We start from the raw sequence: 57671 nt of genomic DNA on the forward strand, positions 1-57671 counted from the left end.
TCGGGCATGAGGCCCACGGCGGTGCGCAGGCCGAACCGGCCATGCTGGGTCATGTCGCGGTCGATCCGCATTTCGATCATGCCCCAGGGATAGGGCGTGATCACCCCGGTGCGGTCCTGGACCAGTTTTTCCAGATAGCGGTCGGCCTGCTGAAAATGCTGGGGCTGAAGGAACAGCCCCTCCTTCCAGGCGACTTTGCTGAACTGAGACATGGGGAACAACGCCTTCCTTTTGTAACCGAATGACCCGGAAGGCCAGGCCCGGCAATGCGTCTCAACTTTGATCAATCACAGGGCGGGGGTCAAGCGCCCCCGCCCGCGTGAAGGTTGAAATTGTCGACCCGGTCCCAAGACCACAGGTGTGGTCAGAACTGCAACCGAACCTGCGCGGTCAGACCCCAGCTGGTCTGCGCATCCCCCGCACGCCCGTCGATCCGCGCCGAGGCGTTGAACTGACGGCCGCCAAGCATGCCCTGTCCGTCCAGCAGCTTGGTGTAGTTCACACCAAGGCTGACCTCGCCATAAGTGCCTAGGTTGGACGATTCGATGACTTGGCCGTTCGTCCCGGCATCGAAGTCCGCAAGGGTGCCGTAGTAGGTGCTGCGCGACGCGCCCGAGAAGTCGTGATAGACCGTCGCCGTGCCGAAATAGGTCATCGCCCAAGTGCCGCTGGGCGCGACATTCGTGCGCGACAGCGTCCCGCCGAGGAAGCCGACCTCGGTCGTGCTGTCCTCGATCACCAGAACCCCATCTGCCGGACCGTCAACCGCATGGGTGCTGCTCAGCATAATGTTGTCCGTCGTGGTCGAGGTGTAGGAGAAACCGGCGGTCGGGATGAAGTTGACCCGAGTCTCTTCATTCACCGGGATAACGTAGCTGACCGAGCCGGACAGTGTGTGAGCGGTGCTGTCAAAGCTCTGGTCCATGATGCCGACGCGGTCGTCCGATCCATCGGCGCCAGTGTTTTCCAGGTCGAAGTCGGTCCACTCGTACCGGTATTGCAGGTCCATCAGGAACCGGTCCTTCACCGCGGTCACATAGACACCGCCATAGGTCTGGCGGAAATCCATGTTGTTGTACGAGGCAGGCGTGATCGTGCTCGCCAGACCCGTGCTCGGATCGATCGGGAACACCGGCTGCGAGGTCTTGCCCTCGTTCAGGCCGACGATGCCGCCGAAGCTCAGATCCCAACCGTTGTAATGCCCGGCAAAGCAGGAGTGGTCGAGCCCCAGCTGGAAACCCGCGTAATCGGCGGTCAGTTCGCTTTCCACCGCCAGACCCGCGCTGCCGCCAGAGGACTGGGTGCTGGACGACCCGGTGGCATCGGCGGAACCGCCGACGAAACGGCCCCAGGTGCCAAACCCGCAGGGGTCATCCCCAGGCACGGCCAGACCGGCCACGAAGGGGCTGGAGGGACGGTTGATCACCGCGCCGATCAGCGATTGGGTCAGGCCGACGGACCCGGACAAGGCCCCAAGCGCCGGGTTGGCCGAGGATTTCAGCGTCACCTCCCCTGCCGTGGCGGTGTCGAGGAAGTAGATCAGCGCACCACTGCTTCCCAGCCCCTGGGCATTGAACCCGGGCAGCGCGCCGCCATAGGTCAGCACCGTCAGGTCGGTGGTCAGATCGCCGCGCTCGTCGCCCAGGGCGACGTTGGTGAAGTCCAGCGTCACCGCATTCGGCGTGGTCGAGGGGTTCGATGCATCCGTTGCCGTCGGCACCACCAGGCCGGTGATGTTGACTGCGTCATGGGCGGCCTCGGTGCCGCTCAGGTCCACGTCCAGGCGGATCGTGGCATCGGTCAGGTCCGCGCCGCCGTTGACGGTCAGCACATCGCCCAGGGCACTGGCCGGGGTGACCGGGGAGGCATCCACCAGGTCGATGGTCGCGCCGACCGCGCTCAGCTCGCCATTCAGAGCCACCGCGCCATCCACCGCCAGGGTCGTGCCGTCAATGGTCACGTCCGAGGTGATCGACGCGCCGCTGGTCAGGTTGATCGTGCCGGTGCTGGTCAGCAGGCCGCTGCCCGCGCTGCCAATCGCGCCGTTCACATTCAGCGTGCCGGTGTTGGTGAAGCTGCCCCAGGTCAGGCCAGCATTGGCGTCCACCGTGCCGCCGTTGTCCAGAAGCCCAGCCACGTCCAGCGTGCTGTTGACCGTCAGGTCGCCACTGTTGGTGACACCGCCCGCAACGGTCGAGGCCCCATCCACGGTCACGTCAAGGCTGTTGTCCAGATCACCGCCCAGCATGCCCGCCAGGGTCATGGTGCCGTCATTGTCGACATTGCCGGTCACCGTGCCGTTCACATCCGCCGTGCCCCCGTTGGCATTGGTCACGGCGCCGTCCACGGTGCCATCCACCGTCAGCATGGCCGTGCCATCGTTCTGCACGTCGCTGTCCAGGGTGCCAGTGACTGTCAGGTTGCCGCCTGCCGCGTTGGTGGTGCCGCCGGTCACGTCCAGCTCCAGCCCGGCGCCGACCGTTGCGGTGCCGGAGTTGGTAAAGGTGCTGCCCACGGTGCTGTTGCCCGCCAGGGTCAGCGTGGCGCTGTTGTCCAGCGCGCCGCCGACGCCGCCATTCAGGTTGGTCGTGCCGCCCGTATTGGTCAGGTCGCCGTCGACGGTGCCATCCATGTTGAACGTGCCGTCGTTGGTGGCATTGCCGGTGACCGTTCCGGTCAGGTCCGACGTGCCGCCGGTATCGGTGGTCAGGTTGCCATCCAGCGTGCCGGTCACGGTCGACAGCCCGCCGTTTTGTGTGGTCAGATCCCCGGTCATCAGGCTGGCCAGGTTCACGATTCCCTCGTTTTCGACGTCGCCGGTCAGGCTGCCGCCCAGGTTGATGTTCAGCGTGCCATCATTGTCGGTCAGCCCGTCCACGGTCAGCCCCGCGTTCACGTCGGTGGTGCCCGTATTGTCGAACGCGCCATTCACCGTCGAAACGCCATCAACCGTCAGCCCGGCGTTGTTGGTCAGATCCTCGGTGACCACACCGGCCAGGGTCATGGTGCCGTCATTGTCCACGTCGCCATCGACCGTTCCGTTCACGTCCAGCGTGCCGCCCAGATCGTTCTGCACATCTCCGGCGAGCGTGCCGTCCACCGTCAGGGCGCCGGTTCCGCTATTGGTGGTCAGCCCGGCCACGGTCATGGTGGTGCCGGTATTCACCGTCATGGTGGTGTCGTTCTGCACCGTGCCCGACACGGACATGTCGCCATCCACGGTCACCGTGCCGCCCTGCGCCTGAAGCAATCCCAGGTTTCCGGCCAGGGTGGTGGTGCCTGCGGTCACTGTCAGGGCGCCGTCGATGCCGCCTCCAGCGTTCACGTCCAGAATGTTCGAGCTGCTCACATCTCCGGTGATAACTGCATTCACCGTCATGGTGCCGGTGTTGGTGGCAAGGCCGGTCACGGTCAGGGTGTCGCTCACCGTGGTGGTGCCGCTGTTGTCCAGCGCGCCATCAATGGTCGAGGGGCCGGTCACGTTCAACACGCTGGTATTGCCGACCATGCCGATGACCGTGCCCGCCAGCGCCAGGTTTGCATTGTTGGTCACATCGCCGGTCAGGCTGCCGTTCACGGTCATCGTGCCGTCATTGGTGGTCAGGCCGGTCACGGTCAGCGCACCGTCAATCGTCGCGGTGCCGGTGCCGGTGTTGTTCAGCGCCCCACCGACGGTCGAGGTGCCATCTACCGTCAGCCCGGCATTGTTGTTCAGATCTCCGTCAACATCGCCCGCCAGGGTCATGGTGCCATTGTTGGTGGCCGTGCCGGTCACCGTGCCGTTCACGTCCAGAATGGCCCCGGCCGCGTTGGTCACATCGCTGTCCAGCGTGCCATCGACCGTCAACGTGCCCGCGGCATTGGTTGCGGTGCCCGCAACGGTCAGAACCCCTGCCCCGGCGATTGTGGTCAGGTTGTTGTTGGTGAAGTTGCCGGTCACGTTGCTGACCCCGTCAACGGTCAGATCCCCGGTCAGCGCAGCATTGGTCAGGTTGCCATCAACCGTGCCCGCCAGGGTCATGGTGCCACTGTTGCCCACGTCGCCCTGCACCGTGCCATTCACGTCCAGCGTGCCGCCATCCGCATTGGTGATGCCGGTGCCCAGGGTGCCGTCAACGGTAAAGGTGCCGCCCGCCAGGTTCGTCACCGCGCCCGTGGTGCTCAGCGTTGCGCCGGAGTTGATCGTGACGGCGGCGCTGTTGTCCAGCGTGCCCGAGATCGTGCCCGCGCCATCCACCACCAGCGATGCCATCGGACCGGTGTTGATCACACTCTCCGAGATCGTGCCCGACAGGTTGATCGTGCCGTTGTTGGTCAGCGTCGCCAGGCCCGTGTCCAGGGTGCCGTCAATGTCCAGCGTCGCCCCGCCAGAGTTCGTAAGCGCCCCGGTGGTGGTCAGGCTGTGGCCGACTGCGACGGTGGTTGTGCCCGCCAGGTTGTCAAAGGTTCCCGTCACGGTCACCGCGCCATCCACGGTCAGCGAACCGGAGTTGACCGCCCCGCCCTGCACATCGCCCGCGATGGTCGACGTGCCCGCATTGGTCAGCCCTCCGGCCAGGATGCCACCCGTGTTCAGGTCCAGCCCGCCGCCTCCGTTCACGGTGACCAGGCCCGAGATGTTCCCGTCCACGGTCAGCGAACCACCCGAAAGCACATCTGCCGTGCCGGTCAACGCACCGCTGACGGTCGAGGTGCCGCCCGACCCGGTGGTCAGGTCGCCGGTCATGGAACCACCCGCCAATATGGTCAGGCCGCCGGTGTCGGTCACGTCCCCGGTAAAGGTGTTGATGACGTTCATCGTGCCCGAGTTGGTCGTGTTCCCGGTCACCGTCATGTCACCGGTCACGTCGATCAGGCCCTGGTTGTCGAAGGCGCCGCCCACGGTGACGATGCTCGTGCCATCCATGCCGATAACGCCTGCGCCCTCGTTGGTCAGGTCGCCGGTCACATCGAAGGTCACGCCCGCCGCCACGGTCAAGCCGCCGTCATTGGTTGCCGAGGCGGTGGTCATGCTGCCGTCGATCGTCATGGCGCCGCCAGCATTGTTGTCGATCACACCAACATCCGCGCCAACAAATGCGGTGCCGGAGTTCGCCAGCGTGCCGGTGATCGACCCGGGTAGGCTCACATCAACGGTGCCGCCTGCGTTGTTGGTCACGTCCCCGGTCAGGGTCGAGTTCACATTCAGAGTGCCGTCGTTGTCGACATTGCCGACAAAACCGTTCTGCACGTTGATCACGCCCGCGGCGTTGTTCGTCGTGGTCCCGGTCACGGTCAGAAGGTTGTTCAGGGTGATCGTGCCGCTGTTGGTAAAGGTGCCGGTGACATTCGAAGCTGCCGTGACATTGAACCCGTTCGCATTGTTCACCAGGTCGCCATCAATCGTGCCATTCAGATTGAATGTACCGTCGTTGGTCACCGTCGATCCGGCGCCGCCGCCAATGGTGCTGCCGGACATCGTGGTCATACCGCCCGCCGCATTGGTGAAATCACCCGCCAGAGTCGAGCCAGCCAACGCATTGAAGGTGCCCCCGGCCTCGTTGGTGGTCAGACCCGTGACCGTCACCGTGTTGCCGTTACCCAGGGTGACCGTGCCCGCGTTGTCCACCGTGCCCGCCACGGCGATCGAACTGTTCACATTGGCCGAGCCGAAGTTCACATCCAATGCGCCCAGGTCACCCGACACATTGGCCGTGCCGCCACCCACGGTCAGCGTGCCGGTAACCGACCCGCCCGCGTTTACGGTTGTGGTGCCCGCCGTGTTGGTGACATCGCCGGTCAGCGTATCGTTGATGATCAACGAGTTCGAGTTGGTCGCGCCGCCGGTCACGGTCAACCCGCTGTTGACGATGGTAGTGCCCGCGCCGTTGTTGTTCAGCGTCCCGGTAATGGTCGACGCCCCGTCAACGGTCAGCCCGGACGAGGTGTCGACATTGCCGTCGACCGTACCTGCCAGGGTCATGGTGCCGTCGTTGTCTACAGCACCGGTCACCGTGCCGTTCACATCCAGTGTGCCGCCAGCGTCGTTGGTGACGTCACCTGTCAGGCTGCCGTCAACGATCACGGTCCCCCCCGACTGCACCGTGGTCATGCTGGTGCCGGTCAGCGTCACGCCGCTGTTCACCGTCAGGCTGTTGCTGGTAATCGTGGTCGTTGTGCCGATGGTCGCATCGCCGTCCACCGTCACGATGCCATTCGAGGTCAGTGATCCGCCAATGTCGCTGCCGAGGGTCAGGGTGTTGGTATTTGTCAGCGACCCGCCAAGACCACCATCCAGGTCCAACGTTCCCGCGTTGAACGCATCGCCCCCAACATTGCCAACTGAGTTCACGGTCACGCCGACGCCGTTCACGTTCAGATCGGTCACGCCCGCGTTGTTGCCGCTTAGGGTCAGGGTTTCCGTTCCGACAATATCGAACTCCCCCACCAGGTCCGAGGCGATCGTGACGTCGTCCCCCACCGTGATGGTCACGCCCCCAACAGCCGATGCGTCCGAGATTGTGCCGCCGGTGATCGTGAAGTCGGTTCCCGCACCACCGTCGCCGCCGATCAGAATGCCTGCGGGTTCTACTGCGCCGGTAATGGTGACCGTGTGCCCGCCTGCGCCTGCGGTGCCATCGAACACGGCAGAGGCACCGTCCGACCAAGTGCCGTTGGCGCCAGCGTTGTTCCAGTTCGGGTCGGCCCCATCCCAATCGCCGCTGCCGTTGTCAATGGTGACGCCGTTGCCGGTATCCCCGGCGTCCCAGGTCAATACCTGTGCGCGGGCCATGTGCGGGGTGGCGACCAAGAATGCGATGAGGGCCGCAATGCTTGTGCTGCGAAGAAGGCTCTGACGCAAATCGGTAGACTCGGACTCGTCGCGAGGCAAATGCGGCAACATGCTAACACTCCATTAACAGAAATGAGATTTTGTGAGAAATTGCACCAGGCGTGGCCTTGGCGCAACTTTGAAACGAGTTCGGTCTACGGTTTTTTCTCAACCCCTGATGGACGGTGCGCACTTGCAACACTGTGCGTTCATGCGATTACCAGCCTGGAGCGCGGTTGGATGCCCTGCCCTCGTGCTCCGCCGGAAGGTTATCCACAGGCTGTGGAAATAATCCTTGCGAGAATCTCTGGCCTCGGACATGTATATACGGAAGAAAGTGAATAATACGACCGGAAGCGTAACAACGACCCGGCATGAGGTACGACAGATGGACGAAACGACGATGGACACGTCGCGCGCCGAAGACATGGCCATTCTGGGTCAGGCAAAGGATGAGCTGCGGACCCGCATTGACCAGTTGGTTGGCACGCATGCTCTGAAACTTTCCGAACGTTTGCAAGCCCACCGGGCGCAGCTTTTTCCCCCCAACGCACGCAAGCAGATGCGCCGGTTCACCTCGGGCGAGGCGGCGGAGCTTCTGGGCGTCAAGGATGCCTATCTGCGCAAGCTGCATCTGGAAGGGCGCGGCCCTGAACCCGAGGTGCGCGCGGGCGGGCGACGCAGCTATTCGGCGGCCGATATCCAGGCCCTGCGCGAAATGCTGGAATCAGGCACTAAATCACCCGGAACCTACCTTCCCGGTCGTCGCGAGGGCGATCATCTTCAGGTCATTACCGTGATCAACTTCAAGGGGGGATCGGGCAAGACCACCACGGCGGCCCACCTGGCCCAGAAAATGGCGCTGGACGGCTACCGCGTGCTGGCCATTGATCTTGACCCGCAGGCCAGCCTCTCGGCGTTGCACGGGTTCCAGCCGGAATTCGACCTGCTGGACGGTGGTACGTTGTACGATGCGATCCGCTATGAGGATCCGGTGCCGTTGAGCCAGGTGATCCAGAAAAGCTATTTCACCAATCTCGATATCGTGCCTGGAAACCTGGACCTGATGGAGTTCGAGCACGACACCCCGCGTGCGCTGGTGCAACGCGATGGCAACATGTTTTTCACCAGAGTCGGCGACGCATTGGCTGAAGTTGAAAAGGACTATGACGTCGTGGTGATGGATTGCCCGCCGCAACTGGGATACCTGACCATGTCCGCCCTGTCGGCGGCCACGGCGGTTCTGGTCACGGTGCATCCCCAGATGCTGGACGTGATGTCCATGTGCCAGTTCCTGCTGATGGTCTCGAATCTGTTGGGAGTGGTGGCCGAGGCAGGCGGCAACATGTCCTACGACTGGCTGCGTTACGTGGTCACGCGGTACGAGCCCGGCGATGGTCCGCAAAATCAGATGGTCAGCTTCATGCGCGCGCTGTTCGGTGACCATGTCCTGAATCACACGGCGCTGAAATCCACCGCGATTTCGGACGCGGGCATTACCAAACAGACCCTTTATGAGGTGGAAAAGAGCCAGTTTACCCGCACCACCTATGAACGCGCGATGGACAGCCTGAACGCCGTGAACGGCGAGATCGAAGCGCTGGTGCAACAGGCCTGGGGCCGTACGGAAGGAGCGTGACATGGCACGCAAGGGATTGCTCAAGGGCCTGATGGAGGCCCCGGCCGAAGGCAACGAAGCTGAAACCCGCGTCGATGCGGCCAAGCCGCGCTATACCTCCGGCGCGATTGGGGCGGTCAGCCAGTCGATTGCCGATCTCAAGGCGCGCTCTCTGGTCGAGGTCGATCCGCGCATGATCGACAATGCCGGGCTGCGCGATCGTCTGGACGAGGACGCAGACATCACCGCCCTGGTCGAGTCGATCCGCGATTATGGCCAGCAGGTGCCGGTGCTGCTGCGCCCCAATCCCAATGATCCGGAACGCTATCAGGTCGTTTACGGTCGCCGTCGCGTTGCCGCGCTGAAGCAGCTGGCGCAGCCGGTCAAGGCGATGGTGCGTGTCCTGGATGACCGCGCCCTGGTTCTGGCCCAGGGGCAGGAAAACTCGGCCCGGCGTGATCTGAGCTTTATCGAGAAGGCCAATTTCGCGCGCCAGATGCGCGACGCAGGCTATGAGCGCAAGGTGATCTGCGCTGCGTTGCACATGGACAAAACGCTGATCTCGCGCATGTTGTCCGTGGCCGACCGCGTTCCCCTGTCCCTGATCGAGGCGATCGGCGCCGCGCCGGGTGTCGGGCGCGACCGCTGGTTGGGCCTGGCGGAGCGCATTGGCGCGCGCGACCTGGTGGCCGACGCTAAGGGCGAGACTTCGGACGTGCGCTTTGACGCGGTCATGGCGGCGTTGAAGACGCCCAAACCGGCCGCCCCTGCCCCGCGCAAACTGACCACCGAGGATGGCAAACCGCTGGCGACACTCGCGCGCAAGTCCGGGCGTCTGGTGGTCAGTGTCGAGGCCAAGGACGGGTTTGACGAATGGCTGGCAGATCATCTGACCCAGCTTCATCGCGACTGGAGCCAATCCAGCAGCGAATGACCTGAGAGAGCAGCAACAAGGACAGGAGGCACAGGAAGGCAGAAAGAAAAGACCCCCCAGGATCGGGATCCCGAGAGGCCGTTTCGTTGTCTAGCACCTCCGAATCTAGGCCGTTCTGTTGACAGCTGTCAACAACCTCCGACTCCGGTGGGTAAAGAAATTTTGCCCGGTGAAATGCCATGGAGATTTTGACAACGACGCCCTTTGGGCGGCGGCCGGTGACGGCTGGCTTGATTGAACGTGCACAGGCAGCTCAGGCCGCGCCTGCCGTGCCTCATTGCGACAAATGGGAGCTGTTTCGCACGCTCTGCACCGCCCGTGTGGCCATGGGCGTGACGGATCGTGACCTGACGGTGCTGAATGCGCTGCTGAGCTTCCATCCGGAGCCGAACCTGTCCGACAACACCCAGTTGGTGGTGTTCCCGTCGAACAAGGCGCTGTCCGAACGCGCTCATGGCATGGCAGAAAGCACGCTGCGCCGCCATCTGGCAGCCCTGGTCAAGGCCGGGCTGATTGCGCGCCACGACAGCCCCAATGGCAAGCGCTACGCCGCACGCGATGGCGAGGGTACGGTCACACGCGCTTTTGGCTTTGACCTGCGTCCGCTGTTGGTACGCGCGGGCGACATTGCCCAGGCCGCCCAGGCCGCCCGCGACGCAGAGGCGCGCCTGAAGCGCCTGCGCGAGGAGGTGATGGTGATGAAGCGGGATGCGGTCAAACTGTCTCTATTCGGGCAGGAAACGGCTCCAGGGCCGCTCTGGGCGCCTCTGGAGGCCCGTTTGCTGGACATTCATAAGCAGACCCGCCGCAAGCTGGACATGGACGCCCTGGAGGCGCTGCGTGCAGAGGTGCAGGAAATCCTGACCGACATTCGCGTAGCCCTGTCAGAAACAGAAAAAATGCACGGCAATGACAGTGAAAATGAGCGGCACTATCAGAATTCAAATACAGAAACTCTTGATTCTGAATTTGGCTTCGAAAAGCACAAAGTGGCCGGGGTGGAGACTGATCGGCCAAGGGCGCGTCCGTCGCAGACGATGCCAAATCTGCCTTTGGGCCTGGTATTGAAAGCCTGTCCCGACATTTTGCCCTATGCGACCCATGAGGTCACGAACTGGCACGAGCTTGTCGCGCTGGCCGCTCTGGTCCGCGGCATGATGGGGATCAGCCCCGACGCCTGGGCCGAGGCGGTCGAGGCGATGGGGCCAGAAGTGGCCGCGATCACCGTGGCGGGCATTTTGCAACGCGTGTCTGACATCAAATCGCCGGGTGGCTACCTGCGGGCGCTCAGCCGCAAGGCAGCGGTTGGGGCGTTTTCGCCGGGACCGATGATCATGGCCTTGTTGCAGGGATGAGCTGGGGCAAGGGCAGGGGATCCGCGCGAATGTTGACAGCTGTCAACTGTCAACGCGGCTGCATGCGGCGGCGTTGGTCAGCTGGCCGATGTTCTCCAGCTGGGACAACAGGTTCAGTTCGTGGTCAAAGACATAACCTTGCGTCTGGGCCACGGAGCTTACCGACCAGAGCCCCAGAAAGGGCAGGGCGATCCCCAGCGCGACGACCAGCGAAAACAGCTTGCTGTGGTGCTTGTCGGGCAGTACCGCCAGCAACGGGAACAGCGGCACCAGAACCATGGACAGCAGCAGAAACGCGCTGTGATCAATCCGCACCGTTGCAAGACAGGCCAGCATGTCGGCGCGCACGGTGCGAATGTCGGACAAGCCGAGATGGGCGGCCCAGACCCCCAAAAGGGAAAAGCCGCCCAGGATCAGAAGAGCGGTGGTACGATTCATCGGAACCGCATGGCGTTGTTGACCGCCTGATTGACCAGATGGCGCTCCCAGGCGTTGATATAGCGGGCCAGTTTGCGGAACGGGCTTTGCGCGGCGTCCACGCCGTCCTCGATCGCGCGCACAAGGGATTCCGTCAGGCCGAACTTGCGATCCGCGCGGTCCAGCAGAATGCCGACCCCAATGCCGACGACGATGGCGGCAATGGCCGGTCCCGCGACCACGGTGGTCAGCGTGCCAACCGCCATTCCGGCCAGAAAACCAGCCCCGGCGGAGATGCCGAACTTGATCACATCCGCAGCGATATTGCCAAACAGCTGTGTCAGGCGCGGGTCATCTTCGGACAGGATATGTTCCGCGATGCGCAGCCCGGCATAGGCGACCACCGCCAGCCCGGTCATGCGCGCCGCCCCGGCGCCCAGCGTCTTGGGCGAGATGACCAGCTTGGCCACTTTCGGATTGCTCGCCAGATAGCGCGTACCGGTCAGCCCGACGCGCTGGCCCGGCGCCCCTTTCAGGATCAGGTAATCCTTGCCCTTGGTGGTCTTGATATAGGCGCGCCCGGTCAGGCCGAGTTTCTTGACGATATGCAGCGCATCCTTGCTGTCCACTGCGGCGGCGGCGGCGCTGGTCATGTCCACGCCGAACTCCTTGGCCATGTCGTTGTTGACCTCGATCACATACATCACCGCCTCGTCCACGGTTACGGTGCGGCTGTCGGTCGTCAGCGTTTTCTTTTCGGCCATGATGGCACCTCTCAATTGAAAATCAGTACAAACAGGGCCTGACCCCGAAGGGATCAGGTGAAATCATAGGCGAAGCCGCCGTTCTCGACGCGCACGTCGACGCGCTTGATCTCGTCGCCCGAGACCATGCGCCCCAGCACCTGGCGCGACAGGTCCGGCAGGATCGAGTTGGTGATGATGTTGTCGATCATGCGCCCACCGCTGTCCGGGTCGCGGCATTGATCGACGATATGGGCGATCACCTCGTCGCCAAAGACCAGTTCGGCCCCATGGGCGCCTTTCAGACGGCGCGCGACCGAACCCAGTTTCAGACGTGCAATGCCGCCCAGAACCTCGGCGCCCAGCGGGAAATAGGGGATGGTCACGATCCGGCCCAGAAGGGCAGGGGGGAAGACATCCAGCAGGAAGGGTTTCAACGCTGCGTCCAGCTCGTCCAGATCCGGGGCGGTGTTGCCCTGATCGGCCATCTCCATGATCACATCCGTGCCGACATTCGAGGTCAGCAGGATCAGCGTATTTCGGAAGTTGATGGCGCGGCCGTTGCCGTCCTCCATGATGCCCTTGTCAAAGACCTGGAAGAACAGCTCATGCACATCCGGGTGGGCCTTTTCGACCTCGTCCAGCAGGACCACGGAATAGGGCTTGCGTCGCACCGCCTCGGTCAGACGCCCGCCTTCGCCAAAGCCGACATAGCCCGGAGGCGCCCCTTTCAGGAGCGAGACGGTATGCGCCTCCTGATACTCGGACATGTTGATGGTGATGATGTTCTGTTCGCCACCATAAAGGCTTTCGGCCAGGGCCAGGGCGGTTTCGGTCTTGCCGACGCCCGAGGGCCCGGCCAGCATGAAGACCCCGATGGGCTTGTCCGGGTTGGACAGGCCCGCGCGGCTGGTCTCGATCCGCTTGGCGATGGCCTTGAGCCCGTGGTCCTGACCGATGACCCGTTCCTGCAGCGTGTCGGACAGGGTCAGGATCGACTGCAGCTCATCCTGCACCATGCGCCCCGCCGGAATGCCGGTCCAGTCCGAGATGATCGTCGCCACCGCCTGCGCGTCCACATGGGCATAGACCATGCGGTCATCCGGGTCGGTGTCCTCCAGCGCCTCCATCTTCGCCTTCATCTCGGCACGGGCCGCTTCGGGATCGGTGGTCTCAGCCGCCTGTTCCGCTTCGGCGTCCGAGGCTGCATCTTCCTCCGGCTGGCGGGCGTCTTCGACATCATCCGCCGTGCCCCCTTCGGCGATGGCAATCGCCTTTCGCAGGGCAAGTACCTGATCTACAAGTTCTTTTTCCTTCTCGAACTTGGCTTCGATCTCGGCCAGTTCGGTGATGGCAGCGGCTTTTTCGGTCTCGGCCTCGGTGATTCGATCCTCGTCCGTTTCGCCCAGATCACGTTCGCCGACCTTGCCCGCGATTTCGACCTCCAGCGCTGCGATCTTCTGTTTCAGATCCTCGATGCGGGCGGGAATGGTCGATTGGCTGACCGCCACGCGGGCGCAGGCCGTATCCAGCAGCGAGACCGCCTTGTCCGGCAGCTGACGTGCCGGGATATAGCGCGCCGACAGCGACACGGCGGCGACGATCGCCTCGTCCGAGATGCGCACGTTGTGATGCGCCTCCATCGGGCCAAGGATACCGCGCAGCATGAAACAGCAGCGTTCCACATCGGGCTCATCAACATTGACCGGCTGGAAACGGCGCGTCAGGGCCGGATCCTTTTCGAAATACTGGCGGTATTCGGACCAGGTGGTGGCGGCGATGGTGCGCAGCGTACCGCGGGCAAGCGCCGGTTTCAGCAGGTTCGCCGCATCGCCCGTGCCCGCCGAGCCACCGGCACCGATCAGCGTATGGGCTTCGTCGATGAACAGGATGATCGGGGTAGGGGAGCTTTGCACCTCGTCGATCACCGATTTCAGCCGCTGTTCGAACTCGCCCTTCATCGAGGCTCCGGCCTGCATCGCCTGGATGTCCAGTTCGTAGAGCTTGGTGCCTTGCAGCTTGGGCGGGACCTCTCCGGCGGCCAGACGCTGGGCAAACCCTTCGACCACGGCGGTCTTGCCGACCCCGGCCTCGCCGGTCAGGATCGGGTTGTTCTGACGGCGGCGCAGCAGAACGTCGATGATCTGGCGGATCTCGTCATCCCGGCCCTTGATCGGATCCATGCTGCCCGCATTGGCGGTCATGTCCTTGGCGAACCGGCCCAGCGGCGTCGCGGCCCCCTTGCGGTCGTCGCCATCGGCGCCCGCGTCACCGCCGCCCGCAGACAGGCCCGAGCCGTCCATCGGCCGCATGTCCTCTTCTTCGCTGTCGGCCCAGATGGTGCGGTGTTCCTGTCCCAGCTGATCGGCCGAGATCGTGTCAAACACGGCGCTGGCGCGCACCAGCGACCGGCGCAGGCTGGGGTCGTTCAACAGGGCCAGAAGGATGTGGCCCGTGCGGATCTGCACCTCGCCAAAGAACAGGGTGGCATAGGTCCAGGCATGGTTCAGCGTATCGGACAGGGTTTCCGAGATGCCGGGCGTTTCGGTCACGTTCTTGTCGAGTCGCGCCATCGCCTGGTCCAGATCTTTCAGAACCCGCCCGCGATCCAGGTTCAGCGCATTCAGCGTGACCGAGATATCGGCCTTCTGGTTCGATACGGCGTGAAACAGCAGGTGCACGATATCCACGTGCCGATTGCGTTCATTGCGGGCGTGGCGCATGCCCTGCAGAAAGGCGTCATAACCTGCGCGGTTCATCTTGCCGGCATATTTCTCGATACTAATGTCGGTCATCTCTAACTTCCTTGAAAAATCGCGTCTCTGGTGGCGCTCATGCGGCGGTTTCTGTGAGTTCGGTGTCGGGTAGGGCTTCGGTCAGCTCCAACCGGTAGTTGGTGCCCTTGACCAGGGTGGCGCCCGCGCCGGAGCCCTGTGGTGGGGCCACACAGGCCATCCAGCCCAGGGCGGCATTCTCGCCCAGCTTGCCGGGCAGGACCTCGCGCTGTGGCAGCCAGACGACCACCTCGACCTCGAAGGTCAGGCCCAGGTAGGACAGGACCGTCATGCGCAGCTGTTCGTGATCCGGCCCGCCAGGCAGGAAACGCCGATACCGCCCCAGGCTGTCGGTGCGGATATGCAGGCGGATCTTTTCGCCGATCGACTGGATTCGGGCGCCCAGGTGCATGTCCTGGCCCAGGGTGCTGCCCTGCTGGCCCAGCATGGCCAGGCTGTCGGGTTCGAAATCCATCCAGCTGGGCACCATCTCTTCGATCTCGACATCGGCCGAGAGTTGCAGCCGCAGCATCTGGCACAGACGCGCGGGGCTTTTCACCCGGCCCACGGCAAGGGCGTTGTGGCGCAGGCGGTTGACATCGGGCGCCACGCCCTGGTTGCGAAAGGCGGGGCTGCCCAAGCCTATGAAAGACAACAGGTATTTCTGAAACCGGTCATCGGTGCGATGGTCGAACTGGGTAATTGCCCGAGCATCCGACCAGGCGCGGAAAAACAGTTGCAGGAAGCGGGCGGCAAAGAGGTCAGTGAACTCGACAAAGGCGCTGTCACCGGCTTCGAACCAGGACAGGACCTCTTCGGTCGTGTTCAGCGGCAGCGCCCCATGCGGACCGAAGAAGCCCAGAAAGCGCGCGCGCACCTCGGGCAGGGGGCGATCCAGGTCGACGGCGGCCAGGTCACTGTCGGGAAAGGCCAGGAAGGGATCCTGACCCAGACGCACGATTTCATCGCGCTGGCGTTGTGCGCGTCCGATGCGGGGCTTGTCGCGGTTCTGACGTTCCAGATGGCGCAGCAGGGCCAGGAACCCGTATTGCGCCGCAGCCTCGCGCGCCTCGGGCGCACGGGGATCGCCCCCACCGCCGCTCACAGCAGCGGCCCCGTGCCGGAGCGCGGCGGGAAGGTCTTGATCTCACCGCGCTGGATCGACCGGACCTGGCATTGGGTAAAGGAGTTCACGGCGGCATATTCGGACAGGAACCGATCCAGGATCGCCCCCAGAAGGATCACGCCGGAGCCTTCGAATTCATCCTCGTCAAAGGTCAGAGAGACCATCAGCCCGCGCGCCGGGTGAAAGCCATCCTCGCGCCGGATGGTGCGCACGACCGGGCGCGTCTCGATCTCTTTCAACCCGTCAATCTGTGCCTGGGTAATGCTGTCGGAGAGATTGGCAAACAGGCTCAGCAGCTCGCGCATCGGTGCGGCGCCCTTGCCGGAGCGGTCATTCAGAAGCCCGTGGAAATTCAGCGACAGGAAGCTGATCAGCCGCCAATGGCCGTCCCCGTCCGCGGCCCGGTGGCCAGCCCGGTTGTCCAGTTCCAACAGGCTTTCGCGCGGCGGGGTAGGGCCCGCCAGGCAGGACAGGGCAATGGTCTGATCTTCGCACAGCCGGAAATCCCCCCGGCTTTTGGCGATCGGCAGGTATTCGGTGAGGTGCCGGTTGGAACAGAGCGCATTGACCTGCAGGCGCTGCGCCGGTTCCGCGTCGGGCGGCTCGTAGATCGAGATGAAGGTTTCCGTGCCGCGATACCGGTGGCGGGTTGCGCCAAAGCGGCGTTCCTGCGCGGTCAGGCGGCGGGGCTTCTGCCGCGTGGTGTAATAGAGCGCCTGTTTCGGGTTCACCCCATCCGGCGGCAGGCCATAGAGCGGCAGGACGCGCTCCTTGTTCTGATGGCCCGCGTAATGGGCGAAGACCTCGGTCAGGTGATAGATTTCGTAATGGGTCAGCGGGCTGCGGTCGGGGGTGACGACGAACTCGGTCCGTTTGTTGTTCAGCCGGACCTGCGAGGAGCTTTCGCGGAACAGGTTGACCGCCGGGGCGCAAAACAGCTGCACGTGGTCCTGTTCCAGCCGGGTGGCCAGTTTGCTGTTGACCCGGTCGAACTCCAGCACCAGCTGCATGCGGTCGGTGCGGATGCGACGCAGGGCCTGACGCAGGCCAACCAGCTTGAACCCCAGGAACTTGCGCGGAAAGACGAAGGCCTCGCGCAGAAGGGCAAAGCCCGAAAACAATGCGCCCTGGTGTGGGAATAGCGGCGGTTGATCGTCAAAGCCGATCTGCTGGACATTGTTCGGGGCGAGGGTCAGGAACTGCGCATCACCGAACTTGTCCAGATAGCGCAGCGAGACGCGCAGGCGCCCGGCGTGGATCTGCTCGTAAAGCTCGATCGCCTCGCCCTCGGGGCCGGTAAAATGAAAGGGCAGCTCATCCACGGCCAGTTCGGACAGGGGGCCTGCGTCCTTGGTCTGGCCTGCGGTGTTGACGCGGGCCAGGGTGATTTCCAACCCGGCCTTGGTGCCCCCGGCCACATCCTGGCCAAGCGCGCCCAATGTGCCGGGGCTGGCGTGGTATTTCAGCCCGTCAATGGCCAGCGGCCAAAGCGTCAGCGGCGCGGCCAGGGCAAAGCGGCAGGCGACGCGCTTGTCGGCATCCGAAAACCGCGCGTCCATGTATTCGCCCGCCTCGAAATGCACGCCCTGGACGATGTCCTTGTTGTCGAAAACAGGTGCGGCCTGCACCAGCATCGCCGACGGGGTCGGGGCCAGGGCATCGGGAAAGACCTGGTCCAGCATCTGGTGGGTAAAGGTGCGGAACTCCTCGTCCAGCTTCAGCTGTACCCGGGCGGCCATGAAGGCGGTGCCTTCCAGAAGGCCGCCGATGGCGGGGTCCATGTTCTCTTCGACCAACCCGCCCAAACGGTCGGCCAGGCCCGGGTAGTCGGCGGCAAACTCGCCCGAGCGTTCCTTCAGAAACGCCAGCTCGCGGTTGTAGGAATCGCGAAATGCCTTCTTCACCCCTGGACCCTCAGTTTCGACATGTGCAGCTTGCCCGCGCCCAGGTCGACCTCGGCTTCGAAATCAATCGGGATGTCGACCGGGTCGCCCATCAGCTCGGCCGATACCCGCAGCGACAGGCGCTGATCGGTGTTGCGCCCGTGGTCGATCACCTCGATTTCGACGCTGGCGGGGTTCAAACGGGGTTCGTGATCCAGCAGGGATTGACGGATCGAGGTGACAACATCCGCCCCGGCGAGATCGCGCGCGGTGACATTGGACAGGTCGCGAAACCCGTAGTTGACCACCGATTGCGCCACCAGGGGCGCGTCGTCCAGATCGACGGTGCTGTTCAGATTGATCGTGTTCATCAGCGCGTTCAGATCGGCCTGGATATGGGCGCGCAGCGTGCCCTCGTCCAACCCTTCGCGGCGCTGTTTCGAGCGATTGGTGATCTCGGTTCCGCCGTCTTCGCTCTGCCTGCGTTCGACGCGGGCGTCATGTTCGTGATGCGCGGCGCGAAAGGCGTGCATGACGGACACTTTCGACCGTTCCCCCCGTTCCCAACGGCGGGTCTTGCGGTCGTCTCGTCTGTTGTCGTCAAAGACCATGGGGCGCCTGATGCGTTGCAACTCTGGGCCGCGCTGGGGCCTCGGGTGTCGCATCGCGGCCCGGTTCGGGTCCGGCAAGGCGGGGGAGGATCGGGCGGCGGGACCAAACGGGTCGTGCGGGAGAAAACAGGGGGGCACGCGGGCGCCCCCCTGACTGTCTTGTCAACGCGGCGATTAGATCGCGACGTTCTTGCGGATGTCCCAACCGGCAGTGCTTTCCGGACCGGCCGAGCCGTCCATTTCCTGCTTGGTGTAGGTGACTTCCACTTCGGCGAAGTTGATCGCCACGGATTCCGAGACGCGCTCCAGACCGTCCTGTGCACCCTGGGTCTGGTACGAGGTGATCATCACGTCGGTCATCTTGATGCGGAAGTAGACGACGGGCTGTGCGCCGCCGGCCTTCATCACGACCAGTTCGGCCTCGGGGATGTGCTGACCGTTGCAGACATGCTTGATCAGGTCATGGGTCGAGGCATCGACGAATTTGGTGATGTTCAGATCCTGAACGCTGACCTTGCCGGCGCCGCCGCCCATGCCTTCGTGGGTGGTGCCGGACTGGGTGGCGCCCCAGGCCCAGGAGTGGATCTGGATCCAGTCCTCGTATTGATCGATCGGGCTTTCGCCTTTGATGGTGTCTCCGAGACGGAGGAGAATGTTGTCGGCCATGGTCTAACTCCTTGTGGCGTCACTGAAATTAAGGGTTACTCTTGAAAGCCGCAGGGGATTATTTCCCTTGCGGCAACTTGGAAATCAGGCTCATGCCGATGTCCATGCCTTCAAGTTGGAAATGTGGTTTCAGGAAGAACTTGCCCATGTAGTAGCCCGGGTTCAGCTCATCTTCGACCACTTCGACTTTCGCTGCGGCCAAGGGTTTCTTGGCCTTCTCCAGCTCGGTCGCGCTTTCGGGGTTGCCGGTCACATACTTGTTGATCCAGCTCTGCAGCTGTGATTGCAGCTGTCCCCGGTCGGGGCTTTCGCCGATCTTGTCGCGCACCATGACCTTCAGGTAATGGCTGAACCGCGACACGGCGAACATATACGGGATGCGCGAGGACATGTTGTCTGACGCAGTCGCCGCGTCATCCACGTATTTCTTGGGCCGGTACAGCGACTGCGCGCCGATGAAGGCGGCCTTGTCGGTGTGCTGGCGGTGAATGAGGCCAATCAGACCGGCCTGGGACAGTTCCCCTTCACGACGGTCGGTGATCGACACTTCGGTCGGGCATTTCAGATCCTTCGACCCGTCGCCGGTGTCGAAGACATGGGTCGGCAGGCTCTGCACTTCGCCGCCCGATTGCACGCCGCGGATCTTCACGGTCCAGCCGTGTTCCTTGAAGGCGCGGTTGATGTTCGCTGCCATCGCATGGGCCGCGTTCATCCAGGCGTATTGCGCGCCGCCGTGACCGTCGGTCTCTTCCTCGAAGTTGAACTCCTCGACCACCGAGTTGCTGTCGGGGCCATAGGGTTCACGCGACAGGACGCGGGGCAGGGTCAGCGCCAGGAAGCGGGCGTTGTCGCTGTCGCGCAGGCTGTTCCACTGGGCATATTCCGGGGTCTCGAAAATCTCGGACAGGTCCGGCGGCGTGGCGATCTCGTTCCAGCTGTCCAGGCCCAGCAGGGCAGGGCCAGCCGATGAGATGAACGGCGCCAGCGAGCTTTCGGCGATCTTGCCCAGCGAGCTCAGCAGGTTCACGTCCGGGCTGGAGTGGTCGAACTGATAGTCCCCGATCAGGCAGCCGAAGGGCTTGCCGCCGAGGGTGCCCAGGTTCTGTTCATAAACCATGTCATGCAGCGGGCTCTTGTCCCACTTGGCGCCCGGATAGCGGCGCATCATGCCCTGGAGTTCCTTCTTGGAGGCGTTCAGCACCTTGACCCGCAGGGTCGCGTCGGTCTCGGCGTTGTTCAGCGTATAGGCCAGACCGCGCCAGGAGCTTTCCAGATGCTGGAATTCCTCGTGATGCATGATCGCGTTCATCTGGTCGCTGAGCTTCTGGTCCAGCTTGGCCAGCATCGCGTCGATCGTGTCGATCACGTCATCGGCGACAACGGTCTGGTCGTCCAGTGCTTCGCGCACCAGGGCAACAACGGCGTTGTCCACCTCCTGCGCGGCGGTGTCGGTGCGCGGCTTGATCGTCTGTTTCAGGATGTCGGAGAATTCGGACAGTTCGTCCAGCCCGCCTTCCGCGACTTGGCCTTCGGTCTGAGCTTCAGTTGCCATGTTCTATTCCTCTCCCGTCGTCGCGGGGCCTCAGGCCTCGCCGCCTTCCTGATCGTTGTCATCACCCGCGTCCTCGTCGGCGCGATCGGCCAGCGCCGCCATCAGCTCGGGGTCGGACAAGAGTTTCTTGATGTGATCCTGCGCCTTCGGCTTCGAGGCCATGTAGCGTTGCAGGTTGGCCAGTTGCTGGCGTGCCTCCAGCAGCTTCTTGAGCGCGGGCACCTGGGCCGCGATCTTGGCCGGTTCGAAATCGTCCATCGAGTTGAACTGGAGGTTCACACCGATCTTGTCGTCTCCACCCAGCCGGTTTTCCGCCATGAAGCTCAGGCCCGGTTTGACCGATTCGACATAGTCGTCCAGCGTGTCCTTGGTCACATCGACGAAGCTGCGTTCGCTGAACTCCGGCTTTTCAACCCCAGGGTTGTTGCCAGACAGATCGGACATAACCCCTGTGACGAAGGGCAGTTCGACCATCTTCTCGCTGTCGTAGGGGTCTTGATACGCGATCTGCACCCGCGGGGGGCGATTGCGCTTGATGAAACCGGAACCAGAGTCAGAAGCCATAGAGATTTCTCCAAAAATTTACCTTGGACGAAAGCGCGTGAACCCTATTTAGTCAATGTCTTTTACACGCATTTCGGTCAGGAACAGTTTGTTTCAGCTGGGTGGACGTGGGATCAACTCGTCTATAAGTGACTGAAAATCCTTGTCCAGATAGGATCGGGCGCGTTGCAGAAGAAGCGGCACGGGGCTGCTTTTCTCACGCAGGCGGAAGAACTCCTCGACCCCGCGAACCGCCGCCGCGACTTCGGTCGGGTTGGTGATTTTCGGGGGGGTGAAGGGGGAGGAATCGGCATTTTGCTGCCCTTGCATGTCCAGCGCCTGGTCGCTGAGTGACTTCAACCTTTGCGCGGGAAGGGCGAAACCGGTCTGCGGGCCGAAGCTGACAATGGCCTTGCCGCATTCTTCGGGCAGCAGGGTTTCCAGCGCCACCACCAAGGGTTGCCCGATCAGTTGACGGGCCTGGCGCACCAGCAGCAATGCGGCGGAGGAGGGTTCATTGGCCTGGAAGTAAAGCTCGACCGCCATCAGCGTCTTGCTGGCCTGGCTGTGGTCCTGCACTGCCGAAGGGGGCAGGGGGGCCTGCGCCGCGGCGGTGGTCGCCTGAGTTGCGTCGGCAGTCGTGCCGCCGCCATCGCCCGCACCTTCGTCGGCGTGGCCACCGCTGTCCGTCACCACATCCGCGTCGGCGCCCAGAAGGTCGGGGCGCGCGGCGGTGATCTCTTCGCGCATCTGACCCAGCAGGGTCACGGTGGCGTCGAACCCGGGAGAGAAGGGCGTGCTGCCCACCTGACAGGCGGATTTGATCCGGCCCAGGGCCTCGGTCATGCGCAACAGAGCGTCATGCACCGTGTCGACCTGCTTGCGGCTGCCGGGCGATCCCAGCATGTCGCGCATCATCGACCCCGACAGGTCCTGTTCGGTGCTGTTCGGGGTGAATTTGCCGTCAGCCACCATCAGCTTGCGCAGGGTCACGTCCGGCGTGCCCGACAGACCGAGGTAGCGCAGCCCCTGCAACATCGAGACCGGCTCGGCCAGATCACCAAGCGCGTTGCGCCGGTCGCTGGCGCCGTCTGCCAGGGTTGGATGCACCTCGGCGTTGAAACTGCCCAGAAGATCGGCGATCGCCTCGATCGATTCAGCCATCGGCACGACGCGCCCGGCCAGACAGTTCATCTGCGTGCGCAGCACCAGCAGGCGCAGGTCGCGGCTGCGCTCCAGAAGCGCGTCGATCTGCGTCTCTTCGTTGGCGATGGCGACGGATTTCGGGTCGAACACCCGGTCTTCGGTGCGGCGCCCGCCATCCACTTCCATGCCCGGGGTGACATAGGTCTGCGGCAGACGTTCCATCGCCGTGAAGTAATACTCCACGAACTCCGGATCATCCTCCAAGTCGAGGTTCGGGCCACAGGGCGCGTCCTCGCTTACCGGTTCCAGAAGCCACTCAAGGCTCATTCACTTCCCCCCTGGGACACGCCGGTTCTCCGGCCAACTCGTTCTTATACCTTATGCTTAATGCGAAAGTTCACGTGGTCAAGACTCCACCTAAGGGAGACAGGTCAGGTTTTCGGCACTTTTGGCCGCTATGTTGAAGAATTCATGGTTTTGTCACGATTGCGCCCCGCCCGGGACGCAAAGCTGCCACATTTCGACCGGGTTTCGATTTGGCCAGCGGGTTGGGCAGGTGTGGGTCGATCACTCCCCGGCCTGACCCACGGCAGAGGCATAGGCCTTGGCGAAGGCGGTCAGGAAAGCGTCCAGCATGCCGTTATCACCAGCCTCGGCCTTGGTGTCCCATCGTTCCACGAATGTGTCCCAGCTGCGCCCCTTGGAGGCCCCGCCCAACACGCCGGAGCCTGCGCTGTCCTCGATCTCGTCGGGGGACAGGCCGGACAGGACCGATGCCAGCGCCGGTTGCAGCGCGGCAAAGACGGCCGACTGGTGGCGGCGGATGTCGCGCAGGGCATTGTCGAACCCGTCGGGCCCGTTCATGAACCCGTCGCGGGGTTTGAGGAACATGGTCTCGATCGCCTGCGGGGCGTCGGGCAGGAACTTCATCGGGTTGTTGCCCGTGGCGCTGCGCATGGTGCGTTCACCGCCCTTGGTGAACTGTTTCACCGCCGCGCGATCCTTCAGCATGGTCATGATCTCGTCGCTGGACTGGCGCACGACGCGGCCCAGCTCCTGGGCCAGCTGCATCACGTCCACCGCCTGATAATCGGCGGGGTTCAGGCCTGCACCCTGGCAGAAGGCCGCCAACAGCGCATCGCCGCCGGGCACCGGTTGCGGGGCAGGGGGCTGGCCGGTCGGGGTAAAGCCCGACTGCGCGAAGGCCTGCGGCGGCTGCGAAGCGGCGGCGGGATTGGGCATCGGAACCGCCTGCGGCACGAAATCACCCGCGACGTCATCCAGGTGATGGGCGTTGCCCCCACCGCGCGGCATCGGGTCCACCGGCGCGGCCGGACCACCGAAGTCCCAGGGATCATCATCCGCCGGTGCGGCGGGCGGCAGGGAGCCGCCATAGGGCGGGGTTTGCAGGCCGGAGGGGCTCATCGTGGCGGTGGGCGGCTGTTGCAGCCCGGCGGGGGCCGCAGCGGCAGCCAGCTGGGCCACGATCACATAGTGACCGATAGTGAACCGATCGCCGTCATTGATGCGATGCGCTCCCTGCAGCCGATGCGGGCTGCCTTGCAGAAAGGTGCCATTGGTCGATTGATCCGTCAGCCAATAGGCGGCGTCGCGAAATTCGACCCGGGCGTGACAGCTTGAGATATGCCGATTCGGGTCGGGCAGCACCCAGGCCATGGCCTTGCCACGTCCAATGTCCCCACCACTGCGATCCAGGGTCAGGCTGATCGGGCCGCCATGATCGAGCACGTCGAAATTTTCGATTCTGAGAGTCAGCGTCATAATGCTTGATCCATAGAGCCTTTCGAATGCGGCCTGCAACAATGGTTTATGCGATCTGCCTCATTGGTTTACGCGGCAGCCATCATTGGCAGCGGTGTAGGGCAGGGCGGGACCGGTTGGCTCAGAACCCGCGAAACAGCGGTTCGGACAGGGTGACCAGCTTTTTCAGGTGGAGCGGTCGGTTGGCCAGGTGGCATTGCGCCAGGGCCGACAGGACGGCGGCATTCACGGCCCGGGGCGCCCGTCCGGCCGGGATCGGGGCGGGGTCATTGGGCGCGATCTGCTGCCCGGACCAGCCCGCCGCCAGCCCCAGCATCACAGCCGCCGTGCGATGTTCGGAAAACAGCGCGATCTGCATGATCCGATAGCGCAGCGCGGTTTCGCCATTCGCAGACCAGTGTGCGATCATTTCGAGAAGCTCGCGGTCGGCGTGGCTGAAATCCGACCGCAAATTGCGCAGGCATTCGTAGCCCCACCAGACCGCCATCTTCGGCTGCGCGGCGAAGGCAGTAAAGGTCACTGCGTCTTCGGGCGTGGCCGACTCGGCCAGGCGATGCAGGAAATCCAGGCCGCTTTCTTCGGCCTCCGGACGCAGCTGGATCAGCTCGCGCAGCTGGGACATTTCCGCGAACAGCTCCGCCGATGTGTCGAAGCGCAGCGCGGACACGGGGGGGCGGGTCTTTTCATCGTCCTCAGGACTTGTGAGCTGGTCTTCTACCATGGGTGTACCTTGGGGGCACCGGTTGCGTCGGTCAATCCTGTTTTCGCCGCATGAGGCGGGCGATGAAAGATCGGGCTTGCCATATGGCCACGAGTGCGTAGCCTGTTGGCCATTGCCATGCGTTTGTTGGAGGCCGGGTCGTGGGCGCTCAGATTAGTCAAGACACCCGATTGGGACGATTGGAAACGGCTCTGGGCCTGGATGTGCTTGTATTGGCAGGCTTTCAGGGTCAGGACCGGATGAACGGCCTGTTCGATTACGAAGTCGATTGCGTGGCCCGTAATGAACAGGTGGATTTCGATGCCCTGCTGGGCACGCATGCCACCGTGTTCATCCGCAACCGGGCGGGCGAGGACCAGCCGTTTGACGGTCTGGTGACCGAGGTCCGCTGGATGGGGCAGGGCGATCATGGCGATCGTTTCCGCCTGCGGTTGCAACCCTGGTTCCACCTGGCCAGCCTGCGCCGCAATCAACGAATATTCCACGAACGCACGCCGAATCAGATCCTGCAGGAGGTGCTGGGTGCCTATAGCGGGGCGGGCAAGATGACCGACCTCGTGACGACGGCGCACCCGGTTCTGGAATACACCGTGCAGTATCGCGAAAGCGATCTGGAGTTCGCCTGCCGGATCATGCAGCGATTTGGCATCAGCTACCATTTCGAACACCGGACCGGTGAACATGACATGGTACTGACCGACCGAACCCTGGATCACGACACGATCGGCACCCGCCCGTTCAAGCCGCATGAGGGGCGGCAGATGGATGACATCGGTCATTTCAACACCTGGCACCCGGCCAACCGAATCACCACTGGGGCGATTCGCATGACCGATTACAACTTCAAGGCCCCGGTCGCGGCGATGGAAAGCGATTACGAGGGCGACGCAGCCCATGCCCATGGCAAGCTGGAAAGCTATGACTATCCCGGCCTGTATCTGGATCAGAGCAAGGGCGAGCATGTGGTCAAGCTGCGCAGCGACCAGGAGCGCGGGCAGGGCACGCGCTTTGCCGCGCAGGGCGATGTGATCAGCCTGCGCGCCGGGCGTCGGGTCACCCTGGGCGGGGATCAGATCCAGGGGCATGGCGAGGATTTCCTCTGCCTCACCGCGCAACATATCTATCGCACCAATGCCTACCGCTCCGGCGGCGATGGCGGTTCGGAAGAGGCCTATGAGGGGCATTATACCTTCCTGCCCGCCGAAGCGCCGATGCTGCCTGAAATCCGGACCCGCCAGGCGGTGGTCCAGGGGCCGCAAACCGCGACCGTGGTTGGTGACGGTGAAATCGACTGCGACGAATATGGCCGTATTCTGGTGCATTTCCCCTGGGATCTGGCCAAGGCGTATTCGATGCGCTGTCGGGTCAGCCAGAACTGGGCGGGCAATGGCTGGGGCGGCATGGTCATTCCGCGGATCGGCATGGAAGTCGTGGTGGAATTCCTGGAAGGCGATCCCGACAAACCTCTGGTCACCGGCTGTGTCTACAACGGCAAGAACGACCCGCCCTATGAGCTGCCCGCGCACAAGACGCGGTCGACCTTCCGCACCGACACCCACCAGGGCGAGGGCTTCAACGAGCTCAGGTTCGAGGATGAAAAGGGGAAGGAGGAAATCTTCCTCCACGCCCAGAAGGACCGCAACACCAAGGTCGAGAACAACCAGTCCGAACGGGTCAATGTCAACAAGGTCGAAAGCATCGGCCACGACAAGGCCAGCGAGGTGGGCAACACCTGGCTGCAGGTCGCGGGTGGTGATTTCCAGCTGCGGGTCGGGCCGGGCAATGTCGGCACGGTGACGCCCTCGGGCGCGGCGGAGAATGATCAGGGCCTGCCAACCCTGCCCGAAAGGTTCGGCAAGCTGGGATCCAACGCGGGCGCGGGCGACATGGACATGTCGATCGAACGCAACAAGATCCAGAAGATCGGCGTCGATCACAACGAAACCGTCGGCAAGGACAAGATCTCCACCGTCGGCAACAACTACAGTGCCACGGTCACCAATGAGGTCGAGATCATCGCGGGATCCAAGATCACGCTGCAGGCGGGCATGTCCCGTATTACGATGGAGGACAACGGCACCATCTCGGTCGACGGCAACACGCTGAATGTGAATATGGCCCAGTTGATCAAGATGCTGGCCTCCATGGTCAAGATCAACTGACCGGACCGGGAGGGCAGGCGGTGCTGAAACGGATCTTGCAGGTGACCCTGGTGGGTCTGTGCCTTCTGGGCGGTGGCACGTTCGCGTTCATGGCGACGGGACCGGCAACAGGCATGGCCGCAGGGCAGACAGATGAGGATGCGATGACCGAGCAAGTGCAAGCAGGCTTTCCTGACGCACCCGAAGAGGTGCGTGCCGTGGCCGCCGTGATCATTGCGGGCGGGGTGCCCGATATGGCGGCGCTTCAGGCGCTGGGGCCTGAGATGCTGAACCGCAGCTGGTCGGCCACCGGCACACGGGGGCGGCCGATGGATGGGCATGGGCTGCTGCGCCAGGCGGTGCTGTCGCTGAACCCCGCCGCTGCCGAGGCCCTGGTCGCCGCCGGTGCGGATGTGCGGTTCAACGAGGGTGAGATGCCCTATCTGGCGGTCTCGACGGTCAGCGCCGACAAGGATCTGTGGTTCCCGGATTTCTCGGACGGAAACCGCCTGCTGCGCCTGTGGCTGCAGGCGGGCGGCGATCCCAACGCCGCTTGGCCCGGGGACAGTATCGGGCCGGGGCTGCACATGGTGCCGGAACAGAACCTCGAAGCGGTGCTGATCCTGCTGGCGGCCGGGGCCAACCCCTGGTTCGAACCGCCCTTTCCGGGCGCAGACCCGGATGACCCAATTCGGTCGGCCAGCTATTTTGAAAAGCTCGCCAATGCCTCGCCCATCGCCAACGAAATCGCATTTCGCATCGCACGCGAGGGCCATTATCGCGGTGGACCGCGGGATGTCGTCGACAAGGTCATGGACCGATACGAACGCACGGCGGGGCTCTATGTCGGCTCCACCGGGCCTGAAAACCTGCATCTGATCTGGGCGATGCAGAAGGCGCTGGCACTGATCGTCGAACAGACCGACACCCGTCCCGGCCCGCATGTCGCGGCGCTTTTGGACACGCAGGTGCGCGAGGGGATCGGTGGCTTCTTCCTGGCTGCGGGCGAGTTGCATTCGCCGCGCGACGACGACCAGCTTCTGCGCAGCGACAACCAGACCGGCAGCGAGTTGTGGCATGACGACAAGTAGCATCCGGGGCAGCGCGATCAACGATCTGTGTCGGCAATATGCCAGCATGCTGAATTTCGATATCTACGACACCGCCGCCGGTGACGTGCCGTCTGAAATTCACCCCTATCTGCAACTGAACACCGCCCATTGGGACAAGGCCTGGGAAAACGATGACCCGGACGGGTATCGCAGCTGTTTCTACACGCCCAAGAACGCAGGCGATGACCCCACCGGGGTCTGCCCGCCGGTGCTGGTGTTTCGCGGATCGGACACGGCGGCGACCGAAATGGCCGAACTGGCGCTTGGCCTGCGCGTGCAAGGCCGCGTAACAGCGGATTTCCCCAATATCTGGGGCGCGCCGGATGATATCGTGATCCCTTTCGACGTGGATCAGAGCTTTTCCGTCGGGCCCGAGCTGAAGGGCAAGAAAATGGCCGAGCTGGAGGCGATGCCGCTGGACAGCGAGGCCCTGTTTACCAATGAAAGCGGGCGCGAGGAAATCATCCTGGACCTGCCCCTGTGGCTGACCGCCGATGTGGCGCTGGAGTGGACCATCTCGGCCAAGGTGTTCTTTGGCCCGAACGGGGACTGGCCGACCAATTTCGCGCAGGGTTTGGGGCGTACGACTTCGCAATACACCAAGGCGATCCGCGACGGGCGGCGTGCGGCGGCCGAGGCGGCGCAACGCTGGGGCAATCGCATCGTGGTCACCGGCCATTCGCTGGGCGGCGGGCTGGCTTCGGCGGCGTCGCTGGCGATCCGGGCCGATCACCCGGATATGGTCATGAAATGTGACACCTATAATGCCGCCGGGCTGCATGCGAATACCGCGCGTTCGGCGGGCAGCACCCTGTCGCAGGGCGGCGCGGTGCCGGTCCTGGCGCGCCATATCAAGGACGAGATCCTGAACTCGATGCAGGCGACTACGCGGGTGGTGCCCTTCCTGTCGGCCTTGCTGGCCTGGGGCGGCAAGGTCATGCCGCCGGCGATTGCCAATCCGACCTCATTTCGGGGGGTCAGCCCCGGCCCGATGGCGGTGTTTCACCAGAACCTGGCCCCCAAGGGCGACCCCTTGCCGATCCTGTTTCCGGTCGATCATCCCCAGAGCATGGGCAGCTCCATGACCGTGCTCAATCGCATCATCGGTTTTGCCAATGCCGCACCGACGGTGCAGCGGTTCATGGCCGATACGGTGGATTTCATCGAAGGTCAGCTGTCCATGGGCACGCAGATCACCAGTGGTGAGGCACAGGAGCTGCAGGCGGCGTTGGAATCCAACCCTCTGGATTTTGCCGCCATCGGTGCCGAGGTGCTGGCGGCGATCGAGACCGGCGCGCAGGTCACCCCGATCAGCCTTGGCACCTCACGTTACATGAGACAGCGGGTCAATCCGTTCGTCAACGGGATGATCAATGATGCGGTCACGTTGGCGCGGATCATGATCGCCTCGGGCAATTACCACACCTATGTGCCCTGCGCCTTTACCTTCAACCTGCCACGGTCATGAAACCGGGTCAGGGCAGGTTGGGCCTTGGCGGGGTCATTCGTAATAGACCAGCCGCCCGATCGTGTTGCCCGGCCCCTCGGGACCGGCGCAGTTCATGTCATAGAGGTTGTTGTTCTGGATCAGCTCATAGCCGCCGACCTGCACGTTGAAATGTTGCGAGATCGGGCGGCACCAACCTTTGTTCACCCCGGATTTCACCCCGCCCAGCGTGCCGGGCTCGTCGCCGACCACCTTGTCGGTGCGGCTGTTCATGGTGAAGGCCTCCAGCTCGGTCAGCTTGACCGTGGGTTCGGTGCGCACGGCCCAGTCCAGCATCGAGGTGATCATGTAGGGGATCGGCACGACGGCGCTGCCGACCGGGGTCTTGCAGACATCCGGTGCCATGCAGGTGATCATTCCGGCCGGGCCACTCTTGCGGGCTGCGGTCATGGTCATGGGTCAGGCCTCCTGTAAGGGTGGAGTGGTATCGGCGGGGATCTGGGTTGACAGCACTTCGCCCTGCACGAAACGATCCGGCCCGGGCACCTGCACCCGCCACAGCAGGGTGGCGGTATGGGTCAGCGGGTCCGGGTCCGCCAGATCCAGCGTGACCGTGTCCAGCACCATTGGCAGGCTGTCCTGTGCCTCAGGTCCCTGCGCGGCGAGGGTGCAGGCGACGCGCGGCAGCTGCACGCAAACCGGCTCCGGCGCGGTCGAGATGCCGGTCACGCGGACCTCTTCCGCCCCGGAGAGCGGCGGATCCAGCCGCAGCGGCCCCTGGGCCACATTCCAGAAGCGCAGCGAATAATCCTTGGGCATGCGCGGGTGACGCTCGCGTTCCCAGGTCTCGTCAAAGGTGCCCGCGTGGCCCAACCGGGGTTGCCAGGTCTTGGCGATGGGGCCGGTGCCGTGCAGGGTCATCTGGGTGGACGGGTCATCCACCATGAACTCGGCCAGATTGCCGATCTGCGGGATGGGAATATCCTCATGTCGCGCCAGAAGTTCCGGCGTGACGAAACCGATGCCCGCCGGGTTGGCTGCGTGCATCATCACGCTGTCATCGGGGCCGGGCGCCTGCCCGCCATAGGCCAGCGCATAGGTCAGGGGCACTTCGCTGACCAGCTCCGGCTCCTGCCGTTGCCAGCCGGTCAGACGCCGATGGGTCCAGACGGCCGGGCCGCGCACGTGAAATCCGTAATGGAGGCGGTCAGGCACCTCGACCGCCACCGGCCAATCGGTGCGCGCCCGGCCCTCGGGTGCCCGGGCCACGGCGTGGATTACCAGGTCGGTGCCCTCCTTGCCCGGTGCGATCTCCTGCTCCTGGGCGAGCGGGCTCCAGGCCGGGTCGTCGCCCGCGAAACTGTCTTCCAGTACGATGTCGGGCGCGGGCAGGGCGCGAAACGACCCGTCGCGCCGCCGCCGGAACACGGCCTTGGCCAGGGCCACGCCGACCTCGCGGTCGGACAGATCCCAGTGTTTGAAGAACATCAGGCTGACGGGCAGCTGACTGGATAGCTTCATGTCGTCCCCCGGCAGGTGCTAATCGAGGCAATCAATACCCGCCCAGCCTAGACCGGGAATGGCGCTGGGGGAAGGGGGGGATTGGCCAATGAGAGGGCCGTGAGCAAGATCGGCAATGCACATCGGCAGAAAATCAGGTATATCCTGACCATCCCCTTTCTTTCATGGGGAAAACTTATCCGAAGGATCGGCAAAAATGTTGGAAACACCGGGCCGGATCGAACCCTGCTTCTTCGAAGACCGCATTCCCGCGCCGCTTGCGGACCTGTCGGTCGAGATTCAGCGCGCCGCGGATGGGCTGGGCCAGGGGCTGCACCCGGATAGTGCGGCGGAGCTGGCGGACCTGGTGCGCGTGATGAACTGTTACTACTCGAACCTGATCGAAGGGCACAACACCCGCCCGCGCGACATTGAACGCGCGTTGGAAGGGGCCGAGCTGGAAGAGGAAACCCGTCCCCTGGCGCTGGAGGCCCGCGCCCATGTCATCGTTCAGCGCGAAATAGACGCAATGCATCGCGAAGATCGCCTGCCGCCCCCCAGCTCAATTGACTTCCTGACCTGGGTGCACCGCGCCTTTTATGCGGAAATGCCCGAGGAGTTCCGCTTTGTCGAACACCCCGATGGCCGCCGCGAAGAGATCACCCCTGGCGTGATGCGGGCCCCGGGCGATGCCGAGGTTGCAGTGGGCCGTCACCAGCCGCCGTCGTCGGCGCGGGTGCAGGCGTTCATGGAGCATTTCGACAAGCGCTTTCGCATCGCCGCACGGTCGGCCAGCGGGCGCATCCTGGCGATTGCCTCGGCGCATCACCGGCTGAACTACATCCACCCGTTTCCCGATGGCAATGGTCGGGTCAGCCGTTTGATGAGCCACGCGATGGCGTTGCAGGCGGGGATCGGCGGGCAAGGGTGATCCTCCCCCACTGAAGTGGTCCGCCCCTATAGTTAGGAAACGGAGGATCAAAGATGGGAATTAAACGCCACAAACCGGAAGAGATTGTCACGAAGTTGCGGCAGGTTGAGGTGCTATGCGGCCAAGGGATGCCGCGAGTTGATGCGATCCGCCAGGTGCAGATAACCGAGCAGACGTTTTACCGCTGGCGTAAGCAATATGGCGGTATGGGAACCGACCAACTGAAAGAACTCAAACGGCTCCAGAAAGAGAATGATCGCTTGCGCCGGGCCGTGTCCGACCTGACGCTGGACAAGCTGATCCTATCGGAGGCCGCACGGGGAAACTACTGAGCCCTTCGCGTCGCCGCGCCTGCGTTGAGCATGTGCGAAGCCAGTTTCACATCTCAGAGCGTCGCGCTTGTCGTGTCTTGGGACAGCATCGATCCACACAAAGACGGATGCCTGTTGGGCGTGCTGACGAAGATCGCCTGGTGGCCGACATGATCGCGCTGACGCGCCAGTATGGTCGCTATGGTTATCGCCGGATCGCCGCTTTGCTGAGAGATGCAGGCTGGCTGGTGAACGACAAGCGTGTCGAACGTCTGTGGCGACGCGAGGGGCTCAAAGTACCGATGAAGCAACCCAAAAAAGGGCGGCTCTGGCTGAATGACGGTTCTTGCGTCCGGCTGCGACCGAAGTATCGCAATCATGTCTGGAGCTATGACTTCGTTCATCATCGAACGGATGATGGAAAGGTGTTTCGCACCCTCAACATCTTGGATGAATATAGTCGGGAATGTCTGGCGATCCGTGTGCAGCGGAAGTTGAACTCGACCGAGGTCATCGACGCGCTGACGGACCTGTTCATCCTGCGTGGTGTCCCTGCTTTCATTCGCTCCGATAACGGCCCTGAGTTTATCGCACAGTCTGTCCGGGACTGGATTGCAGCCGTCGGAGCCAAGACCGCTTACATTGAACCGGGATCACCATGGGAGAATGGATACTGTGAAAGCTTCAATGCCCGGTTCCGCGACGAGCTGCTCAATGGTGAAGTCTTCTACAGCTTACGGGAGGCGCAAATCCTGATTGAACAATGGAGGAAGCACTACAACACCAAACGGCCACATAGTGCCTTGGGCTACCGCCCACCGGCCCCGGAAACCATCGTCCCGATGGAACCCAGGCCAATCATGCACTAACATTCAGACTGGACCACTTAGGTGGGGCTGATCAGGGTCTGCGAAATGGCAAGATTCCGCACTTTGGGCAGAAGTAATCTCGCGCAGTGCGCGATCCCCATTGGTAGATAGACAGCGCTTCGAGGGGAGTCTTTAACCGCAGGTTTTCGTCGGCAACCCTGAACATCAGTGCGCCTCGCATACTGCATATTGAACAGTCGCACACCCTCACATGGCCCAACCGCCCCGAGCGTGCTCAAATGGGGGTTGTGAGGAACGCAAGGAGAACACATTATGCAGAGGCCGTTCGCTGCGCGTTGTTCGAACTGGTGAGATGCGGACCATGCGGCCCATGTCCCCGGCGGTGGTGACTTCCGGTTCAAGCACCCGCAAAGATGCGCTTTTGGCATCCAGCTCGTGGACCAGGTTCAGTACATCTCGGGTGGAGCGACCGAGACGGTCGAGGCGGTGAACGACCAACTCGTCGCCTTCCCGCAAGAATTCCATCACCGTTGCCAGCTCGGAACGATCATCGCGAGATGCACCGGAAACCGTCTCCGCGCGGATGACCTCACAGCCCGCCACCTTCAGCTTGGCTTTCTGGATATCAAGGTCCTGGCTTGAGGAGCTGACGCGGGCGTATCCGATCTTTGGCATAGCAATCTGTCACATTAGGGTGGTTTGCACTCTGATACTGTAACAATAGACATCTTACCACTCATTTGAGACATTTTACGCTGTCACATCTATATGTCTCCTGTGGGTGCACCCTTTTGTGACGCGCGGATCACGCTGCCATTGTCCCAAAGTCGATCCGCTTTCCCAGATCAACATCAAACCGGCCATAGGGATTGATATGAGCATAGATCAGCGGAGAAAGTCCGTTGTAATCCCGATCCGTCAGCCGGGTGGCCCAAATCGGTTCCGCCAGGACCGATTGCATCATGCGGGTGTTTACATAAACCAGTGAAGCTTGAAGCAGGTGCAATGCATGAGCCGAGATTTCTTGATCAGCAATCCGGTTACTGGAAATCTCACCGCCCTTGCCGAAGAAAACGAACCCATTTGCGCTGTTCCAGTTCTCGACCACATTTAACCCTTCATGAATCTCACGACGGAAGTCTTCGGATCGAAGATAACGACACAGAAAGATGGTCTTGATCGCCCTCCCCAACTCAGCGAGCGCTTTATAAGTCGGGTGCATCACATCGGCCCGTGCAAAACGACGCAGAATGGCTTCCGGATCAGCCGTGCCGTGCTGCATGGCTGAGGCGTATTTGACCATTTCATCGTATTGTCTTTCGATCTCTGCCCAGTCGATGGTACCAGACAGGATGGGCATGAGATTTGGCAGTTGTCCTCGCATGTCGGCGCTTGGCAAGGCCAGCTTCTGCCGCGCAATGGCCTTCAAGCGTGGGGCCAGTTCGAAGCCTAGAAGGTGACAGAAGGCGAAACCAATAGCACTCTGGCCGTGGCTATCAACATACTGGCGCTGGATTTCCATGTCGGTGCAATGGCGCAAAACCCCTTCGATCATGGCTGCCACTTCGGAAGATGAGCAGCGTTTCAGCTGGGAATAGATGCAGGTCGCCTGACGCTCGACATGCCAATAGATCATGACGCCCCGCCCACCATAACGGGCGTGCCATTCCGTCATCAGGTTTCGGTCCCAGGCCCCGAATTTGGTGGAATCTGCCGCGCAGGCTGTTCCTGCATCACCCCATACGGCCGGATTCCGAACCGCTAAAGTGGCATCCGCAACCTTGGCCGCCGCAGCCTGAAGTGAGGCCGGATCGATATACCGGCGGCGAATGTGCAGCAGTTCATCATAGCTGGTCCCGGGCACCCCAGCGGCCACCCGCTTCAAACCGGCATTGGTGCCCAGACCGTAAAGGCACAGAAGCAAGCGCTGGTCTCTGACTTTGCGATCAAGCGCCTCTCGACTCGCTGAGGTTTCAAAAACATCCAGAAACCCAGTATCCAGCGCGGTTTCCTTCAGCGCATCGAGCAGGCCTGTCATCGGCCACCGTCTACCGATTTCTGCCTTCAATGAAAGGAGACCGCGCGGTTCGGGGGCTGGCGCAAAAGGCGTGATGTGAATCCGGTTTTCGCCAGACCATCGAAGCCTGACCAGATCATTGGAAGGCAAAGTCGCATTCAGTTCGCGCAGCTCGTGTTCCAATTGCTCACGAACTGAGCCGGAAAACTCCCGTGCATCCTGGGTGAGCTTCAACCCGGCATAGTAAGCCGCACGCATTTCTGAGAAGTCCTTCGGCAAGTCGTCATCCGGATTGCGATAGCGATCCGCGCCTTCGATCCAGATTTCCTTGGCCCGGATACGATCTCGTAATTGCGTCAGGACACACAGTTCATAGGAAATGACATTCAACCGGCTCCGGTGATCAAAAACAGTGTCCCGCCATTTGCGCGGGATAAACCCGTCGGGAGCCAATGACGCCGGAGCGACGCGTCGCCCTTCCTCGTTCAGGCGAGAGATCAAAGACAAAGCATCGAGGATTGGGCGCCAGATTTCGTTGTTCGAACGGAACTTCAGGACAGATAGCAGCGAAGGCAACATTCGGCGGTAATGGCTGGCCCAGGACCCCCGCATCACCGTCTGAATTCGCGCATCCAGCGTGCCCTTTGCACGATGTTCGTCGATAATCGCTTTCAGTTTCGCAGCGCCCGCAACAGGAAAAATCACATCCGAGACCCTTCCATTCGGGGTCATCATCGCAGCCGTGGCGATATCGACCAGCAATCGCTCCTTGCCGTGTACCTTCTCGATGTCGGCGGCGATTTTACCGATCACCTTGCGCCGGGATTTCGTGCCGATCCGGTGAACCACATCAATCAACAGGCCCACCAGCCCATCAATCAGCTGCGATTTGCGAGACATTATATATAGGGCCAGCAGCCCGATCCGTTTCTCCTCGGCATGACGGCGCATTTCATAGGCCGTTTCGCCTTCGACGCGGCGCGCAAAGTGCCTGAGCCAAGATGGATCGGCGGCATCCGATATACCAAATGGAAGATCAAGGCCCTCTATGAAGGCCAGCCGGTCTGCGGCCTCCAGAACATTATCCAGCGTCGCAGCCCCAACATCATCTTTCAGCCGCAGAAAACCATGCGCTCCTCGTGGTTCGGCAAGGCAGTCTTCCAATGCCACTATCGCTTTCTGCGAAACCTGGCCCGTATACTCTGTCAGAAGATTTTCCTGGAATGCATGCAGCGCAGATCGGGCCGAGCGCTCCATGATTTTCCGCGAGGGTACGAATATCGCTTCCTTCAACGCCCATCGGAAACCTAAATCAATGAGAGGTTCAATGGCTGGGCCTGTTGTGGAACTCGCATGAACAAGGACAGAATGCAGCTTCGCACGATCTCTCTCATTCGCCCGTCGAAACCCCAGATGGCGCAAGATATCATGGCGGTGACGGCGGGCGGCATCAGATTGCAGATCGTATAGATGAACATTACTGCCCAACTGCTCCTCGACAAAATGGATGCAATCGGCGGCAATTTCATCCAAAGACCCCGGGAAATACCCGTGACTGCGAAAGTGAACCAACTGAAGTGCCAACCCCGCGCGCATCGCACGCCGGTACCCCTGAACGAAATCCAACTCGCCAAACGACAGGCTCCACACCTTCAGCTCGTCACTTTCCATCCAAATGCTCCCCTTGACCGACAGGGTGAACCTCCAGAGAAATCAGAAAACCGTCAAGCGCCCTCTTGTTCCACTATTGTTCCTCATAACCCCCATCTGTGCACGTTCGGGGCGGTTGGGCCTATTGTTGGTATTTTCGACGGTGCCTTTCTGCCAAGGCGCTTGGGGGTCGCAAAACCAACTATCCGCGCCAATCCCATCCTTGAGGCGTCGCCAGGCCGAGAACTCGGTGCCCCGGTCGAAGGTGATGGACTGTCGGGCATCCGCGGGCAGGGGAGCCAGGCCGTTGATCAGCGCTTCCATGATTGGCTTTGATTGGCGATCCTCATTGCGTATCACGACAGCATAGCGGCTCACGCGCTCGACCAGAGATGTCACGTTCACCTTTCCATGCTCCTTGCGGAACAGCATTAGATCGCACTCCCAGTGGCCGAACTCGGTGCGTTCAGCAACGCTCTCTGGCCGGTGTGACAGGCTTTGGACATCAAAGATGCGGGTTCGGTTATGCCGGGGTCTGATGCCGGAGGGGGCAGAATCCTACGCTAAGCCCGGTTTTGGGTGTTTCGCCGCGCTTAGCTGGGTTTTCTGCTATGATTGTGCACATGGGGATCGACACAGATGGTATTGACGAGGCCGTGCTGGGGCTATTGTGGCTGACGCTGCATGATGAACGTCGAGCCTGGAAAGGTCATGACTGGGATGTGCTGAACCGATTGTATAAGCAAGGCATGATCTACGATCCTGTCAACAAGGCCAAATCAGTTGTCTTGACGGATGAGGGTCTGGCGCGGGCGGAAGGGCTGTTTCGCACCTTGTTCAGCAAACCGAACCAGGATGCGGGTTGACGTTATGCGATCCGGACCCGTTGTTTTCGCCATCTGTATTCACCGGTGAGCAGGATATGGGCCCAACCGAGTGGTGAGATATGCGTGAGAAGATCCGGTGAGCAATCCAATCCGGCCCTTTGCCGCTGTGTGACAGCATGGCCGAGATGTTTGGTATTCCAGTAGATGATGATGGCTGCCAGCAGGTTCAGCCCGGCCATACGGTATTGCTGGGCCTCGGCGGTACGATCTCGGATTTCACCCTGGCGGCCGATCCGCAACGCATTTTTCAATGCGTTGCGGATCGCCTTTGTTCAGGCCGATCTGGGCACGGCGCTGCATATCTGCATCAAGCAGCCATTCGATGATGAACAGTGTCCGTTCGATCCGGCCAATCTCTCGCAGGGCTTGGGCAAGTTCATGTTGTCGGGGGTACGAGGCGAACTTCTTCAGCAACTGGCTGGGCGGCATGATACCAGCCGCCATGGTGGCCACGGCGCGTAGAATATCCGGCCAGTTTTCGGTGATCAAACGTTCCTTGATCTTGCCTCCGACCATCCCCCGCAATTCTTTCGGGGTGCTTGCCGGATCAAATGCATAGAGCCTTTTCGAAGGCAGGTCCCGGATGCGCGGAATAAATCGGTAGGCCAGAAGTGCCGTGACCGCGAAGACAAGATCGGTGAATCCACCCATGTCGGCATATTGCTCTTTGATTTTCTTTCCGGCCTTGTTCATCAGCAGGCCGTCCAGAATATATGGCGCTTCGCTCACGGTCGCCGGGATGTTCTGGGTCGCGAATGGCCCGAACTGATCTGACACATGGGTGTAAGCCTTTAGCCCCGGCTCAGACCCGTACTTGGCATTGATCAGATTTATTGCTTCGCCTGCGGTGTTGGTGTCGAGGAAGTAGATCAACGCGCCACTGTTATCCAGGCCGGTCGCACTGAACCCCGGCAACGACCCGTGAGCCTCCCCAACTGAACTGGTCCACCGCTATGTTTAGGAAACGGAGGACCAAGAATGGCAAACAAGCGACCGAAGCCCGAAGAGATTGTCTCGAAGTTACGGCAGGTTGAGGTGCTGATGGGGCAAGGCATGCCCCGTCTGGATGCAATCAGACAGATCGGTGTTGTTGAACAGACCTATTACCGGTGGCGCAAGCAATACGGCGGAATGCGTTGCCGGCAGGTGATTGCGGAGCAATCTGCCGAGAGGGGCGTGGATCAATTGAAGGAACTGAAGCGGCTTCAGAAGGAGAATGATCGACTGAGGCGGGCTGTGTCGGATCTGACCTTGGACAAGCTGATCCTGAAGGAAGCTGCGAAGGGAGTGAGGGGCGTCCCGGAAACGGTCATCAGACCGTTTCAGCCCTGAACGGGCGGAGCCCCTAAGCCCCGCTCGTCGTCGCGCTTGTATCAATCATGTATGCGGCCAGTTCAAAGTGTCTGAACGCCGAGCTTGCCGGGTACTGGGGCAACATCGTTCGACGCAGAGGCATGCCCCGAGAGGCCGAGCCGATGAGGATCGGTTGGTGGCCGACATGATTGAGTTGGCCAGGCAGTATGGTCGATACGGCTATCGTCGGGTCGCGGCCTTGCTCAGAGAGGCAGGCTGGCCCCCTCTCGGCAGCATGCTGCGCATGCGCCTGCCGGGCAATGGGTTAGTGATGGTCGTGTCGAACGGCTATGGCGGCGAGAGGGGCTGAAGGTTCCACTAAAACAACCAAAGAAAGGGCGGCTCTGGCTGAATGACGGATCATGCATCCGGCTCCGGCCGGAGCACCGCAACCACGTCTGGTCCTATGATTTCGTTCACTGCCGGACAGATGACGGCAAGGTCTTCCGGACGCTGAACATCATTGATGAGCACAGCCGCGAATGTCTGGCGATTAAGGTGGAGCGCAAACTGAACTCGACAGATGTGATTGACGCTTTGACCGACCTGTTCATCCTACGTGGCCCTCCAGCCTTCATACGTTCCGACAATGGCCCCGAGTTTGTTGCACAAGCGGTTCGGGATTGGATCGCAGCCGTCGGCTCTCAAACTGCCTACATCGAACCGGGAAGCCCATGGGAGAACGGATATTGTGAAAGCTTCAATGGCCGGTTCCGGGACGAACTGCTCAACGGGGAGATCTTCTATACCCTGCATGAAGCCCAGATCCTGATCGAAGAATGGAGGAAACACTACAACACAAAACGACCTCACAGTGCATTGGGCTATCGCCCACCGGCACCCGAAACCATCATCCCGATGGAACACAGGCCGATCATGCACTAACTATCAACCTGGACCAGTCAGATGGGGCGGCTCACGCCGGTGCCTGCGCGGTCTGCGACGTCTGCGATGCTCGGGTAGGTGGCGATAGAACTGTTCGTGGCGGCCGTCTTTCGAGTAAGCGAACCGATAGATTGTCTCATGGCTCACGCGGATCGGATGATGTTCAAGCCGCATGCGACCAGCAATTTGCTCGGGCGACCAACCTGCCTTCAGACGGTCTTCGATGGCGGCCTTCAATTCTGGGTGTACGATCATCTTGCGATGAATGGCGCGGCGGCGCTCATACATGTCTTGCGCGGCTACGGCGTGGTAACCATCCAGTTCGGGAAGTTCAGAATCTGTGTGCCGGTTCCGTTTAATGTCTCGGTAGATTGTCGAAGCATCACGGCACAAACGATCCGCAACCTCTGCAATCGGCATTTTGGCTTCAAGCCAATTGGCAATCCTCCGGCGTTCATCCAGACTCAGGTGAGAGTAGTGGCGTCCCATTCAACATCCTCCATGCAAGCTTCTGTATTCGTACAGAATTTGCACTTCGTTTGTGAATCCACCCGTGTGAACTCAAGTTAGGTTGCGACATTTCTTGTTATCCAAGTTTTCTCAGTTCTTCGGTGAATGCTTCTGTTGGCGTTCGCCACCCAAGACATTTCCTTGGTGTTCCGTTCAGGCGGTCACAAATCGCCTTCATGTCGCGATTTGAGAGCGCCGCGATCGGGGTATCGCGCGGCAAATACCTTCGAGCCCGTTTGTTCAGGTTCTCAACCGAGCCTTTTTGCCATGGGGCCTGCGGATCACAGAACCAGGCGCTCGTTCCAATTCCTGATTCCAGCTTTCGCCATCCCGAGAACTCAATTCCGCGATCAAAAGTAATAGACTGGCGCGCGATCTGGGGCAGGGGTTCCATTACGTTCATGAGTTTCGCCATGAAGTGTTTCGAACTGCGATCATTGTTGCGGAACAAGACTGCAAAGCGGGTCTTCCGTTCGACCAACGATGCGACGTTTGCTTTCCCGTGCTCTTGCCGGAAAATCATAAGATCACCTTCCCATTCCCCAAAAGTTGAACGTTCTTTTATGTACTCAGGCCTGTTGTGGATCGATCTTTCAAGCGGGAACATCATGCCGCGAGGTGTGCGAGAATAGCGCGGTTTTCGCTTCTTCCGCCGTTCTGGAAGGTAACGTGCCAACGCCTGTGATTGACCGTCTGGGCTGTAGACATAGGCGTAAATCGTCTCATGACTGACGGTCGTTGCATGACCTTCAAGCTTTAGACGACCTGCAATCTGTTCCGGTGACCAACCTTCTTGGAGCCGTCCTATCACAGCTTCCCGGAGTTCAGGAATACGCACCAGTTTGCGACGTCTTGCACGGCGATCAGCCGCCGATTTCTGGGCAAGCATCCCGTAGTAGCCATTGAGCTGAGGCAACTCTTCATCCTTGAAGAAATTGCGTTTGATCTCACGATAGACAGTCGCACGGTGGCGATTGATCTGGCGCGCAATCTCGGCGACTTTTACCTTCCTATGCAAAAGGTCCTCGATTTTGCGCCGTTCGGCTAGATTTAGCTCGGTTCGTTTCATAAACTGTTCTCCTGACTTTCCAGTAGGATAGAGGAAAAGTCGCTTCCCAGTTTAGAATGTGCCCCGTCGCAAATTGGAACCCTGATAATTGGTGTTATGTTTATTTATTTGCCAGGCATGTGCACGACACCTGTGCCTTTGGTGGTATCGTCTGCGAGGCATGACGGCGGTGACGGGGATACACTGCATTGGCCGTTTTTCTTGTCGTATCAGGGGATTCCAACGAGTGATGTGGATCGCTGCACGGGTCACTCCGCCAATGGGGTGAAGGGGCCGTTCTTCTCAAGTGCCTGTTGGGATGCCGGGCGGTTGCGCTGCGGGCTACCGGGTTCGGGCTGCAGCGAGGCGAAAGGGTGCCGATCAAGAATGTAGTCGATGATTGCGCCGGTTTCGGGCAACACCAGGTCGCCGTCCGAAATGGTCGGCGAGGTGCCGATCACGCGCAGCTTCTTCAACGCATACGGCGCCAGGGTCAGGCGGTTGGATTTCGCGAATAATTCTGGACGGCGGCCGGGGAATCCCGTTATCTGAGAGCAGTTTTCTATGAGTGATACAGGGTCGGTGAGTTCACATGTCTGACATTATCCTGGGCGTCGACGGCACGGGGCCGGAAGACAACACGGAATACAAATCCGCCTTCGCCAACAGCTTCGTACGCAGCTACTGCAACGACCAGGCGGGCTTTGCTTTCAGAAACTACTGGCGCGGGCCCGCCTTGATGGGGTCCGAGACCGGGATGCTGGCGGATTACACCGCCAGATTGGCGCGCGCGGTCTATCAGCTGCTGCAGGACCGAACCCCCGCCCCGCGCATCTTCCTGACCGGGTTCAGCCGCGGCGGGGCGGCGGTGATTGATGCGGCACACCGTCTGGCGGGCCATGACATCCCGGTGCATTGCCTGTTGCTGTTCGATGCGGTGGACCGGTCGACGAAGGTGGGGGATCGGGTCGATACGATTCCCAGCAATGTCGTGACCTGTTATCACGCGCTGCGCCACCCGGATGCTGATTCACGTTTCTATTTCGGCAACTGTGGAACCCAGTGGAAGGCGCCGACGCGTTATGTCTCGGAGCGGTTCCACTGCACCCATGGCGCGATGGGCGGCACGCCGAACACGCAGTTTTCCGATGATGGCTATGCGCAAGAGGATCTGGGCGGGTCCGGTGGCAAGGTTCCGGCATTCGCGGCAGGCGGCTTGCTGGGTTTGCATGCCCATAACGAGGCCGCAAAGACGAACGTAAAACAACATCAGGAAAAGAGCGAAGGCGCGCGGGTGCGCAAATGGATGGATGCCAACCTGACACTGGCCAAGAGCCACGTGGGCTGACGGCGGGCGATACATTGGATTGTAGAAAGGAATAGGACATGTCGATGGATTGGGTACTGATCAAGAAATGGTCCGACACGCCGATTGGGGCGGTTGGGTTTCTGAACAATGAAGCGGTCGCGGTGATCGCCTTCTTTGACGACAAGGATGGCAACAAGGACGGCAAGGTCAGCTTTGGCGAAAAGGTGGCCGCCTTCCTGTCGCCGATCAAGTTGGACGGGTCTGCCGTGACCGAGGTGGCCATGCAGGCGCGGGTTGAGATGGACGTGATCATGCGCGACCCGGGCTTCAACCAGATGGCCATGAACCTCTTCATGAACTTCGCACGCGGGATCATTCTGGACGGGATCTATGCCGTCTACTTCTCGCGCGGGGTGTCCATGGCAGGTGGTGGGATCGCCAAGCAGGTGACCTCGGGCATGGTCAAGGAGTTCGTGGTCAAGAAAGGGTTCGAAACCGCGGTGAAGGAAGCTTTCAAGGCTGCCGTTGACCGCTGATACCGGGGATCAGGTCTCTTCCGACAGGATCGGCTTTAGCAGGTCGATGAAGGCGCGCACTTCGGCAGGCACCGCGCGTGTGCGAGCGACCGGTGCGCTGCCGCGCTGGCCCATCTTGCGGTCGGCCCAGGCCCAGAGATCGCCGATGGTCTTGTCACGCAGAAAGCCGTTGGCATTGACCACGGTCGCGCCCATGACCTCTTCGACCGACAGGGACGGATCGGCGTTCAACGCCGTGTCCGCCCCGCCCGCGCCCAGGAAATGCGCCAGGTAGAGGCGGCCCGGCGTGATCTCGTGACCCCGCGCGCGCAGATAGGCCTCGCCCTCGCGCGCCAGGTTGCGCACCATTTCGCGTGACAGGTCCGGGTTGGTGCGCAGCGCCAGCAGGTCTGGCTCGCTCATCGTGGCGACCAGATCGGGGCGATAGGTGTTCATCATGCGCAGCCAGGTGCCCTTGATGAATTGCCCCAGCCCCACGGCGGTGGAGTTCGGATTGGCCGCGTCGGCCCGCCCGCCACTTTCGACCCGGATGATCTGATCGACCAGTGCCTCGACCGCATCGCTGGCCCCTCCGGCCATGATTGCGCCGCTGCCGCCGTCGCCCGGGGTCGGGCCGGTATGGGTCAGCGGGTCCACCGGCGTGCCGTTCACATGCAGTTCGAAATGCAGGTGCGGACCGGTCGAACGCCCGGTGGTGCCGACATACCCAATTAGCTCGCCCGCCTGCACATCGACCCCGGCGCTGATCCCGTCGGCAAAGGCGTTCAGGTGGGCATAGCGTGTCTGCAACCCGCCCGCATGGTCGATATAGACCACATTGCCATAGCCACCGCCCTGTCCGGCCACGGCGATCTTGCCCGCCGCGGCGGCTACCACCGGCGTGCCGGTTGGCGCGGCCCAGTCCACCCCGTTGTGATTGCGCAGCTGGCGCAGGATCGGGTGCATGCGTGGCCCGAAGTCCGAGGTCTTGGTCCCTGCCACCGGCACCACCAGACCGCCGCCCAATCTGCCGCCGCCCCCGCCGCCACTGCCGCGGTTGCGGAAACAGCCGAACTCCGAGTCTCCGTTTTGTGCGACCACGTAACAGTCCAGCGTTCCCGATGGCCCCTTGATGCCGGCAAACAGGATGCGCCCGTTGCCCTGGCCGCGCGGCCCAGGGGTGGCGGCCATCAGCAGGGTCAGTCGGTCGCCCACGGCGGCAAAGCGGTCCAGGTCATGGGCCTGCGACATCATTACGATCAGCTCACCAACCTGGCTTGTGGACAGCCCATTGCGGATCGCGGCGGAATAGACCGCATCCAGAAGGCGCACCTCCTGCCCGGTGTTGGCTGGACGTGCCGCCTGTCCACGCGCCATCAGATCGGTCCCGATCCAGGGATCGGCGCCAGTATCGTACCGCCCCGCGCCTACCCGGGCGAGCGTGCCCAGATAGGTGTCATCGCGATAGAGCGAAATCTGTTGCAGCACCGGCCCGGTCAGGCCCGGGCTGGTGCGGATCGCCACCACATGTCCAGCGTTAAGCTCCGGCCCGACCGACAGGCGTCGTTCGGCATTGGCGACGACCTGAGCCGCCTCGGCCGGGTCCAGCGCCAATTCGTCCAGGATGTCCGACAGGCTACGGTCGGTGCGCAGAACGGTGATCTTGTCCTCATAGAGCGGTCGCCGGTCCGCCTCGCGCAGCATGAAGGCCACCGAGGTGGTGTTGCGGATCTGGGTTTCGACGAAGGTGGCGCGGTCCTCGGCCACGCCTTCGGCCCCGGCGATCAATTCCCCCCAGCTGCCGTCGCTGCCATCGACCGAGATCAGCTCGCCCTGTTCCGCCTCGACCTGCGGTGCGGTGCTGGTTGGGGGGGGCTCGCCGCCCGCCATGGCGGTGATGCCCTGACTGCGGCTGGCCTGGAAGAAGGCAAGATCGGCACGGCTTGACGGAATGCGTGTCACGATCTGTGTCTCGCGCAGCACCAGGTCGTCGCGGATCAGCACCAGCCGTTCCGGCGACAGCGTGCCGACCCGTTCAGCGGGCAGCTCCGGCGGTCCTGCCAGGGATTTGCGCGTCTCGCGCCCGGTGCTTTCGAAATGCAGGATCATCGGATCCTTGGCAATGTCGATGAAAGGGGCGCGCGCCGCGACCAGGTCGGCCTCGGCGCTGGCGGCGACCTGGACCATGGTGAAACTGTCGTCCGAGGCCGAACCCACCGGATCCTCGCCGCCGGGCGCGGGTTGCCGTGTGTCCTGTCCCTGCGGATCGGTCTGCGCCAGATCGTGGGGGGCCTCGCCCCCGTCCAGCAACTGGCTGCCAACCCACCAGATCCCGGCAATCAGCGCCACACCGGCCAGCCCGCCGCCAGCAAGCAAACCGATCCGAAGCTTCTGGCGTTTGGCCCGGCGTTTCTGGGCCGCTTCGGAGCCTTTCTTGAATCTCGGGTCGACTTCGAAACTCACGGATCGGCGCCCCCGGTCAGCGGAACACGCCGCCCAGACCCGCGCCGCCCAGACCGCCACCGGTGCTGGGGGCGGGCGCGGGGGCCGGTGCCGGTGCGGGGGCCGGGGTCGGCCGGTTGCCGCCGCCGCCGCCCGTGGGCGGAGGTGTTGTCGCAGTGACCACCGGGGCTGCACAGGTCACGTCACCCTCGGTCAGGATCTGCCGGAACAGCTCGACCTCGGGTTCGCGCGTAACCGCCGTGACGCCGTCCAGTTCGGCAAAATAGCGGTCCACCGACCCGCGCGACCCGTTGCCCCAGACGCCGTCGACGACGGTGCGATAACAGCCCATGCGGGCCAGTTCGGTCTGCAGCGCGCGGGCCATCTCGGTCTGAGGCGGGTCGAATGCTCCGCCTGCCACAAGGCTTGCGAACAGGTCCGGGTCCTGGTCGCGCAACCCATTGCGCGCATCAAGGTTGTCATAGGTGATCTCGGTCTGTCCCACGGTCGGATCAACGTCATCCACCGTGCCGAATGTGCCTGAAACGCCTTCGATCACCCCGACGATGATCGACGGTTCCGGCAAGCCGTCCGCCACGTCCCGCGCGGCGATCTGCGTGGCGGGTGGGGCGACGAAAATCACCGTCTGATCATCTGCCACCACCGGCGAGGCCCCGCCGGTGACCGGCGCGCTTGCCGTTGTCAGGCTGACCGGCTCGATCGTCGGGGTCAGGCGGATCGTGTCATTTGCCACCAGCGCCACCACCGGCGAGGCTTCGTTCACGACCGGCAGGATGGCGCTGTCGGATGGGGTATCGGGCGGGGTATCGGAGGCTGCGGCAACCGGAGAGGATGACGGGGTCACGGCCCCCTCCCCCATCATCAGGGGGATCGAGCTGCCGGTGGCCACGGTCCACATCTGTGCCAGCCGGGCCTTGAGGTCGCTCTGTGGTCCTGGCGCAATCAGCGCGTCGGTCATGCGCGCGGTATCGTCAGTGCAGTCCACCCCCGGTCCGGCACTGGCCGCCAGGAAAAGGTTCAGCCCCTGCGGCACGTCGGGCACAGCAATCCGTCCACCCATGCCTTTGCCGCCTGCGCAATCCTCGACCAGCAGGATCAGATCGCGGGTGCCTGCCGTGGCCAGACGTTCCAACAGGCTGGCCACGGCGCTGCGCGCGTCGCCCCCGCCCTGTCCCATCAGCACCGGCCCCTTGCTCTGCACCGAGATCGGCCCCGAGAAATAGATCAGCACCCGCGCGCGCCCGGCCACGGCCTCAATCGCCTGTGCCATCGCGTCGGCTCCCAACTCGCGGCGCAGGGTGACCTCGATCCCGCCGGGGGTCTGGGCCGCCTGGGCCTTCAGCATCTCGGCCACCCGGAAACTGTCACCGAAGGCGGCGGGTGCATTTCGTGAGGGATTGCCGATGACCAGCGCCTGCCACGGGGGCTCCTGGGCGAATGCGGGCATCGCGCACAGGGTCGGGCCAAGCACGGATCCGACCAGAAGAGCCAAGGATATGAGAGGTTTGAAATTCACGGATACGCGGACAGTCTGGCAGGTTGGGGTGAAATGGTTTGAGCTGCTTCAAAGGCTAGCATGGTGCCGGGCGGGATGTCTTGTGCGATTGTGCGCCGGGGGCGCTTTCTTTCAGGTTGTGCACCGGGCCTAGGGCGGCGGGGTCAGGAACAGGGTCCAGCGTTCGGTGGCCAGGGTATCGACCTCGTGAAAATCGGCCGCGATATAGCCGCGGGCGGCGCAATCCCCTTCACCGCGAATGTCGAATCGGTTCGGCGCGACGCACATGCGCGTGCCTCCGGACAGGACGATCTTGCCGAAAACATCCTGCGCGAAGACATAAACATAGCGGACGGAAAGCTCTTGATCGATCACGTTTGCGCATTGATTTGGGCCGATGGTCCACCAACCAGAGGTTACGAACACATTTTCGTCATATTTTCCGATCGCCACGTTCACCACATCGAAAGTCTGGTTGCAGACGGCAAATTCGGCCCTGGCCGGAGTGCTGTTCGCGCTAAAATAGAACAGGAAAACAAAGGCAAAGAGCAGAAAACGCACGAGGAGGCTCCGGTCGGGGCTTTGCGGTCAGAGGCGGGGCAGCCATCGAAATCATTGCCAGATAAGTGCGTGAAAGCAACAGTTTGAGCGAAATACAGCCGATCTTTTCACCGCTTTGCCTAAACAAACACACCCAAAGCTGCTATGTAAGATGCATGAAACGGTTTTTGGTCCTCTCAGCGTCCGGTATCGGACTTGGCTTCGGCGGCGCGATGGCGTTGGCGGCAGCCCATCAGGCCTCTTTTGACGAGGTTGCTTTGGCAGTGCCTTCGGCGGTTGTCGAACCGGCCGACAAGACCCAGGCCATCGCCCGTCGGACCGCCCCTGTTGCGATCCCGGCGGTCGTGCCAATGGCCCCGGTAACGACGGCGGACACTGCAGCACCGGAACCGGCGGTCGCCTTTGGTGCGGATGTGGCGCGGTTGGAAACTCTGGATGCGGGCGTCATGAGCCTGGAGCAGGTTGACGGCCAGACCAAACCGAACGACGGCGCACGGGATGCTCAGGGCGGATCGACGCCGTTCGACCTCGTCTCGCCCGAAGTCCCGGTACCGAGCGATACCGCGACACGCCGCGTGGTGACACAGATCCCCGTGGCCCCCTCGGGGAACCTGAACGACGCGCTTGAACCGGGCGGTAACTCCTGGTTGGTCGGCGTCTTCCGCTGACCATTTGCCGCTTTGTCACGACAGGCCGCGTTCGGCGGGCTGTCAAAGGCATATCAGGGGCAATCTACGGTTGACACCACCCCCGCACTTCCTGCCAACTGGTTGACGAAACGCCCGACCTGCTTTGTTGCGGCGCGGGTGTCGGGATGTTGATCAAAACAGTATTGCACGGGGGCATCATGTCATTTGAATCTTCCATCGCGGCCCGGATTGGCGCCGCCTGTCTGGCCCTCGCGTTGCCGTTTGCCGCCACTGCGCAGGACGCCGGGAGCTTTGACCTTCAACTGAATGCGGCTGCGGGCACAACCGCGGGCAGCTGTCGCCTGACCTATGTGGCGGCAAACCAGTCCGAGCTGGCCTTCGACCGAACCGCCTTCGAGGTTGGCGTCTTCGACGCCGACGGCGCCGTGACCCGCCTACTGGTGCTGGAATTCGGCGCGCTGATCGCGGGCAAGACGAAGATCCTGCAATTCGACCTGGGCGAAACACCCTGCGAATCTATCTCGCGCATCGTGGTCAATGACGTGGCCGCCTGCACACAGCCCGACGGGACCGAAAGCGGCTTTTGCATGAGCGGCCTGGTGGCCAGCTCGCGCACCGCGATCCAGTTCGGCATCTGACCCCGCCTGCCCTCGCGCTTTTCAATCGGGCCGCTGCCTGAGCGGAGGCTGTGAAAGGAACCCCCATGACCGCGATCCTTGAGCTTTTCTTCCAAGGCCAATTCAATCTGTCCACCCTGGCCGTATTCGCCACACTGGGGTTTCTGTCCCTGGTCGGCGTCGCCATCGGCCTGTACAAGGCGGCGCAGTTTGCCCGCCTGGGCGTTGGCAAACGTGAAAGCGCCGAGGCGATCCTGGACAGCTGGCTGTCCGGCCGCCCGGACGACGCGATCAGCGCTGCCGCCGAACGCAAATCCGTCCTGGCGCGGGTGCTGCAATCAGTCTTTTCGGGGCTGCAGTCGCGCCCGCAGGACCCCTCCTACGCCGAAGAGCTGGGGCGCCAGTCCGCGATCATCGAACTGGCCCAGCTGTCGGAACGCATGCGCACCCTGGACATGGTGGTGCAGGCCGCGCCGATGCTGGGGCTTCTGGGCACGGTCATCGGCATGATCGACGCTTTCGGCGTCCTGTCCCTGGCCGAGGGCGCGGTGGACCCGGCGCTGTTGGCCGGTGGCATCTGGTCGGCGCTGACCACCACCGCCGTGGGGTTGGCGATCGCGCTGTTCACCTTCTTCATCGCCACCTGGTTCGAGGGGCGTATCGACCGCGAACGCAATCTGATCGAGGCGGTGATCTCGGCCGCCATTCACGGCCGGGTGGATCCCAGCGCCGGCCTGCGCTGAGCCGCGAAGGAAGCTGCCCCCATGTCCGGCCCCTCACGCCTGGAACTGCCGCAACGCAAACCGACCTATCGGTTCTCGCTGACGCCGCTGGCCGATGCGATGTTTCAGCTGCTGATCTTCTTCATGCTCAGCTCCAGCCTGACGCCCTATTCGCTGCTGACCCTGCAAAGCGCGGCGGCGGGTGAGGCAGCGCCTGCTGTCGAAGGGGCCGAGACGACGACCGATGATGCGGGTGCGGATCAGCCCGGTGATGTCGCGCTCTGGACCATCGGGCACGAGGGGCTCACGGTCGGTGGCCAAGCCTTCGGTTTCGATGCGCTGGAAAGCCTTGCGGGCGCTCTGGGGTCCGAAGCCGCCCCCGCCGATGTGATCCTTCTGGTCGAGGACACCGCCCGCGTGCAGGACGTGACCACGGTGCTGGAACACCTGCAAACCGCCAATGTCGCCTCGGTGCGCGTGGCCACTGGCGAGGGGGGCTGAGCCATGGGTCTGCGCAAGGTGCTCCCGCCGGGACAGAAGCCGCTGCAGGCGGATAACTCGCTGTTCATCGTCAATATCGTGCTGCTTCTGATCCTGTTCTTTCTGGCCACCGGGCAGTTGATGAATTCGCGCGATGTGCCGGTCTTGCTGTCTAAAACGACCGAGCTGGACATCGAAAGCCTGCCCAAACCCCTGCTGCTGGTGGGCGCGGATGGCGCGCTGACTCTGGATGGTACGGACCTGTCATCGCAGGAGGCGGCCGAGACCCTGGCCCAGCTGTCCCTGGTGCATGTGCTGATCGAAGGCGAAGCCCCCGCGACCCGGCTGATCGACCTGATGGCCCGCCCCGAGTTGGAAAAGGTCGAGGTCCGCCTGGTCACCATCCATTACCGGGGAGAGGGCGCATGAGCTTTCTTCCCTATGGTCGCAGGTCTTCGTCGGGCTGGTTCGGCGCATATGGGATGTCGATCGCCGCCCACGGCGGCTTTGCCCTGGCGCTGGTGGCGCTGCGCGGATTGACCTGGGAACCCCCTGCCCCGCCCCCGCCGGAGCTGAATTTCACCGTTACCCTGGAGCGGCTCGACGCCGATACGCTGGCGGGTATCGTGCTGCGCGAGGGGGAGGCCGGGGCGGAGGGCGAAGACGTCGAGGCAGAGCTGCCCGACGAGCCCGCCGAGGCGGAGGAGGATCCTTACGCCGAAGACGATTACGCCGCGCTTGCCCCGGAGCCGGAGGAGGCGGAAGAAGAGGATGACCCGGTGGAGGAGGAAGAGGACCCCGCCGAAGATCTGCCCCTTGAAGAGGTTGAGGAACTGACGCCGGAGGCCCCCGAACCCGTTACGCCCGAACCCACCGAACTGGCCACGGTGGAGGCGGAGGCCCTGACGCCTGATCCGATTGCGCCTGAACCCGTCGCTGCGCAGCCGACGCTGGCGCCCGTCGCCGTGCCGGTCACGCCGGACAGCCCGGATCTGAACCCGATCATGCCTGAAACCGTTGCCGTTGCCCCGGTTGGGGTAACCCCGGTGGGGGTCAGCCCGACCGCCTCTGCCCCGGTTGCGGTGACCCCTGTGGCGTCAGGGATCGACAGTGTGGCACCGGTTGCGGGCAGCGATGGGCCCGAGGTCGTCACCGCGCTGGCCCGCCCGGTTGGCACGGCCCCTGCCCCGGCACGACCCGCGGCGCCGCCGCCCAGCCCGCCCTCGGCGCAGGACCTGGCCATTGGCGAGCTGATCAAACGCATTCGCGCGCAGGAGGCCGACCCCTGCCTGACCGCCCTGCCCCGCCGCGATGGCGAGGATGGCGTCGGCCTGGCCATGGTTGCGGCCCGCGACGGCGCGATGGAGGTCTTTGCCCGCGATTTGCTGACGCCAGAGGATGACATTCGCCAGACCCGCACCCTTGTTGATCCGCGCCAGTGCCCGGTGCTGGCCTATCTGCGGACCAACCGCGATTACCCGGCGACCCGCATGGGCCTGCGTGTGGACACGCCCGAAGTGCCCTCGGGCGGGCGGCTGACCGGCGTGTTGCGCGGTGTGGCCGGGCGCCATGTGACCCTTCTCTTGATTGACGACAATGGCGTGGTGCAGGATTTGCAACGCTTCCTGGCTTTCTCGGGCAATCTGGTGCGGTTCGATGTGCCCGTCACCCGAGCGGGCCCGACCCGCGACACCAGCCAGATCCTGTTGGCACTGGCCACCCGTGGAGCGCCAAGCGAGGTGCGCGCCCGGGATGGTCAGCTGGCCCAGGATGTCTTTGCCGGTCTGAGCGGAGAGCTTGCGGACAGCGCGCTGATTGCCACCGCGACCTTTGACGTGCGCTGAGGCTCAGACAAGCAGGCGTTCTGCGAGGGCCGTGAAGGTCGGGTCAATCCCTACTGGGTATCGGGATCCGTCTGTTCCCCTTCGGTGGGGGCGGTGTCCGGGTCCGTTTCCGGCTCTGGGGAGGTTTCTGAGGCAGGCTCCGGTGCCGGTTGGGTCAGCAGCACGTGGGACAGCGCCGCAACGCCCTTGCCGCCGCCATCGGTGATCTCGCGCGCGATGATCGGCATCAGCATCTGCGCATCCGATCCGTCGCGGGCCGAGGCAGCGTTGACCAGCGGGTTGCCCGTGGCCACCGCCAGAAGCAGCTGCGGCGCGGGATCTGCATTCGGGGCAAGCGACATGGCAAAGCGGAAGCTGCGCCGGTCCCCGACCGGATCGGAAAGCCGATCGGTCAGGTTGTAGACACCGCCCTTTGGGCTGACCAGCACCAGCCAGACCTTGCGCCCCAGCGGGTCGATGATCTGGCCGCTGATGGGCGCCCCGCTGGCGACCTCGTCATAGTCGATGCGGATCTGCACCGGGTCGATGCCCCGCCCCTGCAGGCTGCGGGCAAACTCCAGCGCGGCGCATTGTTCGGGCGTGACGATCCGGTCGAGAACGGTCGGATGCGCGCCGAACCTCTCCTCATAGGCTGTGGGAAGCCCGGCAAACAGCCCGCCCCGGCTGGCAAAACCCAGGACCATTCCGGCATTTGCCCCAGCTGCGACGCGCGCGGCATAGGTGCAGGGGCCGGTGTCGAACCCCGCCAGGAACCCGTCGCGCGTATGCGGCATGATCTGCGGCAGTTCCGAAGGCTGGTCAGGCGGGGCAGTGTCGTCGTCATCGCCGCCGTCGTCCTGGGCTATCAGGTCGTCCATCATGCCCTGCGACCAGGCGTAATAGCCGGCCCCGCCCATCGCGGCCAGGAACACCACGGCCAGAAGGGCCATCACCCCGCCACCACGTTTTTCGCGTGCCGGTGCCTGGCCGGGCAGGCCCTGCCCCGGTTGGGTCAGCGGCGCCGCGGTGCGGCTGGTGTTGGCAGTTGGCGGGGTCTGCAGGCCCGAGACGGTAAAGGCCGGTTGGCTCAGCCCCGCCCGGGTGGTGGTGGCCCCCGGCAGCGGGGCCATGGTTACGCCGCCGTTGTACTGTGCCGGGATTTCCTCGGGGTGATCCAGCAGGCGACCGACAGCCGCCATGTCAGCAGGGCGATTGGCCGGGTCCGGCTCCAGCATATGCGCCAGCAGCGGGGCCAGGTCTTCGGGCATGTCCGACAGGTCGGGAATGGCGCGCCGCGCCTCGACCGCCTCGACGATGGAACTGCCCATGTCCAGCGGCGAGCCCTTGAGCGCCGCGGCCATCAACAAGGCCAGGCCATAGATATCCGTGGCCGGGCCGATCTCTCCACCGAAATGACCCAGCTGCTCGGGCGAGACATATTTGAACTTGCCCGCGAACTGCCCGGCCATGGTGCCTTCCTTGACCACGTTCGACTTGGCGATACCAAAGTCGATCAGCAGCGCCTCGGCGATGATTCCGTCGGGCAGCATCACATTGTCGGGCGACAGGTCGCGGTGGATAACGTCGCGCGCATGGGCTTTCTCAAGCCCCTTGGCCAGTCGCTTCAGCAGGGTGCGCCCGGCTTCCTTGGTGATCGCGCCGTTCTTCTTGGTGAACTCGGACAGCGGAACGCCCGAGATGAAATCCATGATCAGGCAATAGCGCCCGGTGACCGGATCCTGGATGAAGTTCTGGTAGCCGACGATGGCCTCGTCCGACAGTTCGGACAAGGTGGTCGCCTCGCGCAGGAACATCAGGCCGACCTTCTCGTCCTCGGCCAGTTCCGGCAGGACGACCTTGATGGCGACGGGCTTGCGGGTGATGACGTTTTCCCCGCGATAGACCTCGCCCATGCCGCCCGCCTTGAGGACTTCCTTGACCTCGTAGTTGTTGTTGATCAGCGTGCCGATCTCAACCGTGGCCACGCCGGTGCGCCCGGTCACACCGGGCATCGGGGTCGGCGCGGGTGGAGCCTGTGTCGGCGGCGGGGCCGCAGGTGTCTGTGTGGTCGGCGCCGCTGCCCCTGAAAAGACAGTTGCATCGCCCTCCTGTGCAGGCGGTGCGGCGGCGGGGTGCGCCGTGCCGCCAAAGACCGTGGCCTCGTCTGGCGTTGCGTCCGGGTTGACCGTGGGGGGCACGCTGCCAGGGGCGGCGGTAAAGACGGTGGCGTCGCTGTCCGGCAGGGGCGCGGCGGGCGCTTGGGTAAAGACCGTGCGGTCGTCACCTTCGTCCTGTGGTGGAGAGGTGGGCGGCACCGTAGCCCCGGCAAAGACAGTCTGATCCGGGTCAGCCGCAGGAGCGTTGTCCGGCGCTGCGTCGGCCTCTGTGCCCGGTGCCGCGTCGGTCCTGGGGTCAGAGGCCTGTTCGTCGGGCTGCTCAGGAGGCTGCTTCGGGGGCTGTGTCGTCATTCCAGCACATCCATATCAAACTCGCTGTCGTCGATCTGCGGCGCGGGCGGGGCCATGCAATAAAGCACGATCACCGTGACATTGTCTCGTGCCCCGCGCTCCAGGGTCAAGGCGATCAGTTGATCACAGGCTGCTTGCGGCGACGGGTCGGCCAGGATCTCGGCAATCTCTGCATCCGAGACATGGCCGGTCAACCCGTCCGAACACAGAAGGAAACGGTCGCCCAGGGCCAGCCGTCCGCCCATCACGTCGCATTCCGGCGACGGACTGACGCCGATGGCGCGGGTGATGACGTTCTTGCGCGGCCAGGTTTCCGCCTCTTCCGGGGTGATCGAGCCCGCATCCAGCAGCGCCTGAACTTCGGTATGGTCGCGGGTCTGCTGCTCCAGCTCGCCCGCGCGCAGGCGATAGATGCGGCTGTCGCCGGACCAGATGCAGGCATAGTCCTGCCCGGCCACCAGAAGCGCCACAAGAGTGGCCCCGATGGTGCCCTGGTTCAGCTCTGCCGAGTGATCGAGGATCTGGTCATTCGCCCGCCCCAGCCGTTCCATGAATCGGGCTTGGAAGTCATCCGCCGATCCGGGCAGCCCGACCGAGTAGAGTTCGCGCACGATGGTCTGGCTTGCGAAATCACCTGCCGCATGACCGCCCATACCGTCGGCCACGACCCACAGGCCGCTTTCGGGGCGGGACAGGAAACTGTCTTCGTTCACGGTGCGCACGCGGCCTACATCGGTGGCCTGGGCGGTCAGAAAGGTAAAGAATTCAGTGCTATGCATCAGGGCCGTCCGGTGAAGTGCTTGGCGTGGAAGAAAGAGGGTTTTCAATATCGGTTTGTGGCGTTTGGAGTGCCGGGATATCGCGCGCCTCGGCGGCGGGCCCGCCACTCAAGAGCCAGCCCAGAGCAGCGCTGTCCGGCAGGCCCTGCTGCGCCAGGCAGATGGCGGCGCGCCCGGAACGTGCTGGCGCCCACCAATAGCTGCGCGCAAGCATGGCGCGGGTGTGATCGACCGGTTGCATCGCCGACAACAGCCCAGCCAGGTCACCCTGGGCGTTATGGGCCCAGATCAGCGGCGTCTGCCCGGCCATCGCGGCAGGTTCCGGGGCGAACCCGGCCTGATCCGGGTCCAGGCCATCCAGCAGAGCGGCCGCGCCCTGCCCGGGCTGCGGAGCTGCGGCCTCAAGATGCGCTTCCAGCGCCTCATAGGGGGCTTGATCCGCGTTCAGCAGCGGTGGGGCCAAGGCGCTGTTCTGGGCCATCAAAAGCAGCGGAAAACGGCGCCCGACCTTGTCGCGCGAGGGGCTGAGGATCCCGGCCAGTCCGTGCCCGCCGGTGACCGTGCGTCCGATCCAGAACCGCAGCACGGGGGCTGCGTCCCAGAACGCGGGCCAGCCGCCCTCCCCCATCTCATCGCGCAGGGGCATCAGCGCGTTGTTCAGCCAGCCGTCCAGCCAATCGGCCAGGCTGGGGTCGACCCCGTGGCGCAGAAAATCGCCATAGCCCGGATGTTTGCCGATCAGCCCCAGCATCACACCCCCCGTCAGCCCAGATCCGCCGGGCAGGAGAAGTCGAACAGCTCGCGCATCAGGAAGGGCACGGTGGTGCTGTCGAATTCCAGCCGGTAGGTAATGGTGCGCCCGCCGATCTCATGGGTCACGCTGACGACGTTGCCGTCGCGCCGCGCCCGCCCCTGGCGCAGGAAGTCGACGATCGACCAGCGTCCGGCGGTGAAATCCGCCCGCGAGCCGCGTCCGCGCTGTTCCGGGAACAGTTGGATGGTGACGCCCGAGCCCGCGCCGGGCCATATCAGCGACGCGGGCGCATCGCCGGGCCGGGTCTGGATCGTGCCCCCGTTCAGGGTCATCATCGCCAGGTCCACCGTCGGGCTGGACGAGACATGGGTCACGAACATCGACACGCTGGGATCCGGACTTCCGGCGCTGAAGAAGGCGGCGCGGATCGCCTCGGCCCGGTCGAACTGGGCCAGCGCATCGGTGGACAGGCGCGCGCCGATGGTGCTGTCCGCCACCGGTTGCAACCCGTCGGGCGTGCGCCGCACATGAGGCTGCAGATAGGTGGTATAGAACCGATCCATGCGCCCGCCCGGGCCGAAGAATTCGCCAAAGACATTGCCTGCGATATGGCGGCCATTGCCGAAGGGGTAATGGGGCGCGACATATTGCTGGCAGAAGCTCGCCACTTCCTGGTTCAGCTGGGTGTTCAGCTGCGCCAGGGTGGCGTCTTCGGCCTCGGTGCGGAATTCGGCCTCGACATCGGACATCAGCCCGGCCAGTGGCTTGGGCAGGGACGAGTTGTTGATGGTCAGGGCCGAGAGGCGCTGTTGCAGCATCTGGTCATCGGCGGGCGTTGTTGACCGGGCCGAGACATAGCGGTTCTCATGCAGCTTGCTGACCGTGTCCAGAAGCGCGTCGATGGGGCGCGCATTGGGTTCGCCGTCCAGCAGGACATGCCAGGGTTTGAAGGCATCGGCGATGCGTTCGACCTGGCGCCGCTGGCTGTCCTCAGATGCGCCGCCTGCGCGGGTCTGGGCCTTGCCGCCCGAGCGCGCGGCGTCCAGGATCACCCGCTGGAACACGCCCGAGCGGTGATAGATCCGGGTAAAGGCCGCGTCCTGCAGCCCGCCGCCCAGGTCGCCGGTCGCCAGGGCAGCCGGGTCCATCCCATCAAGCTGTTCGTAGATGCGGGTCAGGCGGGTTTCTTCCTCGACCGCCTCGACCAGTTCCAGAAGCGGCGAGGCCACTGGCGAGGCCAGCGCCGACAGCGCCTCGTAATTCGGGGCGTCCGCCGCCAGGCCCGCGATGCCGATCTGGGTCAGCATGTCGTTCCAGGCTGCTTCGAAATCCAGCTGGTATTTGCGGTGCAGCTCACGCTCCAATCCGGCCAGCTGGGTTTCATAGCCGACACGGTCGGCGGCTTCGCCCAGCACCCATTGATCCTCTTCCAGCCGTTTGCGCGCCTCGGTCAGCTCTTCCAGGAAGAAGCCCCAATAGCCTTCGAACGTGTACATTGCGGGCACGCCGACCTCGCTCAGCGGGCTGCCGTCGCGGGTCTTGAACACCCGATCGACCTGGCCCGAGACCCGCTCGACCAGGTTGAAATCGGGAATGCCCGAGGTCACGGCCCGGTCGCGGATCGAGGCATAGGCCTGATCGGCCAGCGGCAGGTTCACGATCACCTCGCGCGCGCGGCGCACGATTTCACCGTCAATGGCCAAAACGGCGTTTCGGCTGTCGTCCAGCTCC

General features: G+C 63.0%; 43 protein-coding genes and 5 pseudogenes (1 of these 48 running past the window's edge). 18 read left to right on the forward strand and 30 right to left on the reverse strand.

What is annotated here, in order from left to right:
- Both tssK and ACO07D_RS00685 read right to left on the reverse strand, forming a co-directional pair.
- Positions 1 to 212 (reverse strand): type VI secretion system baseplate subunit TssK (gene tssK, locus ACO07D_RS00680; RefSeq protein WP_421701007.1); only part of this gene is annotated, 212 nt, incomplete at its 3' end.
- Positions 213 to 364: 152 nt separating this feature from the next.
- Positions 365 to 6772 carry a beta strand repeat-containing protein gene (locus ACO07D_RS00685; protein ID WP_421701008.1) on the reverse strand — a complete coding sequence of 2136 codons (6408 nt, stop codon included), beginning with the start codon at positions 6770 to 6772 and terminating at the stop codon, positions 365 to 367.
- Positions 6773 to 7238: 466 nt separating this feature from the next.
- On the opposite strand from ACO07D_RS00685, the gene repA reads away from it, so the two are divergent.
- From repA to repC, 3 genes are all read left to right on the forward strand, one after another.
- Positions 7239 to 8450: a plasmid partitioning protein RepA gene (gene repA, locus ACO07D_RS00690; protein ID WP_421701051.1), complete on the forward strand. Its 1212-nt coding sequence runs from the start codon at positions 7239 to 7241 to the stop codon at positions 8448 to 8450.
- 1 nt (position 8451) lies between these two features.
- Entirely contained in the window at positions 8452 to 9363 is a 912-nt protein-coding gene (repB, locus tag ACO07D_RS00695; RefSeq protein ID WP_421701009.1) for a plasmid partitioning protein RepB, read from the forward strand.
- Positions 9364 to 9542: 179 nt separating this feature from the next.
- Entirely contained in the window at positions 9543 to 10718 is a 1176-nt protein-coding gene (repC, locus tag ACO07D_RS00700) for a plasmid replication protein RepC (RefSeq protein ID WP_421701010.1), read from the forward strand.
- A gap of 42 nt (positions 10719 to 10760) precedes the next feature.
- Here the strand turns inward: repC and ACO07D_RS00705 are convergent, their stop codons facing one another.
- The 12 genes from ACO07D_RS00705 to ACO07D_RS00760 form a co-directional block, all read right to left on the reverse strand.
- Complete coding sequence (locus ACO07D_RS00705) at positions 10761 to 11156, reverse strand: hypothetical protein (RefSeq protein WP_421701011.1); 396 nt, start codon at positions 11154 to 11156, stop codon at positions 10761 to 10763.
- On the reverse strand, positions 11153 to 11899 hold the full coding sequence (locus ACO07D_RS00710; protein ID WP_421701012.1) for a hypothetical protein: 747 nt from the start codon (positions 11897 to 11899) through the stop codon (positions 11153 to 11155). The genes ACO07D_RS00705 and ACO07D_RS00710 overlap by 4 nt, the downstream gene beginning before the upstream one ends.
- Before the next feature lie 53 nt (positions 11900 to 11952).
- Positions 11953 to 14673: a type VI secretion system ATPase TssH gene (gene tssH / locus ACO07D_RS00715; RefSeq protein WP_421701013.1), complete on the reverse strand. Its 2721-nt coding sequence runs from the start codon at positions 14671 to 14673 to the stop codon at positions 11953 to 11955.
- 37 nt (positions 14674 to 14710) lie between these two features.
- On the reverse strand, positions 14711 to 15757 hold the full coding sequence (gene tssG / locus ACO07D_RS00720; protein ID WP_421701014.1) for a type VI secretion system baseplate subunit TssG: 1047 nt from the start codon (positions 15755 to 15757) through the stop codon (positions 14711 to 14713).
- Positions 15754 to 17682 carry a type VI secretion system baseplate subunit TssF gene (gene tssF, locus ACO07D_RS00725; RefSeq protein ID WP_421701015.1) on the reverse strand — a complete coding sequence of 643 codons (1929 nt, stop codon included), beginning with the start codon at positions 17680 to 17682 and terminating at the stop codon, positions 15754 to 15756. The genes tssG and tssF overlap by 4 nt, the downstream gene beginning before the upstream one ends.
- A complete protein-coding gene (tssE, locus tag ACO07D_RS00730) occupies positions 17679 to 18272 on the reverse strand; it encodes a type VI secretion system baseplate subunit TssE (RefSeq protein WP_421701016.1) in 594 nt (197 codons plus the stop codon). The genes tssF and tssE overlap by 4 nt, the downstream gene beginning before the upstream one ends.
- Before the next feature lie 174 nt (positions 18273 to 18446).
- Positions 18447 to 18938: an Hcp family type VI secretion system effector gene (locus tag ACO07D_RS00735; protein WP_421701017.1), complete on the reverse strand. Its 492-nt coding sequence runs from the start codon at positions 18936 to 18938 to the stop codon at positions 18447 to 18449.
- Between the two features lie 58 nt (positions 18939 to 18996).
- A complete protein-coding gene (gene tssC, locus ACO07D_RS00740; RefSeq protein ID WP_421701018.1) occupies positions 18997 to 20490 on the reverse strand; it encodes a type VI secretion system contractile sheath large subunit in 1494 nt (497 codons plus the stop codon).
- Positions 20491 to 20520: 30 nt separating this feature from the next.
- Complete coding sequence (tssB, locus tag ACO07D_RS00745) at positions 20521 to 21054, reverse strand: type VI secretion system contractile sheath small subunit (protein ID WP_421701019.1); 534 nt, start codon at positions 21052 to 21054, stop codon at positions 20521 to 20523.
- Positions 21055 to 21147: 93 nt separating this feature from the next.
- Complete coding sequence (locus ACO07D_RS00750; RefSeq protein ID WP_421701020.1) at positions 21148 to 22506, reverse strand: ImpA family type VI secretion system protein; 1359 nt, start codon at positions 22504 to 22506, stop codon at positions 21148 to 21150.
- A gap of 240 nt (positions 22507 to 22746) precedes the next feature.
- A complete protein-coding gene (gene tagH / locus ACO07D_RS00755; RefSeq protein WP_421701021.1) occupies positions 22747 to 23961 on the reverse strand; it encodes a type VI secretion system-associated FHA domain protein TagH in 1215 nt (404 codons plus the stop codon).
- Between the two features lie 121 nt (positions 23962 to 24082).
- A complete protein-coding gene (locus tag ACO07D_RS00760) occupies positions 24083 to 24682 on the reverse strand; it encodes a DUF6931 family protein (RefSeq protein ID WP_421701022.1) in 600 nt (199 codons plus the stop codon).
- A 170-nt stretch (positions 24683 to 24852) separates the two neighbouring features.
- Here ACO07D_RS00760 and ACO07D_RS00765 point away from each other — a divergent pair, with 170 nt between their 5' ends.
- From ACO07D_RS00765 to ACO07D_RS00775, 3 genes are read left to right on the forward strand one after another with little or no spacing between them, the layout of a single operon-like run.
- Positions 24853 to 26844 carry a type VI secretion system Vgr family protein gene (locus tag ACO07D_RS00765; RefSeq protein WP_421701023.1) on the forward strand — a complete coding sequence of 664 codons (1992 nt, stop codon included), beginning with the start codon at positions 24853 to 24855 and terminating at the stop codon, positions 26842 to 26844.
- A gap of 20 nt (positions 26845 to 26864) precedes the next feature.
- Positions 26865 to 27914, forward strand: a complete 1050-nt coding sequence (locus ACO07D_RS00770) for a hypothetical protein (protein WP_421701024.1) — start codon at positions 26865 to 26867, stop codon at positions 27912 to 27914.
- On the forward strand, positions 27901 to 29403 hold the full coding sequence (locus ACO07D_RS00775; protein WP_421701025.1) for a lipase family protein: 1503 nt from the start codon (positions 27901 to 27903) through the stop codon (positions 29401 to 29403). The genes ACO07D_RS00770 and ACO07D_RS00775 overlap by 14 nt, the downstream gene beginning before the upstream one ends.
- A 33-nt stretch (positions 29404 to 29436) precedes the next feature.
- Here ACO07D_RS00775 and ACO07D_RS00780 read toward each other — a convergent pair whose 3' ends face one another.
- Both ACO07D_RS00780 and ACO07D_RS00785 read right to left on the reverse strand, forming a co-directional pair.
- Positions 29437 to 29838, reverse strand: a complete 402-nt coding sequence (locus ACO07D_RS00780; protein WP_421701026.1) for a DUF4150 domain-containing protein — start codon at positions 29836 to 29838, stop codon at positions 29437 to 29439.
- Positions 29839 to 29841: 3 nt separating this feature from the next.
- Positions 29842 to 30903, reverse strand: a complete 1062-nt coding sequence (locus ACO07D_RS00785) for a DUF2169 family type VI secretion system accessory protein (RefSeq protein WP_421701027.1) — start codon at positions 30901 to 30903, stop codon at positions 29842 to 29844.
- A 196-nt stretch (positions 30904 to 31099) separates the two neighbouring features.
- Here ACO07D_RS00785 and ACO07D_RS00790 point away from each other — a divergent pair.
- Positions 31100 to 31810: pseudogene (locus ACO07D_RS00790) on the forward strand (Fic family protein); the annotation flags it as partial.
- Positions 31811 to 31866: 56 nt separating this feature from the next.
- Positions 31867 to 32993 (forward strand): IS3 family transposase gene (locus tag ACO07D_RS00795; protein WP_421701028.1). Its coding sequence is split into 2 segments (ribosomal slippage): positions 31867 to 32131 and positions 32131 to 32993, totalling 1128 coding nucleotides; the frame shifts between segments, so codons are not numbered across the junction.
- Between the two features lie 207 nt (positions 32994 to 33200).
- Here the strand turns inward: ACO07D_RS00795 and ACO07D_RS00800 are convergent.
- From ACO07D_RS00800 to ACO07D_RS00810, 3 genes and pseudogenes are all read right to left on the reverse strand, one after another.
- Complete coding sequence (locus ACO07D_RS00800; RefSeq protein WP_421701029.1) at positions 33201 to 33629, reverse strand: recombinase family protein; 429 nt, start codon at positions 33627 to 33629, stop codon at positions 33201 to 33203.
- A 130-nt stretch (positions 33630 to 33759) separates the two neighbouring features.
- On the reverse strand, positions 33760 to 36642 hold the full coding sequence (locus ACO07D_RS00805) for a Tn3 family transposase (protein WP_421701030.1): 2883 nt from the start codon (positions 36640 to 36642) through the stop codon (positions 33760 to 33762).
- A gap of 111 nt (positions 36643 to 36753) precedes the next feature.
- Positions 36754 to 37170 (reverse strand): annotated as a pseudogene (locus tag ACO07D_RS00810) (IS30 family transposase); the annotation flags it as partial.
- 74 nt (positions 37171 to 37244) lie between these two features.
- Here ACO07D_RS00810 and ACO07D_RS00815 point away from each other — a divergent pair.
- Positions 37245 to 37487 (forward strand): DUF6429 family protein, encoded by a 243-nt coding sequence (locus ACO07D_RS00815; protein ID WP_421701031.1) that lies wholly within the window; start codon positions 37245 to 37247, stop codon positions 37485 to 37487.
- A 2-nt stretch (positions 37488 to 37489) separates the two neighbouring features.
- On the opposite strand, the pseudogene ACO07D_RS00820 reads toward ACO07D_RS00815, so the two are convergent.
- Positions 37490 to 38357 (reverse strand): annotated as a pseudogene (locus ACO07D_RS00820) (Tn3 family transposase); the annotation flags it as partial.
- A 129-nt stretch (positions 38358 to 38486) separates the two neighbouring features.
- Here ACO07D_RS00820 and ACO07D_RS00825 point away from each other — a divergent pair.
- Positions 38487 to 39746: pseudogene (locus ACO07D_RS00825) on the forward strand (IS3 family transposase).
- Between the two features lie 33 nt (positions 39747 to 39779).
- On the opposite strand, the pseudogene ACO07D_RS00830 reads toward ACO07D_RS00825, so the two are convergent.
- The 3 genes and pseudogenes from ACO07D_RS00830 to ACO07D_RS00840 all read right to left on the reverse strand — a co-directional run.
- Positions 39780 to 40235 (reverse strand): annotated as a pseudogene (locus ACO07D_RS00830) (IS30 family transposase); the annotation flags it as partial.
- A gap of 97 nt (positions 40236 to 40332) precedes the next feature.
- Positions 40333 to 41325, reverse strand: coding sequence for an IS30 family transposase (locus tag ACO07D_RS00835; protein ID WP_421701032.1), 993 nt, complete (start codon positions 41323 to 41325; stop codon positions 40333 to 40335).
- A 248-nt stretch (positions 41326 to 41573) separates the two neighbouring features.
- A complete protein-coding gene (locus ACO07D_RS00840) occupies positions 41574 to 41780 on the reverse strand; it encodes a hypothetical protein (RefSeq protein ID WP_421701033.1) in 207 nt (68 codons plus the stop codon).
- A gap of 116 nt (positions 41781 to 41896) precedes the next feature.
- Here ACO07D_RS00840 and ACO07D_RS00845 point away from each other — a divergent pair, with 116 nt between their 5' ends.
- Entirely contained in the window at positions 41897 to 42652 is a 756-nt protein-coding gene (locus tag ACO07D_RS00845) for a hypothetical protein (protein ID WP_421701034.1), read from the forward strand.
- Positions 42653 to 42690: 38 nt separating this feature from the next.
- Entirely contained in the window at positions 42691 to 43149 is a 459-nt protein-coding gene (locus tag ACO07D_RS00850; protein WP_421701035.1) for a hypothetical protein, read from the forward strand.
- Positions 43150 to 43158: 9 nt separating this feature from the next.
- On the opposite strand, the gene ACO07D_RS00855 is transcribed toward ACO07D_RS00850, so the two are convergent.
- The 3 genes from ACO07D_RS00855 to ACO07D_RS00865 form a co-directional block, all read right to left on the reverse strand.
- Positions 43159 to 45591, reverse strand: coding sequence for a peptidoglycan DD-metalloendopeptidase family protein (locus ACO07D_RS00855; RefSeq protein WP_421701036.1), 2433 nt, complete (start codon positions 45589 to 45591; stop codon positions 43159 to 43161).
- Between the two features lie 16 nt (positions 45592 to 45607).
- The gene (locus ACO07D_RS00860) at positions 45608 to 47038 is read right to left on the reverse strand and encodes a hypothetical protein (protein WP_421701037.1); all 1431 of its coding nucleotides are present in this window, start codon (positions 47036 to 47038) and stop codon (positions 45608 to 45610) included.
- 198 nt (positions 47039 to 47236) lie between these two features.
- On the reverse strand, positions 47237 to 47647 hold the full coding sequence (locus ACO07D_RS00865) for a DUF1036 domain-containing protein (protein ID WP_421701038.1): 411 nt from the start codon (positions 47645 to 47647) through the stop codon (positions 47237 to 47239).
- 155 nt (positions 47648 to 47802) lie between these two features.
- Here ACO07D_RS00865 and ACO07D_RS00870 point away from each other — a divergent pair, with 155 nt between their 5' ends.
- The 6 genes from ACO07D_RS00870 to ACO07D_RS00895 all read left to right on the forward strand — a co-directional run bounded on the left by ACO07D_RS00870 (position 47803) and on the right by ACO07D_RS00895 (position 51960).
- Positions 47803 to 48315, forward strand: a complete 513-nt coding sequence (locus ACO07D_RS00870; protein WP_421701039.1) for a hypothetical protein — start codon at positions 47803 to 47805, stop codon at positions 48313 to 48315.
- Between the two features lie 179 nt (positions 48316 to 48494).
- Positions 48495 to 48935 carry a hypothetical protein gene (locus tag ACO07D_RS00875; RefSeq protein ID WP_421701040.1) on the forward strand — a complete coding sequence of 147 codons (441 nt, stop codon included), beginning with the start codon at positions 48495 to 48497 and terminating at the stop codon, positions 48933 to 48935.
- 65 nt (positions 48936 to 49000) lie between these two features.
- Complete coding sequence (locus tag ACO07D_RS00880) at positions 49001 to 49657, forward strand: MotA/TolQ/ExbB proton channel family protein (protein ID WP_421701041.1); 657 nt, start codon at positions 49001 to 49003, stop codon at positions 49655 to 49657.
- A gap of 21 nt (positions 49658 to 49678) precedes the next feature.
- On the forward strand, positions 49679 to 50137 hold the full coding sequence (locus tag ACO07D_RS00885) for an ExbD/TolR family protein (RefSeq protein ID WP_421701042.1): 459 nt from the start codon (positions 49679 to 49681) through the stop codon (positions 50135 to 50137).
- A gap of 3 nt (positions 50138 to 50140) precedes the next feature.
- Positions 50141 to 50545 carry a biopolymer transporter ExbD gene (locus ACO07D_RS00890; RefSeq protein ID WP_421701043.1) on the forward strand — a complete coding sequence of 135 codons (405 nt, stop codon included), beginning with the start codon at positions 50141 to 50143 and terminating at the stop codon, positions 50543 to 50545.
- Positions 50542 to 51960, forward strand: a complete 1419-nt coding sequence (locus ACO07D_RS00895) for a serine/threonine protein kinase (protein ID WP_421701044.1) — start codon at positions 50542 to 50544, stop codon at positions 51958 to 51960. The genes ACO07D_RS00890 and ACO07D_RS00895 overlap by 4 nt, the downstream gene beginning before the upstream one ends.
- A gap of 50 nt (positions 51961 to 52010) precedes the next feature.
- On the opposite strand, the gene ACO07D_RS00900 is transcribed toward ACO07D_RS00895, so the two are convergent.
- The 4 genes in view from ACO07D_RS00900 to tssM are tightly spaced (at most 11 nt apart) and all read right to left on the reverse strand, a layout consistent with a single transcriptional unit that may run on beyond the window.
- Positions 52011 to 54407 (reverse strand): serine/threonine-protein kinase, encoded by a 2397-nt coding sequence (locus ACO07D_RS00900; RefSeq protein WP_421701045.1) that lies wholly within the window; start codon positions 54405 to 54407, stop codon positions 52011 to 52013.
- Positions 54404 to 55186 carry a PP2C family protein-serine/threonine phosphatase gene (locus tag ACO07D_RS00905; RefSeq protein ID WP_421701046.1) on the reverse strand — a complete coding sequence of 261 codons (783 nt, stop codon included), beginning with the start codon at positions 55184 to 55186 and terminating at the stop codon, positions 54404 to 54406. Before ACO07D_RS00905 ends, ACO07D_RS00900 begins: the two co-directional genes overlap by 4 nt.
- Entirely contained in the window at positions 55179 to 55937 is a 759-nt protein-coding gene (gene tagF, locus ACO07D_RS00910) for a type VI secretion system-associated protein TagF (RefSeq protein WP_421701047.1), read from the reverse strand. The genes ACO07D_RS00905 and tagF overlap by 8 nt, the downstream gene beginning before the upstream one ends.
- An 11-nt stretch (positions 55938 to 55948) precedes the next feature.
- Positions 55949 to 57671 carry the 3' portion of a type VI secretion system membrane subunit TssM gene (gene tssM, locus ACO07D_RS00915; RefSeq protein WP_421701048.1) on the reverse strand. 1889 nt of this gene lie beyond the right edge of the window, so 1723 of the gene's 3612 nt are visible here — the last part of the coding sequence; its start codon lies beyond the right edge, outside the window; the stop codon is at positions 55949 to 55951.

The sequence above is a fragment of the Aliiroseovarius sp. genome, from assembly GCF_965228805.1.
Classification (GTDB): domain Bacteria; phylum Pseudomonadota; class Alphaproteobacteria; order Rhodobacterales; family Rhodobacteraceae; genus JASBTN01.

Excerpts from the sequence above, each read along its gene's own strand:
- ACO07D_RS00880 (WP_421701041.1), top strand. The coding sequence starts at position 49,001 with ATGACCGCGATCCTTGAGCTTTTCTTCCAAGGCCAATTCAATCTGTCC.
- ACO07D_RS00885 (WP_421701042.1), top strand. The coding sequence starts at position 49,679 with ATGTCCGGCCCCTCACGCCTGGAACTGCCGCAACGCAAACCGACCTAT.
- ACO07D_RS00875 (WP_421701040.1), top strand. The coding sequence starts at position 48,495 with ATGTCATTTGAATCTTCCATCGCGGCCCGGATTGGCGCCGCCTGTCTG.
- ACO07D_RS00685 (WP_421701008.1), bottom strand. The coding sequence starts at position 6,772 with ATGGCCCGCGCACAGGTATTGACCTGGGACGCCGGGGATACCGGCAAC.
- ACO07D_RS00710 (WP_421701012.1), bottom strand. The coding sequence starts at position 11,899 with ATGGCCGAAAAGAAAACGCTGACGACCGACAGCCGCACCGTAACCGTG.
- tssC (WP_421701018.1), bottom strand. The coding sequence starts at position 20,490 with ATGGCAACTGAAGCTCAGACCGAAGGCCAAGTCGCGGAAGGCGGGCTG.
- ACO07D_RS00735 (WP_421701017.1), bottom strand. The coding sequence starts at position 18,938 with ATGGCCGACAACATTCTCCTCCGTCTCGGAGACACCATCAAAGGCGAA.
- ACO07D_RS00870 (WP_421701039.1), top strand. The coding sequence starts at position 47,803 with ATGAAACGGTTTTTGGTCCTCTCAGCGTCCGGTATCGGACTTGGCTTC.
- ACO07D_RS00780 (WP_421701026.1), bottom strand. The coding sequence starts at position 29,838 with ATGACCATGACCGCAGCCCGCAAGAGTGGCCCGGCCGGAATGATCACC.
- ACO07D_RS00860 (WP_421701037.1), bottom strand. The coding sequence starts at position 47,038 with ATGCCCGCATTCGCCCAGGAGCCCCCGTGGCAGGCGCTGGTCATCGGC.
- ACO07D_RS00900 (WP_421701045.1), bottom strand. The coding sequence starts at position 54,407 with ATGACGACACAGCCCCCGAAGCAGCCTCCTGAGCAGCCCGACGAACAG.
- ACO07D_RS00705 (WP_421701011.1), bottom strand. The coding sequence starts at position 11,156 with ATGAATCGTACCACCGCTCTTCTGATCCTGGGCGGCTTTTCCCTTTTG.
- tagF (WP_421701047.1), bottom strand. The coding sequence starts at position 55,937 with ATGCTGGGGCTGATCGGCAAACATCCGGGCTATGGCGATTTTCTGCGC.
- tssE (WP_421701016.1), bottom strand. The coding sequence starts at position 18,272 with ATGGTCTTTGACGACAACAGACGAGACGACCGCAAGACCCGCCGTTGG.
- ACO07D_RS00905 (WP_421701046.1), bottom strand. The coding sequence starts at position 55,186 with ATGCATAGCACTGAATTCTTTACCTTTCTGACCGCCCAGGCCACCGAT.
- tagH (WP_421701021.1), bottom strand. The coding sequence starts at position 23,961 with ATGACGCTGACTCTCAGAATCGAAAATTTCGACGTGCTCGATCATGGC.
- ACO07D_RS00805 (WP_421701030.1), bottom strand. The coding sequence starts at position 36,642 with ATGGAAAGTGACGAGCTGAAGGTGTGGAGCCTGTCGTTTGGCGAGTTG.
- ACO07D_RS00760 (WP_421701022.1), bottom strand. The coding sequence starts at position 24,682 with ATGGTAGAAGACCAGCTCACAAGTCCTGAGGACGATGAAAAGACCCGC.
- ACO07D_RS00775 (WP_421701025.1), top strand. The coding sequence starts at position 27,901 with ATGACGACAAGTAGCATCCGGGGCAGCGCGATCAACGATCTGTGTCGG.
- ACO07D_RS00785 (WP_421701027.1), bottom strand. The coding sequence starts at position 30,903 with ATGAAGCTATCCAGTCAGCTGCCCGTCAGCCTGATGTTCTTCAAACAC.
- ACO07D_RS00800 (WP_421701029.1), bottom strand. The coding sequence starts at position 33,629 with ATGCCAAAGATCGGATACGCCCGCGTCAGCTCCTCAAGCCAGGACCTT.
- repA (WP_421701051.1), top strand. The coding sequence starts at position 7,239 with ATGGCCATTCTGGGTCAGGCAAAGGATGAGCTGCGGACCCGCATTGAC.
- ACO07D_RS00815 (WP_421701031.1), top strand. The coding sequence starts at position 37,245 with ATGGGGATCGACACAGATGGTATTGACGAGGCCGTGCTGGGGCTATTG.
- ACO07D_RS00750 (WP_421701020.1), bottom strand. The coding sequence starts at position 22,506 with ATGAGCCTTGAGTGGCTTCTGGAACCGGTAAGCGAGGACGCGCCCTGT.
- ACO07D_RS00845 (WP_421701034.1), top strand. The coding sequence starts at position 41,897 with ATGTCTGACATTATCCTGGGCGTCGACGGCACGGGGCCGGAAGACAAC.
- ACO07D_RS00850 (WP_421701035.1), top strand. The coding sequence starts at position 42,691 with ATGTCGATGGATTGGGTACTGATCAAGAAATGGTCCGACACGCCGATT.
- tssH (WP_421701013.1), bottom strand. The coding sequence starts at position 14,673 with ATGACCGACATTAGTATCGAGAAATATGCCGGCAAGATGAACCGCGCA.
- repC (WP_421701010.1), top strand. The coding sequence starts at position 9,543 with ATGGAGATTTTGACAACGACGCCCTTTGGGCGGCGGCCGGTGACGGCT.
- repB (WP_421701009.1), top strand. The coding sequence starts at position 8,452 with ATGGCACGCAAGGGATTGCTCAAGGGCCTGATGGAGGCCCCGGCCGAA.
- ACO07D_RS00895 (WP_421701044.1), top strand. The coding sequence starts at position 50,542 with ATGAGCTTTCTTCCCTATGGTCGCAGGTCTTCGTCGGGCTGGTTCGGC.
- ACO07D_RS00890 (WP_421701043.1), top strand. The coding sequence starts at position 50,141 with ATGGGTCTGCGCAAGGTGCTCCCGCCGGGACAGAAGCCGCTGCAGGCG.
- ACO07D_RS00835 (WP_421701032.1), bottom strand. The coding sequence starts at position 41,325 with ATGAAACGAACCGAGCTAAATCTAGCCGAACGGCGCAAAATCGAGGAC.
- tssB (WP_421701019.1), bottom strand. The coding sequence starts at position 21,054 with ATGGCTTCTGACTCTGGTTCCGGTTTCATCAAGCGCAATCGCCCCCCG.